Source organism: Tatumella sp. JGM94 (assembly GCF_018257595.1).
Lineage (GTDB): Bacteria > Pseudomonadota > Gammaproteobacteria > Enterobacterales > Enterobacteriaceae > Tatumella > Tatumella punctata.
This window is the reverse complement of the sequence record NZ_JAERJN010000010.1, coordinates 57,672-115,342: the sequence shown is the minus strand read 5'-3', so window position 1 is coordinate 115,342 and position 57,671 is coordinate 57,672. Positions and strand designations below refer to the sequence as shown.

Annotated in this window: 42 protein-coding genes (2 of these 42 cut by a window edge); 30 read left to right on the top strand and 12 right to left on the bottom strand. The window is 54.3% G+C overall.

The window, feature by feature from the left end:
- The 6 genes from manA to JK216_RS09200 all read left to right on the top strand — a co-directional run.
- A protein-coding gene (manA, locus tag JK216_RS09225; RefSeq protein WP_212711543.1) for a mannose-6-phosphate isomerase, class I crosses the window boundary here: on the top strand, nucleotides 1-346 show its 3' portion. 830 nt of this gene lie to the left of the window's left edge; the window shows 346 of its 1,176 coding nt (coding positions 831-1,176); its start codon lies off the left edge, out of view; its stop codon occupies nucleotides 344-346.
- A gap of 405 nt (nucleotides 347-751) precedes the next feature.
- Nucleotides 752-1,735, top strand: a complete 984-nt coding sequence (gene manX, locus JK216_RS09220) for a PTS mannose transporter subunit IIAB (RefSeq protein WP_212711544.1) — start codon at nucleotides 752-754, stop codon at nucleotides 1,733-1,735.
- A 50-nt stretch (nucleotides 1,736-1,785) separates the two neighbouring features.
- The gene (locus JK216_RS09215; RefSeq protein ID WP_212707709.1) at nucleotides 1,786-2,583 is read left to right on the top strand and encodes a PTS mannose/fructose/sorbose transporter subunit IIC; all 798 of its coding nucleotides are present in this window, start codon (nucleotides 1,786-1,788) and stop codon (nucleotides 2,581-2,583) included.
- A gap of 12 nt (nucleotides 2,584-2,595) precedes the next feature.
- Nucleotides 2,596-3,444: a PTS mannose transporter subunit IID gene (locus JK216_RS09210; protein ID WP_212707710.1), complete on the top strand. Its 849-nt coding sequence runs from the start codon at nucleotides 2,596-2,598 to the stop codon at nucleotides 3,442-3,444.
- 50 nt (nucleotides 3,445-3,494) lie between these two features.
- Entirely contained in the window at nucleotides 3,495-3,956 is a 462-nt protein-coding gene (locus JK216_RS09205; RefSeq protein WP_212707711.1) for a DUF986 family protein, read from the top strand.
- A 183-nt stretch (nucleotides 3,957-4,139) separates the two neighbouring features.
- Complete coding sequence (locus JK216_RS09200; protein ID WP_212707712.1) at nucleotides 4,140-5,306, top strand: nucleotide sugar dehydrogenase; 1,167 nt, start codon at nucleotides 4,140-4,142, stop codon at nucleotides 5,304-5,306.
- 344 nt (nucleotides 5,307-5,650) lie between these two features.
- Here JK216_RS09200 and JK216_RS09195 read toward each other — a convergent pair whose 3' ends face one another.
- The 4 genes from JK216_RS09195 to JK216_RS09180 are packed head-to-tail and all read right to left on the bottom strand — an operon-like array spanning nucleotide 5,651 to nucleotide 8,996.
- A complete protein-coding gene (locus tag JK216_RS09195; protein WP_212707713.1) occupies nucleotides 5,651-7,042 on the bottom strand; it encodes a 6-phospho-beta-glucosidase in 1,392 nt (463 codons plus the stop codon).
- A complete protein-coding gene (locus JK216_RS09190; protein WP_212711576.1) occupies nucleotides 7,042-7,377 on the bottom strand; it encodes a PTS lactose/cellobiose transporter subunit IIA in 336 nt (111 codons plus the stop codon). The genes JK216_RS09195 and JK216_RS09190 overlap by 1 nt, the downstream gene beginning before the upstream one ends.
- Nucleotides 7,378-7,393: 16 nt before the next feature.
- Nucleotides 7,394-8,680: a PTS sugar transporter subunit IIC gene (locus tag JK216_RS09185; protein WP_212707714.1), complete on the bottom strand. Its 1,287-nt coding sequence runs from the start codon at nucleotides 8,678-8,680 to the stop codon at nucleotides 7,394-7,396.
- Between the two features lie 16 nt (nucleotides 8,681-8,696).
- Nucleotides 8,697-8,996: a PTS sugar transporter subunit IIB gene (locus JK216_RS09180; RefSeq protein WP_212707715.1), complete on the bottom strand. Its 300-nt coding sequence runs from the start codon at nucleotides 8,994-8,996 to the stop codon at nucleotides 8,697-8,699.
- Between the two features lie 510 nt (nucleotides 8,997-9,506).
- Between JK216_RS09180 and JK216_RS09175 the strand changes: the two genes are divergently transcribed.
- On the top strand, nucleotides 9,507-10,673 hold the full coding sequence (locus JK216_RS09175; protein WP_212707716.1) for an MFS transporter: 1,167 nt from the start codon (nucleotides 9,507-9,509) through the stop codon (nucleotides 10,671-10,673).
- Here the strand turns inward: JK216_RS09175 and JK216_RS09170 are convergent.
- Nucleotides 10,667-11,605: a LysR family transcriptional regulator gene (locus tag JK216_RS09170; protein ID WP_212707717.1), complete on the bottom strand. Its 939-nt coding sequence runs from the start codon at nucleotides 11,603-11,605 to the stop codon at nucleotides 10,667-10,669. The genes JK216_RS09175 and JK216_RS09170 overlap by 7 nt on opposite strands.
- A 193-nt stretch (nucleotides 11,606-11,798) precedes the next feature.
- Between JK216_RS09170 and lysA the strand changes: the two genes are divergently transcribed.
- Entirely contained in the window at nucleotides 11,799-13,067 is a 1,269-nt protein-coding gene (lysA, locus tag JK216_RS09165) for a diaminopimelate decarboxylase (protein ID WP_212711545.1), read from the top strand.
- A gap of 15 nt (nucleotides 13,068-13,082) precedes the next feature.
- Here the strand turns inward: lysA and galR are convergent, their stop codons facing one another.
- Nucleotides 13,083-14,096 carry an HTH-type transcriptional regulator GalR gene (gene galR, locus JK216_RS09160; protein WP_212711546.1) on the bottom strand — a complete coding sequence of 338 codons (1,014 nt, stop codon included), beginning with the start codon at nucleotides 14,094-14,096 and terminating at the stop codon, nucleotides 13,083-13,085.
- A gap of 503 nt (nucleotides 14,097-14,599) precedes the next feature.
- On the opposite strand from galR, the gene JK216_RS09155 reads away from it, so the two are divergent.
- The 7 genes from JK216_RS09155 to lplT all read left to right on the top strand — a co-directional run bounded on the left by JK216_RS09155 (nucleotide 14,600) and on the right by lplT (nucleotide 29,128).
- Nucleotides 14,600-16,354 carry a penicillin-binding transpeptidase domain-containing protein gene (locus JK216_RS09155; protein ID WP_212710401.1) on the top strand — a complete coding sequence of 585 codons (1,755 nt, stop codon included), beginning with the start codon at nucleotides 14,600-14,602 and terminating at the stop codon, nucleotides 16,352-16,354.
- A 297-nt stretch (nucleotides 16,355-16,651) separates the two neighbouring features.
- On the top strand, nucleotides 16,652-17,860 hold the full coding sequence (locus JK216_RS09150) for an efflux RND transporter periplasmic adaptor subunit (protein ID WP_212711547.1): 1,209 nt from the start codon (nucleotides 16,652-16,654) through the stop codon (nucleotides 17,858-17,860).
- Nucleotides 17,860-21,051, top strand: a complete 3,192-nt coding sequence (locus JK216_RS09145; protein ID WP_212711548.1) for an efflux RND transporter permease subunit — start codon at nucleotides 17,860-17,862, stop codon at nucleotides 21,049-21,051. Before JK216_RS09150 ends, JK216_RS09145 begins: the two co-directional genes overlap by 1 nt.
- On the top strand, nucleotides 21,048-24,149 hold the full coding sequence (locus tag JK216_RS09140; RefSeq protein ID WP_212711549.1) for an efflux RND transporter permease subunit: 3,102 nt from the start codon (nucleotides 21,048-21,050) through the stop codon (nucleotides 24,147-24,149). The genes JK216_RS09145 and JK216_RS09140 overlap by 4 nt, the downstream gene beginning before the upstream one ends.
- 3 nt (nucleotides 24,150-24,152) lie before the next feature.
- Nucleotides 24,153-25,586 (top strand): efflux transporter outer membrane subunit, encoded by a 1,434-nt coding sequence (locus JK216_RS09135; RefSeq protein WP_212711550.1) that lies wholly within the window; start codon nucleotides 24,153-24,155, stop codon nucleotides 25,584-25,586.
- A gap of 172 nt (nucleotides 25,587-25,758) precedes the next feature.
- Entirely contained in the window at nucleotides 25,759-27,924 is a 2,166-nt protein-coding gene (gene aas, locus JK216_RS09130; protein ID WP_212711551.1) for a bifunctional acyl-ACP--phospholipid O-acyltransferase/long-chain-fatty-acid--ACP ligase, read from the top strand.
- Entirely contained in the window at nucleotides 27,917-29,128 is a 1,212-nt protein-coding gene (gene lplT, locus JK216_RS09125; protein ID WP_212710398.1) for a lysophospholipid transporter LplT, read from the top strand. Before aas ends, lplT begins: the two co-directional genes overlap by 8 nt.
- A gap of 42 nt (nucleotides 29,129-29,170) precedes the next feature.
- Here the strand turns inward: lplT and JK216_RS09120 are convergent, their stop codons facing one another.
- The 4 genes from JK216_RS09120 to mutH form a co-directional block, all read right to left on the bottom strand.
- Nucleotides 29,171-30,211, bottom strand: a complete 1,041-nt coding sequence (locus JK216_RS09120) for an NADP(H)-dependent aldo-keto reductase (RefSeq protein ID WP_212710397.1) — start codon at nucleotides 30,209-30,211, stop codon at nucleotides 29,171-29,173.
- Between the two features lie 210 nt (nucleotides 30,212-30,421).
- Nucleotides 30,422-30,640: a YgdI/YgdR family lipoprotein gene (locus tag JK216_RS09115; protein WP_249213036.1), complete on the bottom strand. Its 219-nt coding sequence runs from the start codon at nucleotides 30,638-30,640 to the stop codon at nucleotides 30,422-30,424.
- 187 nt (nucleotides 30,641-30,827) lie between these two features.
- Entirely contained in the window at nucleotides 30,828-31,538 is a 711-nt protein-coding gene (locus JK216_RS09110) for a TerC family protein (protein ID WP_212707775.1), read from the bottom strand.
- A 59-nt stretch (nucleotides 31,539-31,597) separates the two neighbouring features.
- Entirely contained in the window at nucleotides 31,598-32,284 is a 687-nt protein-coding gene (gene mutH, locus JK216_RS09105; protein ID WP_212707729.1) for a DNA mismatch repair endonuclease MutH, read from the bottom strand.
- Nucleotides 32,285-32,967: 683 nt separating this feature from the next.
- Between mutH and rppH the strand changes: the two genes are divergently transcribed.
- From rppH to recD, 11 genes are all read left to right on the top strand, one after another.
- Nucleotides 32,968-33,495, top strand: coding sequence for an RNA pyrophosphohydrolase (gene rppH, locus JK216_RS09100; protein ID WP_212707730.1), 528 nt, complete (start codon nucleotides 32,968-32,970; stop codon nucleotides 33,493-33,495).
- Between the two features lie 12 nt (nucleotides 33,496-33,507).
- Nucleotides 33,508-35,754 (top strand): phosphoenolpyruvate--protein phosphotransferase, encoded by a 2,247-nt coding sequence (gene ptsP / locus JK216_RS09095; protein WP_212707776.1) that lies wholly within the window; start codon nucleotides 33,508-33,510, stop codon nucleotides 35,752-35,754.
- Between the two features lie 130 nt (nucleotides 35,755-35,884).
- The gene (gene lgt / locus JK216_RS09090) at nucleotides 35,885-36,766 is read left to right on the top strand and encodes a prolipoprotein diacylglyceryl transferase (protein WP_212707731.1); all 882 of its coding nucleotides are present in this window, start codon (nucleotides 35,885-35,887) and stop codon (nucleotides 36,764-36,766) included.
- The gene (gene thyA / locus JK216_RS09085) at nucleotides 36,763-37,557 is read left to right on the top strand and encodes a thymidylate synthase (RefSeq protein WP_212711552.1); all 795 of its coding nucleotides are present in this window, start codon (nucleotides 36,763-36,765) and stop codon (nucleotides 37,555-37,557) included. Before lgt ends, thyA begins: the two co-directional genes overlap by 4 nt.
- 198 nt (nucleotides 37,558-37,755) lie before the next feature.
- Nucleotides 37,756-38,244: a prepilin-type N-terminal cleavage/methylation domain-containing protein gene (locus JK216_RS09080; protein ID WP_212707733.1), complete on the top strand. Its 489-nt coding sequence runs from the start codon at nucleotides 37,756-37,758 to the stop codon at nucleotides 38,242-38,244.
- Nucleotides 38,241-38,807: a prepilin peptidase-dependent protein gene (locus tag JK216_RS09075; protein WP_212715377.1), complete on the top strand. Its 567-nt coding sequence runs from the start codon at nucleotides 38,241-38,243 to the stop codon at nucleotides 38,805-38,807. The genes JK216_RS09080 and JK216_RS09075 overlap by 4 nt, the downstream gene beginning before the upstream one ends.
- On the top strand, nucleotides 38,804-39,382 hold the full coding sequence (locus JK216_RS09070) for a DUF2509 family protein (RefSeq protein ID WP_212710394.1): 579 nt from the start codon (nucleotides 38,804-38,806) through the stop codon (nucleotides 39,380-39,382). The genes JK216_RS09075 and JK216_RS09070 overlap by 4 nt, the downstream gene beginning before the upstream one ends.
- Nucleotides 39,285-39,533 carry a prepilin-type N-terminal cleavage/methylation domain-containing protein gene (locus JK216_RS17025; RefSeq protein ID WP_249213027.1) on the top strand — a complete coding sequence of 83 codons (249 nt, stop codon included), beginning with the start codon at nucleotides 39,285-39,287 and terminating at the stop codon, nucleotides 39,531-39,533. The genes JK216_RS09070 and JK216_RS17025 overlap by 98 nt, the downstream gene beginning before the upstream one ends.
- Before the next feature lie 76 nt (nucleotides 39,534-39,609).
- Nucleotides 39,610-42,984 (top strand): exodeoxyribonuclease V subunit gamma, encoded by a 3,375-nt coding sequence (recC, locus tag JK216_RS09060; RefSeq protein ID WP_212711553.1) that lies wholly within the window; start codon nucleotides 39,610-39,612, stop codon nucleotides 42,982-42,984.
- 45 nt (nucleotides 42,985-43,029) lie between these two features.
- The gene (recB, locus tag JK216_RS09055; RefSeq protein ID WP_212711577.1) at nucleotides 43,030-46,614 is read left to right on the top strand and encodes an exodeoxyribonuclease V subunit beta; all 3,585 of its coding nucleotides are present in this window, start codon (nucleotides 43,030-43,032) and stop codon (nucleotides 46,612-46,614) included.
- Nucleotides 46,607-48,463, top strand: a complete 1,857-nt coding sequence (gene recD, locus JK216_RS09050; RefSeq protein WP_212710392.1) for an exodeoxyribonuclease V subunit alpha — start codon at nucleotides 46,607-46,609, stop codon at nucleotides 48,461-48,463. The genes recB and recD overlap by 8 nt, the downstream gene beginning before the upstream one ends.
- Nucleotides 48,464-48,499: 36 nt before the next feature.
- On the opposite strand, the gene argA is transcribed toward recD, so the two are convergent.
- Nucleotides 48,500-49,828: an amino-acid N-acetyltransferase gene (gene argA, locus JK216_RS09045; protein ID WP_212707738.1), complete on the bottom strand. Its 1,329-nt coding sequence runs from the start codon at nucleotides 49,826-49,828 to the stop codon at nucleotides 48,500-48,502.
- Between the two features lie 229 nt (nucleotides 49,829-50,057).
- On the opposite strand from argA, the gene JK216_RS09040 reads away from it, so the two are divergent.
- A complete protein-coding gene (locus tag JK216_RS09040; protein ID WP_212710391.1) occupies nucleotides 50,058-51,275 on the top strand; it encodes an N-acetylmuramoyl-L-alanine amidase in 1,218 nt (405 codons plus the stop codon).
- Nucleotides 51,276-51,320: 45 nt separating this feature from the next.
- On the opposite strand, the gene potE is transcribed toward JK216_RS09040, so the two are convergent.
- Nucleotides 51,321-52,646 carry a putrescine-ornithine antiporter gene (gene potE, locus JK216_RS09035; RefSeq protein WP_212707740.1) on the bottom strand — a complete coding sequence of 442 codons (1,326 nt, stop codon included), beginning with the start codon at nucleotides 52,644-52,646 and terminating at the stop codon, nucleotides 51,321-51,323.
- Nucleotides 52,647-53,136: 490 nt separating this feature from the next.
- On the opposite strand from potE, the gene adiA reads away from it, so the two are divergent.
- The 3 genes from adiA to argS form a co-directional block, all read left to right on the top strand.
- The gene (gene adiA, locus JK216_RS09030) at nucleotides 53,137-55,422 is read left to right on the top strand and encodes an arginine decarboxylase (RefSeq protein ID WP_212707741.1); all 2,286 of its coding nucleotides are present in this window, start codon (nucleotides 53,137-53,139) and stop codon (nucleotides 55,420-55,422) included.
- 375 nt (nucleotides 55,423-55,797) lie between these two features.
- Nucleotides 55,798-56,265 carry a transcriptional regulator ArgR gene (gene argR / locus JK216_RS09025; RefSeq protein WP_343876692.1) on the top strand — a complete coding sequence of 156 codons (468 nt, stop codon included), beginning with the start codon at nucleotides 55,798-55,800 and terminating at the stop codon, nucleotides 56,263-56,265.
- Between the two features lie 75 nt (nucleotides 56,266-56,340).
- Nucleotides 56,341-57,671 carry the 5' portion of an arginine--tRNA ligase gene (gene argS, locus JK216_RS09020; RefSeq protein WP_212711554.1) on the top strand. It continues 415 nt past the right edge of the window, so only the first 1,331 of its 1,746 coding nucleotides appear in the window; the start codon lies at nucleotides 56,341-56,343; its stop codon lies beyond the right edge, outside the window.

Below are 57,671 nucleotides of genomic sequence, written 5' to 3'. Positions count from 1 at the left end.
ACATAAACATATGGATATTACTGAGTTACTGGCGAATGTTGATTTCACTGTCAGTCACCCGGAACAGCTGCGTGTCACTCCGGTTGTTTCGCAGGATGAATTTAGTTTTCCGGTACCGGTCAGTGACTTCAGTTTCGCGGTGCATCAGTTGCAGGCCTTGCCCTGCGCCTTGTCATGGGGCGGACCGCTGATTGTATTCTGCCTGCAGGGCGAGGCCCTGTGTCAGTGCGCCGGGCAGCAGCTGAGCCTTCACGCCGGACAGTCAGCCTTTATTGGCGCCAGCGAACGGCCCTTACTGGTCAGCGGCGACGGACGTCTGGCCGGGGCGTATTGTGAAATTTATTAATTATTTACTTTACCGGCAGCGCACAGTTTTTTCCCTGTGCTATATTTTTATCAATACCGGTTACCCGGAAAATGAAAAATTTTAATTTATTTAAATCAAAGTTATAAAAAAATGATCTGCCGCATTGTCAGTAGCTGAGTGCTCTGCCGGGCAGTATGATTTTAATTAACCTGTGTGAAATAATATATTCACCTGAGGCTAATATATTATTTTAAATAATAATTATTCATCTCCGTGATGCGCCGGTCGCCTCGTTTTACTGAGTCCCGTCACATATTTTATTTTTTTTAGGGAATAAAATAACTCTGTTTCCGAATACACTTTCCTGATATTTGCGTGTTTTTATCCTGACCATTGCAGATGCAGGACCTTTGAGAAAGATGTAGTTGATACGGGAGGTAGCAAGTGACTATTGCTATTGTCATTGGTACTCACGGTTGGGCGGCAGAACAATTGCTGAAAACCGCAGAAATGTTGTTAGGTGAGCAGGATAATGTCGGCTGGATTGACTTTGTCCCTGGTGAGAATGCTGACACCTTAATCGAAAAATATACCGCGAGGTTAGCAGCACTGGAGACCAGCCAGGGCGTGTTATTTTTGGTGGATACCTGGGGCGGCAGTCCGTTTAATGCGGCCAGCCGGATGGTAACAGAGAAAGAAAACTATGAGGTGATTGCCGGAGTCAATGTGCCGATGCTGGTGGAAACCTTTATGGCACGGGACGATAACCCGGCATTTAATGAACTGGTGGCGATCGCGCTGGAAACCGGACGTGAAGGGGTCAGGGCACTGAAATTTCAGCCAGAAACGGCCACCCCCGCCGTTGCCCCTGCCAGCCCTGAGCCGGTGAAAACCGCCACCGCACCGGCTCCGCAAAAGCCGATGAGTGACAGTGATTATATGGTGATTGGTCTGGCTCGTATCGATGACCGTCTGATCCACGGACAGGTGGCGACCCGCTGGACCAAAGAAACCAATGTGTCGCGCATTATTGTGGTCAGTGACGAGGTGGCCGCCGATCAGGTGCGCAAAACACTGCTGACCCAGGTGGCCCCGCCGGGAGTTACGGCCCATGTGGTGGACGTCGCCAAAATGCTGCGGGTTTATAACAATCCTAAATATGCCGGCCAGCGGGTTATGCTGCTGTTTACCAATCCCACGGATGTCGAACGTCTGGCCGCAGGCGGGGTGAAATTTACCAGTATTAATATCGGGGGGATGGCGTTCCGCCAGGGGAAAACCCAGGTCACCAATGCGGTGTCGGTCGATGCGCAGGATATCGGGGCCTTTAAAAAGCTCAATAGTCGCGGGATTGAGCTGGAAGTGCGTAAGGTCTCTTCCGATCAGAAAGTAAAAATGATGGATCTTATCGGCAAACTGGGCCAGTGATTGCCCGGCAGTCTGTCGTCTTATCAGTTTAACCTCACAGGAGAAGTACAATGGAGATAACCACACTTCAGATTGTACTGATATTCATCGTTGCCTGTATTGCCGGTATGGAATCAATACTGGATGAGTTTCAGTTTCACCGGCCACTGGTGGCCTGTACCTTAGTCGGTCTGGTGCTCGGCGATATGAAAACCGGCATTATTATCGGCGGTACTCTGGAAATGATTGCCCTTGGCTGGATGAATATCGGGGCGGCGGTTGCCCCCGATGCGGCACTGGCATCGATTATTTCGACCATTCTGGTGATTGCCGGTCACCAGGGGATCGGGGCCGGTATTGCGCTGGCGATCCCGCTGGCGGCGGCCGGTCAGGTATTAACCATTATCGTGCGTACTATTACCGTTGGTTTCCAGCATGCGGCCGATAAAGCGGCCAATAACGGCAATCTGAGCGCATTATCCTGGATCCATGTGTCGGCGTTACTGCTGCAGGCCATGCGTATCGCTATCCCGGCACTGATTGTCGCGGTATCCGTCGGCACCAGTGAAGTGCAGTCGATGCTGAATGCGATTCCGGAAGTGGTGACCAATGGCCTGAATATTGCCGGTGGCATGATTGTGGTTGTCGGTTACGCGATGGTGATCAATATGATGCGTGCCGGCTATCTGATGCCTTTCTTTTATCTCGGATTCGTGACGGCTGCCTTTACCAACTTCAACCTGGTGGCGCTGGGCGTTATCGGCGCAGTCATGGCGGTACTCTATATCCAGCTGAGCCCCAAATATAACCGTTCTGCGGCCCCGGTGGCGGCATCGGGTAATAACGATCTTGATAACGAATTAGATTAAGAGGTGAGAGAAATGGTTGATACAACCCGTCCGACAGAGAAAAAGCTCACCCCCGGTGATATCCGTGGCGTCTTTATTCGTTCGAACCTGTTTCAGGGGTCGTGGAACTTTGAACGTATGCAGGCGCTGGGGTTCTGCTTTTCGATGATACCGGCGATACGCCGCCTGTATCCGGAAAATAACGATGACCGCCGTCAGGCAATCCGGCGTCATCTGGAGTTTTTTAATACCCATCCGTATATGGCGGCCCCGGTACTGGGGGTAACCCTGGCGATGGAGGAGCAGCGTGCCAATGGTGCCGCGATTGATGATGCGGCAATTAACGGCATTAAAGTGGGCCTGATGGGGCCGCTGGCCGGGGTAGGTGACCCGATTTACTGGGGAACGGTCCGTCCGGTATTCGCGGCTCTGGGCGCAGGGATTGCCATGAGCGGCAGCCTGCTCGGTCCTTTGCTGTTCTTTGTGTTGTTTAATGCCGTCCGTCTGCTGACTCTGTACTATGGTATTTCTTACGGATACCGCAAAGGGGTCGATATCGTAAAAGATATGGGCGGTGGCTTTCTGCAAAAACTGACCGAAGGAGCATCGATTCTCGGGTTATTTGTGATGGGGGCGCTGGTGAATAAGTGGACCCATGTCAATATACCGCTGGTGGTGTCGACGGTGGTCGACCCGAACGGGGCTGAGCAGGTCACCACGGTACAGACCATTCTCGACCAGTTAATGCCGGGGCTGGTGCCTTTGCTGCTGACGTTTGGCTGTATGTGGCTGTTGCGCAAAAAAGTGAATGCGCTGTGGATCATTATCGGCTTCTTCGTTATCGGTATTGCCGGTTATGCGGCCGGCCTGCTGGGAATGTAATCGCAGACAGGGCGGGGGCGATGGCTGCCCCCGCCGTTGAGGAGTGAGAAATGTCACTGACCGACAGCGTACTGGTGTTATTGAGTGTCTGCCTGCTGGGCTGGCTGCTATTTGATCAGATCATCACCGGCTGGCTGAAAGGGCCGACCCTGCTGAAAGTGAGTCTGCTGCGCAGTAAGCGGATTGACGGGGCTATTTTTATCGGGCTGCTGGCGATTCTGCTGTACAACAATATCAATTCTGCGGGTGAGCCCCTGACCGGCTGGCTGTTATCCGTATTGCTGGTGGCCGGGGTGTATCTGGTGTGGCTGCGGCGTCCGGCACTGTTACTTAAGCCTCAGGGGTTCTGGTTGTGCTCGCTGTTTATCCCTTATCGCGCCATTCATAATATCCGTCTGTCAGAAGACGGGGTGCTGGTTATTCGTCTGGCATCACGTAATCTGCTGATCCGCGTACGTAATATTGATGATCTTGAACATATTTACCGCACCATGATTGCCACCAGCGACTAAGCGGTGCTACTTTAGCCATTCCTTTCCCCGCGGCGGATACCTCCCAATTCCTAAAAGCAGAAAAAATCTCATTATTTGTTTGGTGGTTGCCGCTGCGGACGGCACAATAGCTGTCATTATTCCACTCTGCCTGAGCTACGCAGAGTATGGCAGTTTTACGCTTACTCAATGGATGTATGGACTATGAAAATTGCTATTGCCGGTACCGGTTACGTCGGGCTTTCGAATGGTATTTTGCTGGCACAACATAATGAAGTGGTGGCGTTAGATATTGACCAGAGCAAGGTCGATAAATTAAACCAGAAAATCTCACCTATCGTTGATAAAGAGATCGAACTTTATCTGGCGACCAGACAGCTTAACTTCACAGCCACCACAGATAAGACCCTTGCTTACCAGGGCGCTGATTTTGTGATTGTCGCGACCCCGACCGATTACGATCCGGTAAACAACTACTTTAATACCAAAAGTGTTGAGTCGGTGATCAGTGATGTGCTGGCGATTAATCCGCAGGCGACGATTGTGATTAAATCGACCATTCCGGTCGGCTTTACCCGTGCCCTGAAACAGCGTCTGGGGGTGGATAATATCATTTTCTCTCCGGAGTTCCTGCGTGAAGGCCGTGCACTGTATGACAATCTGTACCCGTCACGGATTGTGGTCGGCAGCCAGACCGAAGCCGGTAAAACCTTTGCTGCCTTGCTGGTGGCCGGTGCCGAGAAGCAGGATATTGAAGTACTGTTTACGGACGATACAGAAGCAGAAGCGATTAAACTGTTTGCCAACACTTATCTGGCCCTGCGTATTGCGTATTTTAACGAGCTGGACAGCTATGCTGAGCATCACGGTTTAAACAGCCGTCAGATTATTGAAGGTATTGGCCTGGATCCGCGTATCGGCAGCCATTATAACAACCCGTCTTTTGGTTATGGGGGATACTGCCTGCCAAAAGATACCAAACAGTTACTGGCTAACTATCACAATGTGCCGAACAACATTATCAGCGCGATTGTTGATGCCAACCGTACCCGTAAAGATTTTATCGCCGACAGTATTTTAAAACGTCACCCGAAAAAGGTCGGTATTTACCGGCTGGTGATGAAAGCCGGTTCCGATAACTTCCGTGCCTCGGCGGTACAGGGCATTATGAAACGCCTGAAGTCTAAAGGGGTGGAAGTGATGGTTTATGAACCGGTACTCGACGAACCGCTGTTCTTTAACTCGCAGGTGACCCACGACGTTAACGAACTGAAACAGCAGTGTGATGTGATTGTCGCCAACCGGCTGGTTGATGAGCTGAAAGATGTCAGCGATAAGGTCTATACCCGCGATTTATTTGGCAGTGATTAATCAGTAGCCATATTCATCCGTAGCCATAAAGAAAGCCCCGCAGCCACTGGTTGCGGGGCTTTACTTTGACTCCCTCAATTACGCCGCAGTTGCCCGTCTGTCTGCCTGCCAGCATCCTTGCTGGTCTGGTGTCATCCGGTTGAAGGCGCTGACTGCTGGTTTAACGTCACAACTGAAAGTGTGTTCAGGTGTTATGACTGTTAACTTCTTACTGCTTACTGCTTACTGCTTACTGCTTACTGCTTACTGCTTACTGCTTACTGCTTACTGCTTACTGCTTATTCTGCTGCTTTACTTAGTCTTCAGCGGTGGCCGTATCTCCCACTGCCACCGTCACCGCAATCTCAGCCCTGATGTTGTCTGCGATCCGCCAGCAGCTGATCAACACACCGGGTATCGTCCGCCTGGGTGGCTTCGATACGGGCAATATCATCACTGAACAGGGGCAGATATTTTTTATGGGCATAGAGTAACTGGTCGAGCAGTTGTCTGGCGTTATCACCGGCCCGGATCAGCGGGTTGATGGTAAAGGCATGCAGTGCCGCGCCATAGTCGCCACTGACCGCGGCCTCAATCACGGTCTGTTCCATGGCTTTCATCACCTGCAACATACCGCGTGCCGCAGGCGGGAACGTACCCCAGTTGAGGGGTTCAGCCCCGTGGGAAGTAATAACAGAGGACACCTCAGCAATACTGTCATAGGGCAGGTCGCTGAGTGCACCATTGTTACGGGTACTGACCACCATCATTTTACGGCTGTCATTATAAATTGATTCAATCAGGTCACAGGCGGCATCGCTGTAGTGAGCGCCGCCACGATCTGCCAGCTCGGCCGGTTTCTGTTTCAGGTTCGGATCTTTATACAGTTCAAATAACCGCTGCTCGGTGGCTTTCACCACTTCGGCACGGGTGGCATAACCGGCAAAATCCTCTACCGCGTGTTCCAGCATCTGCTGTTCCAGATAATAGTAACGGTGGTAGCCGCAGGGCAGCAGACCGAGGTGACGGACCTGCTCAATATTAAACGGGATCTGATGAATATTACGCAGCCCTTCATTCAGCTGCTGACCACCGTAGATGGCCTCCAGCAGACCGGCAGTATGTTCGGTGCCTTGCTTGTCCCATACCCGGTGCCAGTGGAAGTGGTTTAACCCGGCAAATTTAAAAAACAGAGCGTCTTCCGGCTGATTAAGCAGGCTGGTGGCCTGTTCAATATGGCTGAACGGGACATTACACAGGCCGATGGTTTTTTCCCACTGGCCGTAACGGATAGCCGCCTCGGTGACCATTCCGGCCGGATTGGTAAAGTTAACCAGCCAGGCATTGGGGCACTGCTGACGCATATCTTTAATAATATCGAGGATCACCGGAATGGTACGCAGGGCTTTCATGATGCCCCCGGCACCGTTAGTTTCCTGGCCCAGGTAACCATGGGCTAAGGGGATACATTCATCCTTTAGCCTGGCATCCAGCAGCCCGACGCGGAACTGGGTGGTGACAAAGTCTGCATCTTTCAGGGCCGCTTTACGGTCCAGCGTCAGCCGGACCTGCCACGGCAGCCCGGCAGCCTCAATCATCCGGCGGGCCATATTACCGACAATCTCCAGCTTCTCTTGTCCTGCTTCAATATCGACCAGCCAGATCTCTTTCACCGGCAGTTTATCTTTACGCAGAATCAGTCCTTCAATCAGTTCCGGGGTATAACTGGAACCGCCGCCGATAGTCACTATTTTCATTAGGCATCCTTTCTCTGTGAGTTGAGTGAATAAAACTTCTGGTATAACGCGACGATCTCTTCGGCCATTTCACGGCATAACATGGCATTCATAATATGGTCCTGGGCGTGCACCATAATCAGGCTGACCGGCACCCTGCCGGCACCTTCGTCCTCGCCGATCAGCCGGGTCTGCATATTGTGACACTGACTGGCCGCCGCGCCGGACTGTTGCAGAAAATCGTCTGCTTGCTGCCACTGGCTGTTGCGGGCTGCGCGTATGGCTTCCATGGCACAGGATTTCGATTCTCCGGCGCACAGGATCAGGTTAATAATGGTCTCTTCATCTATTTCCATATCAGTTCTTTCCATATCATTCTCCGCTGACGGTTTCTGCCGCCAGTAAACTGCGCTCATAAAGCTTATAGAACGGGTAGTAGATCAGGGCTGAACTTAAGGTCAGCAGCACCACCAGTAAGGCGGCGTTAATATCCCAGCCGGTTGCCCAGGCTGCGCCTATCGGGCCGGGAGAGGTCCAGGGGGCGAGGGAAATGATATGGGCCACCAGTCCGTACTTAATGGCAAACCAGGCAATAATGGCGTTAACCATTGGCGTGAGGGTAAAAGGGATAAAAAACAGGGTGTTCATCACGATAGGTGAGCCAAAAATCACCGGCTCGTTAATATTAAACAGCGACGGGACCAGCGATATTTTACCGATAGCCCGCAGATGGGCTGATTTGCTGCGCAGATAGAGCAGCACCAGCCCGATAGTCGCCCCGGAACCACCGAGGGTGACAAAAAACGACCAGAAAGGTTCGACAAAAATATTCTCTGCTGCCTGACCGCCGGCAATATTCATCTGATTCAGGCCAAGGTTCGTCAGCCAGAATGCCTGTAAAAAGCCGCCGACAATATTGGCGCCATGGATCCCGGCAAACCACAGGATATGACAGATCAGTACCGCAATAATGACCGCCGGCAGTGAGTCAGAGGCGGATAACAGCGGGCTGAACAGGTCCATAATCGCCTGAGGGATCAGCATGCCGCTCAGGGATTGCACCGCGAGGCTGATCGGGAATAACAGCAGCAGTATCAGAGATAACGGAATCAGCTGGTTAAAGGATTTACGGATATTATCCGGCACCTGCTCCGGCAGCCGGATACCGATATTATGTTTATGCAGCCAGTAAGATATTTCTGTCACACTGACCGCGACAATAATCGCGGTAAAGATACCGGAACCGCCGAGATAGCTGGCAGACATCACACCGTCGGTCAGGGGGCTGCAGACCAGCAAAAAAGCCACCAGTGACAGTAATGCGGTGTTCAGGGCTTCCATCCGGTAATGGCGGGCCAGTGCATAACCAATCGCCGGGCATATATAGACGGACATTATCCCCATGGTCATATTATAGGGCGTCAGCAGCTGTTGCTTATATTCTGCGGCAATATATAGCCAGCCACGGGCAATAAAAAAGTTATTCTGTTCAGAGAATGGCGGGTAGGCAAATATAAGCACAAAGGATCCGATAATCATAAATGGCATCACGGAAATAAAACCATCACGGATAGCCATGATATGTCTCTGGGCAGATATTTTTGCCGCCAGCGGCAGCATTACTTTTTCCAGCGCAGAAAAAATGCGATTAATATCCATATGTCCCCCGGCTGAATTACATGGCTAATGCTGATTGCAGAACTTTATCACCGCGCATCATTCCATAGTCCATTGCATCAATCACCGAGACGGGAATATTAAGAGGTGCCAGTTTTTCCTGAACTTCCGACAGTTTATATTTTACCTGTGGCCCGAGCAGGCAACAGTCAGTCTGTTGAAGGTTATCATCTAATTCATTGATACTGATGGCTTTGATATAAACATCGATCTGATTTTCACGGGCATACTTTTGCATGCGGGTGACCAGCATACTGGTCGACATTCCGGCGGCACAACACAGCAGTATATTTTTCATAAACCATCCCTGAGTCAATGGACATTCATCCTGAATAAACAGTCACCGTTGCTGTTTATACACGCGCCGGTAATTCTATATTGTGCGTATAATCACACGCGGAGAAATATTTTATTTTCTTATGTCTGGTAATGATATTTATCCGGGGACTGTAATTGATTTATTTAACCTGTCTGAATTACATGCTGTGTTATTAATTTCGGTTGATTTCTGACATTTTATTTTTATTACTCTGTTCTTTTTAAGACAGTAATAGTGCGGATAACCGGCAGACGGATATGTGCCGGTCACCGCAGTTAACAGGCCTGTAAAGCCGCTGGCAGGGGCACACAACCGAGCAGGCAGGGCAGACTTTTGCACTCGCTGCAATAATGCTTTGCCGTAACCGCTATTTGATCTGTGGTACGGCTGTGCTTAACTGATCTGTATCACATTTTAGTGTTATCTGACGGTTCCCCGGGCTTGTCTGCTGCCACACGGGGAATTTCTATCATTATCACAGGAGTATGTATGCCCGTTGCGTTACTGGCTCTGGCGCTGAGTGCGTTTGCTATCGGAACCACCGAGTTTGTTATTATGGGATTACTGCCCGGGGTGGCAGAAAACCTGCATGTGTCGATCCCTTCGGCCGGGTGGCTGATCAGTGGTTATGCGCTGGGGGTGGCAATAGGTGCGCCGGTAATGGCATTACTGACCGCCCGGTTACCACGTAAGCGAACCCTGTTGCTACTGATGCTGATTTTTATTGCCGGTAATCTGCTGTGTGCCACCGCTTCTGACTATCACCTGCTGATGGTAGCGCGTATTGTGACCGCCCTGTGTCACGGCGCATTTTTCGGTATCGGGGCGGTGGTGGCTGCCAGCCTGGTCGCTCCGGGCCGGCAGGCATCGGCTGTGGCCTTAATGTTTACCGGGCTGACGCTGGCCAATGTGCTGGGGGTGCCGCTCGGGACCTGGTTTGGGCAGTTATATGGCTGGCGTTCTACTTTCTGGGCGGTCAGCGGCATCGGGGTGCTGGCGTTTATCGGGCTGATCCTCAGTCTGCCGGTCAACCGTGACGAAAAACCGGTCAATCTGGTGAGTGAGATTGCAGCCCTGAACAACGGCAGGCTGTGGTTATCATTACTGATGACGGTCTGTTTTGCCGCGGCGATGTTTGCTCTGTTCAGCTATATTGCCCCGTTACTGTTACAGGTGACCGGGCTCAGCGAAAGCGGGCTCAGCTGGACCCTGTTTCTGGTCGGTGCGGGGCTGACCCTGGGGAATATTTTCGGCGGCTGGCTGGCCGATCGTAAACTGTCTTTCAGTTTACTGCTGAGTTTTACCCTGATGGCGCTGTTTTCGCTGCTGTTCCGCTGGACCAGTGGCGGATTCTGGCTGGCAGAGATCACCCTGTTTATCTGGGCGTTAGCCACTTTTTCGACCGTACCGGCCCTGCAAATTAACGTGGTACGTCACGGGAAGGAAGCACCGCACCTGGTATCGACCCTGAATATTTCGGCCTTTAATCTCGGTAACGCTATCGGTGCCTGGCTGGGCGGGGTAGTGATCAGTCAGGGGGCTGGCCTGACCTCAGTGCCGGTTGTGGCCGCGGTGCTGGCCGTCGCCGGTCTGCTGACCGCCGTGATCACTTTCCGTGGAGCGGCCGATAACAGCCCGCGTGAACTGCGTCAGTAAGCTGGCGCGGGCGGTTGCAGTTGCTGTTCAATCTGCCGGGTAAATATCCCCGCCTGTTGTTGTAAATGACGGACAAAACTGCCGGTCAGGGCAGAGGCTGGCCGGTGCAGCGGCCGGATCAGACTGACGGTAAAAGGCACGCTGATACTGAACCGTCGCATCACCACGCCGTGACCGGTGTAATCCAGTGCCGTCAGAGGATTAATAATCGACACACCAATAGCGGCTTTTACCATGGCACAGACCGAAGCCGCACTGTGGGTTTCCATCCGCAGCATGCGGCTGACCCCTTGTTCACGAAACAGGCTGTCCAGTAACTGACGGTAACTGTCATCTTTTGACAGGCTGATAAACGGCAGCCCGGCAAAATCCTGCGGGGTCAGCTGGCTGCGTGCCGCCAGCGGGTGCTGTTCCGGCAGCACACAGACCTCGTCCACTGTCAGCAAGGGCAGCAGCTCGGTCCCGGCCGGACGCTGGCGGGTTTCCGTCAGCCCGAGGTCGTAACGCTGCGCCGACAGCCACTCTTCCAGTAACGGCGATTCACGGGGAATAATATTCATACTGACTGTCGGGTAACGTTCCAGAAACGGCTGACACAGGGCGGGCAGCAGTGACTGGGAAAAAGCCGGCAGGCAGGCGACTGAGAGTTCGGCCTGATGAAAGTCACCCAGGCCTTCGGCCGTTTCCCGTATTCTTTCCATGCCGTACCAGCTGCGCTCCACCTCTTCAAATAACCTGAGTGCCTGCACCGTCGGCTGCAGACGGCCGCCGATACGGCTGAACAGGCTGACCGCCAGCTGTTGTTCAAAGCGAGCCAGTTCGCGGCTCAGTGTGGGCTGAGAGGTATGCAGAAATTCAGCGGCCCGGGTCAGGTTATCGCGGGTCATGATGGCGTGGAAAATTTCAATCTGCCGCCAGGTTATTTTTTGCATCAGTGTATCTGTCCGTACCCGTGTACCTGCTGGCAGAGCGGGGAGAGTGAGTGGCGGTGGCTGAGAGCGTAGCGGGCGCGGCAGCCGGCGCAACTATCCATATCAGAAATGAATAGATAACAGATGAAATGATATTTTTCAATATGCATGGTCTGTGGCTTACTGTCTGTATCAGCACAGGAGAAGCGAACTTATGCCACGCCCGTTAACCACCACCGATACCGCCCTTAACCGGGATAATTTATTACCACTGGCACAACACTACCAGGGGCCGTTCTGGGCCTACGACGGCGATGTGATCCGCCGCCAGATTGCACGGCTTACGGATTTTGACGTGATCCGTTTTGCCCAGAAAGCCTGCTCGAATATTCATATTCTGCGGCTGATGCGTGCTGCCGGGGTAAAAGTTGACTCAGTTTCTCTCGGGGAAATCGAACGGGCGTTAGTGGCCGGTTATCCGGCCGGCGGTGACGATATTGTGTTTACAGCCGATGTGCTGGATAACGCCGTATTGCAGCGGGTGGCAGAACTGAAGATTCCGGTCAATGCCGGTTCTGTGGATATGCTGCATCAGCTGGCGGCGGTGTCTGCCGGTCATCCGGTCTGGCTGCGGATTAACCCCGGCTTTGGTCATGGCCACAGCCAGAAAACCAATACCGGTGGCGAGAACAGTAAACACGGTATCTGGTATCAGCAGCTGGATGCGGCATTACAGGTGGTACAGGATAAGGGGCTGACGCTGGCCGGTCTGCATATGCATATCGGTTCCGGTGTCGATTATCAGCACCTGCAGCAGGTGTGTGATGCCATGGTCAGTCAGGTGATCAGCAGCGGCGCCGATGTACCGGCCATTTCTGCCGGCGGTGGTCTGTCGGTGCCTTACCATTATGCAGAGGATGAGATAGACCCGGCCCACTATTTCAGCCTGTGGGACGGAGCCCGTCAGCGGATTGCCGCACATCTCGGCCATCCGGTGACTCTGGAAATTGAACCCGGCCGCTTTCTGGTCGCCCAGTCAGGCGTGATGGTCAGCCAGGTGCGGGCCGTGAAACAGATGGGCAGCCGCCATTTTGTGCTGGTGGACGCCGGATTCAGTGACCTGATGCGTCCGGCGATGTACGGCAGCTACCATGAAATTTCCCTGATGCCTGCCGACGGCAGCCCGCCGGATACCACCCGGTTGTGTGAGTCGGTTGTCGCCGGTCCCCTGTGTGAATCGGGTGATGTCTTTACCCAGCGGGAAGGGGGGATGGTTGAACCGCGTTGGTTACCCGCGGCGAAGGTCGGCGATTATCTGGTATTTCATGATACCGGTGCTTACGGGGCTTCGATGTCCTCGAACTACAATAGCCGCCCGCTGATCCCGGAAGTGTTATTTAGCGGCGGGAAAGTACGTGAAATCCGCCGGGCTCAGACAATCGGTGAATTACTGGCGCTGGAATCCGACGCCGCGGGCGAATAATCGTCGGCCGGGTCTTTAGCCCGGCGCGTCGTTACAGGTGGCCACCGAGTGACGGATCACCAGTGTCGGGTGGAACAGATGGGTGGTTTGCGGGGCTGGCTGCTGTTTTGATAATGCCAGTGCCAGCGAGGCAGCCTGCCGGGCCATGGTCACCACCGGATAACGGATGGTGGTCAGGCGCGGCCGCACATAGCGCGAAACCAGCACATCATCAAAGCCGATCAGCGACATCTGTCGCGGAACCTGAATACCGTTATCATTGAGGGCGGCCAGCGCCCCGGCCGCCATCGAGTCGTTATAACAGGCGACGGCGGTAAAGGCTTTCCCCTCCGCCAGCAAATGGATCATCGCCTGCTCACCGCCGGTTTCATCCGGGTCACCGTAAGCAATCAGCTGCGGGTTTAGCGGAATCTGATGTTCGCTGAGCGCCCGGTAGTAGCCCTCCAGCCGGTCACTGGCATCGGAAATCGCATGGTCGGAACAGATAAACGCGATATTCTCATGGCCCTGCTGAATTAAATGGCGGGTTGCCAGCCAGCCACCGTAGTTATCATCCAGCGCCACACAGCGCTGCTCAAAGCCCGGCAGAATCCGGTTAATCAGTACGATACCGGGGATATGGCGCATCAGTTCTGAAAGTTCATCATCGGGAATTTTTTTGACATGCAGCACCAGGGCTTCGCACTGATGACGGATCAGCTGTTCGATGGCCAGCCGCTCCTGGTGCTCGTCATGATAGCCATTACCGATCAACAGAAAGTTATTGGTCTGGCTGGCGACCTCATCGACGGCCTTTACCATCGCGCCAAAAAACGGGTCGGAGACATCGGCGACGATCAGGCCGAGGGTGGCGGCGGTTTGTTGTGCCAGTGCGCGGGCATTGGCATTGGGCTGGTAATGCAGTTGCTGCATCGCGTCCTGCACGGCCTGACGTGAAGCGTCACTGGCTTTTGGCGAGTGGTTGAGCACCCGGGAGACAGTGGCGACTGATACACCGGCCAGTCTGGCAACATCCTTTATGGTAGCCATTGGTTTTTTTTCCGGTAAAGCGTTTACACATCGGGCCAGTGTTACGGAAAAGCGCATCCACTGCAAGGGAATAAGACGCAGCAGGGCCGCTGGCGGAGGCTGTCTGCGGCCGGTATTACCGGGCAGACCCCGGGGCAGGATACGGACGGCCGGCAGCCGCAGGATTATGTATTTAAAGCGTTAATCTCTAAATAGCTGCTTACATTTTGCGGATAACTGTTGCGTTTATGTTGTGGAGCCGCGCAGCCATTAACGGGTAGATTAACAGTCCCAGAGGTATTGATGGGTGAACATCAAACATATTTGATTACACCAGCCTGCGCTGACGCGCAGGTTTTTTTTTGCCCGCGGTTTCTCATTTCTTCCCGTAGCCTGATATGCTGTCAATGTTTACCCTGCTTAACGATTACCAACTGATACACACTTTCGCTGTGATCCTGCGGGTAAATTGATTATAAGACAGGGTTAATACGCCTTAATTGTTTATAATTCAGCGGAATGTTATGCCCCGGACCAAGAAGACGCTGGGAAAAGACCAGACAAAAGCAACATTTAACCCTTTTCGATTTCGCCTGGTGTGCCTCGGTGTGGTCGCTTGCCTGGTCTTCCTGATTATGCGGGTCGGTGATCTGCAGTTGCTGGATCGCCCGATGCTGGAAAAAGAAGCCGACCAGCGCTCCCTGCGTGAAGTGGTTTTGCCGACTAACCGCGGCACCTTGCTGGATCGTAATGGCGATACTCTCGCCCTGAGTGTCCCCTCCCGCGACATTATCGCTGACCCCCTGAAAGTGCTGGAAGCTAATCCGGATTTTTATGACGCTAAGTGGACGTATCTGGCGTCGGCACTGAACTTACGTCCGGCAGAGCTGGCTGCGGCGATCACCGCCAGCCCGAAAAAACGTTTTCTCTACCTCGGCAGAAAAATTGAACTGGGGATTGCCAAAGATATCTCCGGACTGCATCTGGCCGGGATTTCCAGTGTCTATGATGACAGCCGTTTTTACCCGATGAGTGATGCGGCAGCGCCGCTGATCGGTATTGTCGGGGCAGATAACAGCGGCCTGAATGGAATAGAGCGCAGTTTTGATAAAATTCTGCAGGGCGAGCCCGGCAAAGAGAAGTACCGCCAGGATCGTCACGGCAATATTATCTCGATGATCAGTTACCAGCCACCGACCCAGCCGCCGACGGTACAACTGAGTATTGATAAATATATCCAGTACACCATGTACAGCAAACTGCGCGACGGGGTACTGCTTAACCAGGCCGATTCCGGGGCCGCAGTAATGGTACGGGTGGATACGGGAGAAATCCTCGGTATGGCATCTTACCCGTCCTATAACCCGAATAATTATGACGATGCAACGCCGGTTCAGATGCGTAACGTGGCGATTAACGATAGCTTTGAACCCGGCTCTACGGTTAAACCGCTGGTTGTGATGGAAGGTTTGCAGCGTCATCTGGTGCGGCCTGATTCGGTACTGGATACCACGCCATATACGGTTAACGGGCATCTGATCCGCGATGTCGGCCACTGGCCGCGTCTGACCATGACCGGTATTTTGCAGAAATCGAGTGATATCGGGGTCTCCCATATAGCTCTGGCAATGCCGGCGGATGTGTTAGTCAATACTTACCGCTCTTTCGGGCTGGGACGTCCCACCGACTTAGGCCTGACCGGAGAGAGTACCGGTTACTTCCCGCTGCACCGCCAGCGCTGGGCTGATATCGAACGGGCGACTTTTTCGTTCGGCTATGGGCTGCGTGTCACGCCGTTGCAGATTGCCCGCGAATACGCCACCCTCGGGTCATTTGGTGTCTACCGTCCGTTGTCGATAACCAAAGTAACGCCTCCGGTGCAGGGCACGCGGGTGGCTGACGATGATGTGGTGCGCAGTGTGGTGCATATGATGGAAAGTGATGCACTGCCCGGCGGCTCCGGGGTACGCGCAGCGGTGCCCGGCTATCGTCTGGCAATTAAGACCGGTACTGCAGAAAAAATGGGCAGTAACGGTAAATATGATGGCGGTTATATTAACTACACCGCAGGGGTCGCCCCGGCCAGCCATCCGGTGGTGGCACTGGTGATTATGATTAACCACCCGACGGCGGGGGCACACTTCGGTGGCTCAGTGGCCGCGCCGGTATTTGGTAATATTATCGGCCCGGTACTTAAGTATCTGAATGTACCGCCGGATGCCCTGTACAGCACCAATACGGATATTGCTTCCGCGCCCGCGCCTGTTACCGCACACTGAGCACAGGCTTTATCACCGGCCACCACATCTGCGGTGTGGCGGCCGGACGGTCGGCACTGACAGTCTGTTTTTTCTGATATTTATCGTCCGTATCCGCACCATTTTCTGCCCTCTGCCAGCCTGAGTAACAGGGTAGGTAACCTGTTGTCCTTACAAGGTTTAACCAAAACCTTACGTTTTGCCGGTGGAAAAACAGCACAGTAATTGTCAATAATACACCGGTTAATATGTTCACTTTACTGCACAAATATGGCTTCTGTCTGCTGTGTCCTCTTTCTCTGATAATCACGAAATCTGATGACAAATAACATAAGTAAACCGGTTCGACATCACTGGCTGAGATGGCTGTTATTACTGCTGTTGTGTGTGGTTATCGGCGGCGTGGTCTGGCGGGTCTGGTTTTCCGCGGGCGGCGGCGCAGGGCCGGGCGGGCACGGTTTTGGCGGACCCACCCTGGTCAATGCCGGCCAGGCCGGTGAAGCGGATGTCCCCGTCTACCTGAGTGCACCCGGTACGGTTATCCCTAATGCCAGCGTTACTGTGACCAGCCGCGTGGAAGGCCAGCTGGATAAGGTGTTTTTTACCGAAGGGCAGCGGGTTAGCGCCGGACAGCTGCTGGCACAAATTGATGACCGTGGTTACCGCGCCACTCTGGCCCAGTATCAGGGGGCACTGGCGCAGAATCAGGCTTTGCTGACCAATGCCCGTTTAACCCTTGCCCGTTACCGGAAGCTGTTCGCTGAGGATTCATTATCCCGCCAGGATCTGGAAAGCCAGCAGGCGACTGTCGGCCAGTACAGTGGTGCAGTGCAGGAAGATCAGGCACAGATTGACAGTGCGAAAGTGAATATCGGGTATGCCAGAATCACCGCCCCGGTCAGCGGCCGGGTCGGTCTGCGGCTGGTTGACCCGGGGAATATGATCCAGAGCGCCTCGACCACCGGCATAGTAACCATTACCCAGATGCAGCCCGCGGCGGTAACTTTCAGTGTGCCCCAGAGCAATATTCCGCGGCTGGTGGAAAAGCTGCATCATGACCAGCCGTTACCGGCGACAGCGTTTGACCAGAACGATACCACTCCGCTGGCACAGGGGGAGGTGCGGTTTATGAGTAACAGCATTGATACCAGTACCGGCAGTATTGAGCTGAAAGCGACATTCCCTAACCAGGATGAAACCCTGTATGCCAACCAGTTTGTTAACCTGCGGCTGCAAACGGATATTCTGAAACATGCCACCGTCGTCCCGGCGCAGGCCGTGCAACTGAGCAGTGACGGCAGTTTTGTGTTTGTGATCAATGCCGATAATACGGTGACCCGTACCGCCGTCACTCCCGGGCCTGCCTATGGCAGTGACCAGCAGGTAGTGCTGAACGGTGTGAAACCCGGCGATCGTCTGGTGACCGACGGCATTGATCGTCTGACGACAGGGGCCAGAGTCTCGATAGCCAATGATCCGGCCAATACGGCCGCGGACAGCCACGGACAGCCGCAGGCCGGTAATTAATGAATCCGTCCAGACTCTTTATTCAGCGACCGGTCGCCACCATTTTACTGATGGCCGGTATTCTGTTATCCGGCCTGTTCGCCTACCGTTTTCTGTCGGTGTCGGCATTACCGCAGGTCGATTACCCGACCATTCAGGTGACCACCCTTTATCCGGGGGCCAGCCCGACAGTGATGTCGACGTCGGTGACCGCGCCTCTGGAACGTAATCTGGGAGAAATGAGCGGCCTCAGCCAGATGACATCGGAGACGTCCGGCGGATCTTCACTGATCACCTTACGCTTCGGGCTGGATATTTCGCTGGATGTGGCTGAGCAGGAAGTGCAGGCCGCGATTAACAGCGCCAACAGCCTGCTGCCTGATGATTTACCGAACCCTCCGACCTATAAAAAAGTGAACCCGGCAGATACGGCGGTGATCACCCTGTCGGCCACCGCCGATAACCTGCCCCTGACGCAGGTGCAGGACCTGGTCAATACCCGTGTGGCGCTGAAACTGTCACAGATTAACGGGGTAGGGATGGTCAGCCTGGCCGGGGGGAATCAGCCGGCGATTCGGGTGCAGTTAAACCCGCAGGCGCTGGCAGCCCATAATCTGACCCTTGCCGATGTGAACACGCTGATTAATAACAGTAATGTTAATGGCTCTAAGGGCGGATTTGACGGTAAATATCATTCGGTGACTATCGACGCCAATGACCAGCTGAGAACCCCGCAACAATACGCCAATCTGATCCTCACCTGGCAAAACGGCGCCGCCCTGCGGCTGAAAGATATTGCCACCATTACGCAGGGGGCGGAAAACCGCTTTCAGGCCGCCCGTGTTAACAATAAACCGGCGATTATCATTAATGTCCGGCGTCAGCCGGGTGCCAATGTTATTCAGGTGGTTGACAGTATTAAAAATCAGCTGCCGTCACTGCAGGCGGCATTACCGGACGGGGTGACACTGTCGGTGGTCTCTGACCGCACCCGGACCATCCGGGCTTCGATAGCCGATGTACAGTTTGAACTCCTGTTATCGGTGGCTCTGGTGGTGATGGTGACCTTTCTGTTCCTGCGTAATCTGTCGGCGACCCTGATCCCCAGTGTGGCGGTGCCATTGTCACTGGTCGGCACTTTCGGTGTGATGTATCTGCTCGGTTTCAGCCTGAATAACCTGTCGCTGATGGCCCTGACGATTGCCACCGGGTTTGTTATTGATGATGCGATTGTGGTGGTGGAAAATATTTCACGACGGCTGGAAGAGGGCGAACCGCCGATGGAAGCGGCCCTGAAAGGCTCGCAGCAAATCGGCTTTACCCTGATTTCTCTGACCTTTTCTCTGATTGCGGTGCTGATCCCGCTGCTGTTTATGGGCGACGTGGTCGGCCGGTTATTCCGCGAGTTTGCCATTACCCTGGCGGTATCGATTCTGGTGTCGCTGGTAGTGTCACTGACCCTGACACCGATGCTCTGTGCTTATCTGCTGCGCCATATCCCGCCACAGAAACAGTCCCGCTTTGCCCGTAAGGGCGAGGCCGTGTTTGAGCGTATTATCCGCGGCTATGACCGGTTACTCGGGGGGGTTCTCCGCCATCAGAAAATAACCCTGCTGGTGGCGCTGGCGACATTTGCCCTGACGGCGGTACTGTATCTGCTGGTGCCGAAAGGTTTCTTTCCGCAGCAGGATACAGGACTGATCCAGGGGGTGACCGTGGCTTCCCAGGATATTTCATTCCGTGAAATGTCCCGTCAGCAACAGGCACTGGCTGAGCAGATACTGAAAAATCCTGCGGTGGCGTCCCTGACGTCGGTGATTGGGATTGACGGCACCAATACCAGCCTTAACCGCGGGCGGTTGCAGATTAACCTGAAACCTTTTTCACAACGCAGCCTCAGCGGGGCGCAGGTGACTGAGCAGTTACAGCAGGCGGCGAAGCAGGTCGCGGGGATTAAACTCTATATGCAGCAGGCTCAGGATCTGACCGTCAACGATCAGGTCACCCCGAGTCAGTATCAGTTCACCCTGGCCTCACTGGACAGTGAAACCCTGGTCAGCTGGACACCGAAGCTGGTGGCAGCACTGGAGAAACGCCCTGAATTTAACAGTGTGATCAGTAATCTGCAGGATCAGGGGCGGATTGCCTATCTGGATTTAGATCGTGATAAAGCGTCGCGACTGGGGATCACCGCCTCCGACGTGGATACGGCGCTGTATAATGCGTTCGGCCAGCGACTGGTATCGACGATTTTCACCCAGTCCAGCCAGTACCGGGTGGTACTGGAAGTGGCCCCGCAGTATCAGAATAGCCCGCAGTCACTGAACGATATTTATCTGCCAACCTCAGTGACCGACAGTACGTCACCGGCGACGGATTCATCGTCCTCCGGCAGCAGTTCCGCGGACAGCAGCAGCTCCGCGACCACCACCCGCAGCGGGATGGTGAAACTGACGTCAATCGCTACCCTCCACCAGCGGCCAGGCGCACTGATGAATATGCGTCTGAACCAGTATCCGGCGGTTATGGTGTCGTTTAATCTCAATCCGGGCTACTCCATCGAACAGGGGCAGCAGGCGATCAGCGAAGTCAGCCAGCAACTGAAATTACCGGCATCGGTTAACCTGCAATATCAGGGTGAGGCAGCGGCCTTTAAGCGCGCCACCGGTAATACATTGTGGCTGATCCTTGCCGCCTTACTGACCATGTATCTGGTACTGGGGATTCTCTATGAGAGCTTTATTCATCCGGTGACCATCCTGTCGACCCTGCCTTCGGCGGCGATCGGCGCGTTGCTGGCGTTACTGTTCAGCGGTACGGAATTCAGTCTGATTGCATTAATCGGGGTGATCCTGCTGATTGGGATAGTGAAAAAGAACGCCATTATGATGATTGATTTCGCCCTTGAGGCGGAAAAAACCCGCCATCTGTCGGCGCGTGAGGCGATCCATCAGGCCTGCCTGCTGCGCTTCCGGCCCATTCTGATGACCACCATGGCGGCCCTGCTCGGTGCTCTGCCACTGATGCTGGCCAGCGGTTCCGGCGCTGAATTACGTCAGCCGCTGGGGCTGGTGATTGTCGGCGGTTTAATTGTCAGTCAGGTGCTGACCCTGTTCTCCACCCCGGTCATTTATCTGTGGTTTGACGGGTGGTCGCGACGTGGTCAGCGCTTTATTAAACGCCGCCAGCAACACTCGCGGGAGGGGCAATGAGTATTACCCGGCTGTTTATTTTCCGGCCGGTTGCCACGCTGCTGCTGACGATGGCGATCCTGCTGCTCGGGGCGCTGGGTTACCGGCTGCTGCCGGTGGCCCCGTTACCGCAGGTGGATTTCCCGACCATTATGGTCAGTGCCAGCCTGCCAGGGGCCAGCCCCGAAACGATGGCGGCCACGGTGGCCACCCCGCTGGAGCGCGCGCTGGGCGAAATTTCCGGGGTCACGGAAATGACGTCCGACAGTTCTCAGGGCTCCACCACTATTATTTTGCAGTTTGATCTGAGCCGGAATATTAACGGTGCGGCACGGGATGTTCAGGCGGCGATTAACGCGGCCCGCAGCCTGCTGCCTGACAGTATGCCGTCGCTGCCGACCTACCGGAAAGCTAACCCGTCTGACGCACCGATTGTGATGCTGGCCCTGACCTCCTCCAGCCGGACGCCCGGTGAACTCTACGATATTGCGGAAAGTCAGGTCGAACAGGTGCTGTCGCAGGTTAACGGCGTAGGCTCGGTGTCTCTGATGGGCAGCTCTTTACCGGCGGTACGTATTGACCTGCAGCCGGAAAAACTGACCGATTACGGAATTTCGCTGGATGCGGTACGCCGTGCCGTCGCCGACAGTACCTCCGACTTACCGAAGGGCTATCTGCAGGGCGATAGCCTTTCCTGGTCTATTGACAGTAACAGCCAGCTGGACAGTGCCGCCCGCTACCGGAACCTGATTGTCCGTTATCAGAACGGCACTGCGGTACGTTTACATGATGTGGCGACGGTTTATGACGGGGTTCAGGATAAATACAGCGCCGGTTTTCTGAACGGTAAACCGGCTGTGATGGTCGGCATCACCCGCCAGGCCGGTGCCAATATGCTGCAAACGATTGATGCCATCAAAGCGCAGCTGCCGGGGTTACGGGCTTCGATACCGGCCGATACAGATCTGCAATTGGTCATTGACCGGGCCCCTCTGGTCCGCGCCTCGCTGTACGATACAGAAGAAACTCTGCTGACAGCGGTACTGCTGGTGATCGGGGTAGTGTTTGTTTTTTTACGTCACTGGCGGGCGGTGGTCATTCCGGCCCTGGCGTTACCCGTGTCACTGATTGGCACCTGTATGGTGATGTATCTGCTGGGGTACAGCCTCGATAACCTGTCACTGATGGCGTTGATTATTGCCACCGGATTTGTGGTGGATGATGCGATAGTGGTGCTGGAAAATATTATGCGCCATATCGAAGCCGGACTCGGGCCGGTACGGGCGGCGGTGCGGGGCGCGCAGGAAGTCAGTTTCACGGTCCTGTCCATGACCGTCTCGCTGATTGCGGTGTTTATCCCGATTCTGCTGATGGGCGGGATTGTCGGACGTCTGTTCCGCGAATTTGCCGTCACCCTGTCAGTCTCTCTGGTGATCTCCATGCTGGTTTCCCTGAGCCTGACACCGATGCTCTGTGCCAGGTTACTGAAACGCCAGCCCCCGGCCACACGGCCGGTGCATCCGGTATTTCGCTGGACAGAGCAGCAGCTTAACCGGCTGCTGAATGCCTATACCAGGGCACTGCGGCTGGTGATGGCGCATCAGAAACTGACCATTTTCAGTCTGCTGCTGACCATTCTGCTGAACCTGTTCCTTTATTCTGTCGTGCAGAAAGGCTTTTTCCCCGACCAGGATACGGGGCTGCTGATGGGGGCGGTGCGTGCGGATCAGAATATTTCTTTCCAGGCAATGAAGCCGAAGGTGGAGCAGTTTACGGAGATTATCCGTGCCGACCCGGCGGTGGACACTGTGATGTCCTCAATGGGCGGCGGGATGTTTGGTTCACGAAATACGGCGAACTTCTTTATCCGGCTGAAAGATTTTAACCAGCGCACGGCGACGGCCACCGAGGTGGCAAACCGGCTGACCCAGAAAGCCCGCCAGGTTGCCGGGGCTCAGATGTTCCTGATGGCGGCCCAGGACCTGCATATCGGCGGGCGCAGTGCCAATGCCACCTATCAGTACAGCCTGCAGGCCGATGACCTCGACCTGTTACGGCTCTGGACACCGAAAGTCACGGCCGCATTACGGGCCATTCCGCAACTGACCAGTGTGGATTCTGATTCACAGACCGGCGGGCAGGAAGTGATGATTGATATTGACCGCGACCGTGCCAGCCGGTTAGGGGTCAGCGTGAGTATGCTGGATACCCTGCTGAATAACTCGTTCAGCCAGCGGCAGATTGCCACTGTCTACAAAACCCTCAACCAGTACCATGTGGTGATGATGCTGCAAAGCAGCGCGACCAGCGACCCGTCTGAGCTGCAACACCTGTATGTGATTAATAACAGCGGTGATCGGATCCCGCTATCGGCCTTTGCCCGTTTCAGCGGCGGCAATGCTCCTTTGTCGGTGGCCCATCAGGGACAGTCGGCGACCACGACTATTGCTTTTAACCTGGCCAACGGCGTATCCCTCGAACAGGCTCAGGGGCTGATCAGACAGGCGATGGCGAAGATTGCCCTGCCGGGCACCATCCAGGCGGGTTTCCAGGGCACCGCCAAAGCGTTCAGCGACCTGACGGCCACTATGCCGTGGCTGATTGCGGCGGCACTGGCGGCGGTGTATATCGTGCTGGGAATGCTGTATGAAAGTTATATTCATCCGCTGACGATCCTCTCGACCCTGCCGTCGGCGGGGGTCGGTGCCTTACTGTTATTACTGCTAACCCATACTCAGCTGACAGTGATTGCGCTGATCGGCATTGTGCTGCTGATTGGCATTGTCAAAAAGAATGCCATTATGATGATCGATTTTGCGCTGGAGGCGGAGCGTAAGCAGGGGCTCAGCCCGCAGCAGGCAATAATGCAGGCCTGTATTCACCGTTTCCGGCCGATTATGATGACCACACTGGCCGCGTTTTTCGGGGCACTGCCTCTGGCTCTGGGCCACGGCGGGGATGCAGACTTACGCAGTCCCCTCGGGCTGGCAATTGCCGGTGGTCTGGCCCTGAGCCAGTTACTGACGCTTTTTACCACCCCGGTGGTGTACCTGTGGCTGGACCGGTTAAGCCGGGCCACCAAACGACAATGGCACCGTGTACGGGCCTCAGGATCCTGACCGATGAAATTTGCGAAAAAACTGACTCCGCTCTGTCTGGTATTACTGCTTAGCGGCTGTATGGCCGGGCCGGATTATCATCGTCCTGCGGCCGATATTCCGTTGCAGTTTAAAGAAGCCAAAGGCTGGCAGCAGGCCAGTCCACAGGATGACCGGCCGAAAGGGGAGTGGTGGCGGGTATACCATGATCCGCTGCTGGATCAGCTGATGCCACAGGTGGCGATTTCTAACCAGAATATTGCCATGTATATGGCACAGTACCGGCAGGCACAGGCACTGGCGGCGTCTTCCAAAGCCAGCCTGTTTCCTGCCCTGACCGCCAGTGCCGGGTCTTCCCGTGCCGCCAGTCACAGCAGTGGCAGTTCGCCGGTTCAGCGTCTGTCTGACAGTCATTCAGCCAGTCTCAGCGCCAGCTGGGAACCGGACCTGTGGGGAAAACTGCGACGTCAGCTGGAAGAGAACCGCGCTTCAGCGGCAGCCAGCGCCGCCGAACTGGCTAATGCCACTCTCAGTGCACAGTCGGAACTGGCACAGGACTATTTTCAGTTACGGATTATTGACCAGCGTATTGCCCTGTATCAGCAAAGTATCGCTGCTTATGAAGGTTATTTACGGGTAATTACCCATAAATATCAGGCCGGCAGTGAGGATCGCGGCACTCTGGCCCAGGCACAGATGCAGCTGTCCTCGGCGCAGGCATCGGCACTCGACTATCACTGGCAGCGTGCCCAGCTGGAACATGCCATGGCCCTGCTGATCGGAAAAACCCCGTCACAGTTCTCGGTTGCAGCCGCGCCGTTACAGGCGACACTGCCGCCGGTTCCGTCTGTGCTGCCCGCCAGCCTGCTGCAACGTCGTCCGGATATCGCCTATGCCGAACGTAATGTGGCGGCTGCCAATGCGGCGGTCGGGGTGGCGATTGCCGGATACTTCCCCGACCTGACCCTCAGTGCCAGCGGCGGGTTTACCTCATCCGTATTACACAACCTGTTTTCATTACCGCAGCGGGTATGGTCTCTGGGGCCGGAGCTGAGCGGGACGGTGCTGGATTTCGGTGCCACCACGGCGGCGGTTGACCAGGCGCGGGCAGCCTATGATGCCCGCGTAGCGACCTATCGCCAGACGGTGCTGACGGCGGTACAGGGGGTGGAGAATAACCTGGTGGAACTGACCACCCTGCAACAGGAAATTGCCGCGCAGCAACAGGCCACTGATGCTGCCGTGGAGTCTGCGCGGGTGACCCGTAACCAGTACAATGCCGGCATGATCGACTACCTCGATGTGGCGACCACGGAAAACAGCAGTCTCAGTGCCCGCCAGAGCCTGCTGGCATTACAGAGCAGCCAGTGGGTCACCAGCGTGGCGCTGATTACCTCGCTGGGCGGCGGCTGGGACAGGGCGACCCTGCCCGACACGGCGGAATCCCGTCATCAGTAATTGCTGATCCCTTTCTGAAATAACCTGTGTGCCTCAGGTGCCCGCGGCGCGGGAATCTGAGGTGCAGCACATTTTGCCACCGAAAAAGCGACATTTTCTGTCGGGGAATTGTTTACGGCGACACAAACGTGTTTAATCCGTCATATTGCGGTTTGAATCTTAAGGAGAGAGAATGTTTAGCTTATTGCGTGGCCTGTGCCGCTTGCTATGGCGGGTACGGCTGCACGGTGATTTATCGGTACTGAATAATCCCCGCGTACTGATCACCCCTAATCATGTTTCTTTCCTCGACGGTATCCTGTTAGGGCTGTTTTTACCGGTAAAACCGGTGTTCGCAGTCTGGTCCGGCCTGTCCGATAGCTGGTATATGAAAGCGCTGGGCGCGCTGGTGGATGTGGTCAGCCTCGATCCGCTGAAACCTATGTCAGTCAAACAGTTGATCCGTCTTACAGAGCAGGGCAGACCGGTGGTTATCTTTCCGGAAGGCCGGATCACCGTGACCGGCTCATTAATGAAGGTATACAGCGGTGCCGGTTTTGTGGCGGCGAAAACCGGTGCCAGTGTGGTTCCCGTCAGGATAGAAGGGGCAGAGTTCAGCTGGTTTGCCCGTAAAAGTGGTGACATCCGCCGCCGTGCTTTTCCGGACATTGCTCTGCATGTGTTACCCGCTACCCGTATTCCTATGCCGTCTGCGGGCAGTGCCAGACAGCGCAGAGCACTGGCCGGGGAGCATCTGCACCATATTATGATGGAAGCGAGAATGGCGGTCCGTCCCAGACATACCCTGTTTGACGCTTACCTGAGTGCGGCCAAACGTTATGGCTGGCGGCGGGCCTGTGTGGAAGATATCCGCTTTACACCCGACAGCTACCGCGGGTTACTGAAAAAAATGCTCGGGGTGGCCCGGCTGCTGGATAAACACTGTCCGCCCTGTGCGACCCCGGGTCTGTTACTGCCGAATACTGCTGTGACCCCGGCGGTGGTATTCGGGGCAATTCTCTCAGGCCGTGTGCCGGCGATGCTGAACTATACCGCAGGGGTTAACGGATTACAGGTGGCGGTAACGGCTGCACAGATCACCACCATCTTTACCTCTCGTCAGTTTCTGGAGAAAGGCAAACTGTGGCATCTGACGGAGGCGATCCGCGGGGTCAGCTGGGTGTATCTGGAAGATTTGAAACCGGCGCTGCAGTTACGCGATAAGTTGTGGGTTCTCTGGCATCTGCTGGTGCCCGGCCGGGCACAGGCCGCACAGCAGCCGGAAGACGCCGCGATGATCCTGTTTACCTCCGGCTCGGAGGGCAACCCGAAAGGTGTCGTTCACAGCCATAAAAGTCTGCTGGCCAATGTTGAACAGATCCGTACGGTGGCAGATTTCCGGCCAGGGGACCGTTTTATGTCATCCCTGCCGTTATTCCATGCCTTCGGCATGACTGTCGGCATGCTGACCCCCCTGTTTACCGGGGCTGAGACTTTCCTCTACCCCAGCCCGCTGCATTACCGGGTGATCCCTGAGCTGGTCTACGACCGTAACTGTACCGTGTTGTTTGGCACCCCGGCCTTTCTGACCCGTTATGCGCAGTTTGCCCACCCTTATGATTTAGCCAGAGTGCGTTATGTGGTGGCCGGGGCCGAAAAACTGCGTGATTCGACCCGTGATCTGTACCTGGAAAAGTTTGGCCTGCGGATCCTCGAAGGCTATGGCGCGACAGAATGTGCGCCGGTGCTGTCGATTAATGTGCCGATGGCAGCCCGCTTCTCCACGGTTGGCCGTATTTTACCGGCCATGGACTTCCGGCTGATTTCGGTGCCGGGCATAGAGAACGGTGGCCGTCTGCAGGTCAGCGGGCCGAACCTGATGAAAGGCTACCTGCGGCTGGAAGCGCCCGGGGTGATTGAACCGCCGGTGGCGGATAACGGCGAAGGGGTCAAAGAGCCGGGCTGGTACGATACCGGCGATATTGTCAGTTTTGATGAGGACGGTTTTTGCCAGATTCAGGGCAGGGTGAAACGGTTTGCCAAACTGGCCGGTGAAATGGTGTCGCTGGAGGTGGCCGAAAGCCTGGCTCTGCGGGTGTCGGCCGGGTATCAACATGCATCTTCGCTGAAAAATGATCCCCTGCGGGGTGAGGCTCTGGTGCTGTTTACCAGCGATCCGCAATTAACCCGCGAGCGGTTATTAGAGGCCAGCCGTGAACTCGGCTACAGCGAGTTAAATGTGCCGCGTGATATCTGCTTTCTGTCACCGCTGCCGATGCTGGGCAGCGGTAAACCCGACTACCTGCAACTGAAAGCGCTGGCGGCGACGCCAGCCGAAAACGGAAATAACAATGAATGAATTAAGCTCAGGCACTGCTGCTGGCAGGGCTTCTGGCTTACGTCCGGTATTACTGGCACAGTTTTTTTCGGCATTCGGCGACAATGCCCTGTTGTTTGCCACCCTGGCACTGATGAAAAAAGACAGCTATGCGGACTGGACTCAGCCGGTACTGCAGATAGTGTTTGTGGTGGCTTATATCCTGCTGGCACCGTTTGTCGGACAGCTGGCCGACAGTTTTCCCAAAGGCCGGGTGATGATGGTGGCGAACGGGCTGAAATTTACCGGTGCGGTACTGATTGGTCTCGGTGTTAATCCCTTTGCCGGTTACGGGCTGGTGGGGATTGGTGCGGCGGCGTACTCGCCCGCCAAATACGGTATTCTCGGCGAACTGATCGATAAACAGCAACTGATCCGGGCGAACGGACTGATGGAAAGCTCGACCATCGTCGCTATTCTGCTCGGTTCGGTAACCGGCGGCCTGCTGGCCGACTGGCATATTTCCACCGCGTTACTGTTATGCGCGGTGATTTACGCTCTGGCGGTGGTTGCTAATATGCTGATACCCGGCTTACGGGCAGCCACACCGGACAAAAACTGGCGCTGGCGGCAGCTGCTGTCACGCTTCCGCCATGATGCCGTCAGCCTGTGGCAGGATAGCGATACCCGTTTTTCGTTAACCGGCACCAGTTTATTCTGGGGAGCCGGGGTCACCTTACGTTTTTTGCTGGTACTGTGGGTTCCGGTGGTGCTGGGGATCACTGATAATAAAACCGCGACGCTGCTGAACGGGATGGTCGCGGTGGGGATTGTCGGCGGAGCGTTGCTGGCAGAACAGCTAATTTCACTGCAGCATACTCAGCGCTGTATACCGGCGGGGATACTGGTTGGCGGACTGGTGATTATGTTTACCCTCAGCACACATGAGTATAGCGGTGGTTTCTGGCTGTTACTGCTCGGCGTCTGTGGCGGACTGTTTGTGGTGCCCCTGAATGCATTATTACAGGTGCGTGGCAGAGAGTCGGTCGGCGCGGGTCCGGCGATTGCGGTACAGAATTTTGGTGAGAATATTGCCATGCTGCTGCTACTGGCCCTGTATACCCTGACCATCCGGCTCGGGGCCTCAGTCATTGTTACCGGGATGGCTTTTGGCGGGCTGTTTTCGCTGGCGATTGCCGGTTTATGGCTCTGGCAGTGGCGCGGTAAATCTGCGGTGCGGCAGTAAGTCAGAGGCTGCACCGCGGCCGGGGCCGCAGTGCAAAATCGGTCAGGGAGCCGGATACGTATAACGGCGATGGATGGCTTCCAGCTGCTCCATCAGTTCACTGCTCAGGCTGAGGTTAACGCTGTCGATATTTGCTTTCAGCTGTTGCAGTGTGGTGGCCCCCAGCAGAGTACTGGCGACAAACGGTTGCTGACGAACAAAGGCCAGTGCCATCTGTGAAGGGTCGAGCCGGTGTTGTTTTGCCAGCGCGACATAGGCAGCGACTGCTTCAGCAGACTGCTGCCCCGAATAACGGGTAAAACGGCTGAACAGAGTATTTCTGGCATTGGCCGGTTGTTGCCCGTTGAGGTACTTACCGCTCAGGGTGCCGAAGCCCAGAGCAGAATAGGCCAGCAGCTCCACCCCTTCGTACTGGCTGATTTCGGCCAGTCCCACTTCGAAACTGCGGTTCAGCAGGCTGTACGGGTTCTGGATGGTGACAATCCGCGGTAACTGATGCTTTTCTGCCAGTTGCAGATAGCGCATCACTCCCCAGGGGGTTTCATTCGAAACACCGATATAACGGATCTTTCCGGCGCGGACCTGTTCTGATAACGCGTCCAGGGTTTCCAGCAGGGTAACGGGGATATTTTCTTCCGTGTACTGGTAGCCGAGACGCCCAAAGAAGTTGGCCGGGCGTTGTGGCCAGTGCACCTGATAGAGGTCGAGATAGTCAGTATTCAGCCGTTTCAGGCTGGCATCCAGTGCGGCACGAATATTTTTGCGGTCCACCACCTGGCCTGCGCGGATTTGGGCATCGCTGCCGCGTGCCGGTCCGGCGACCTTACTGGCGAGGATGATTTTGTCGCGGTGACCGGTTTTTTTCAGCCAGCTGCCGATATAGGTCTCGGTCAGCCCCTGAGTTTCAGGGCGGGGAGGGACCGGATACATTTCTGCCGTATCGACCAGGTTAATGCCCTGACTGAGCGCGTAATCTAACTGGGCATGGGCATCGGCTTCACTGTTTTGCTCGCCGAAGGTCATGGTGCCCAGACCCAGTTGACTCACTTCCAGCGAACTATGGGGAATACGATGGTAGAGCATGGCTGGCTTCCTTTTGTCATGATGGGTTAAGGGAAATCTACACCGGCACCGGGGGCAAGTCTACAGCAGGGCGTGTTACGGGAAGTGTCGCCGGGCCGCGCTGAGTGGTGACGGCAGTGTTACCGGCTCGTCAGGTTATTCCGCGGATTAAGTCAGGGAGACGGTATGGATAATGTGCAGCGGCCGGGCGGGTGTTCCGGCCGGACAGCGTCAGCGTTCGATAATGCCGGAGATATCGTCGCCGTTAATCTGAATTTTGTTGCCGGCTTCGTCCGTATACTGTACCAGCCCGGTATCTTTATCGATTTGTGGTTTACCGTCGGTCATTATCATCCGGCCATCTTTGGTGGCCATAACATAATGACTGCTGCAACCGGCTGACAGAACGGTCCCCAGTAATACACCGCACAGTGCGGTGATTTTTATCATTTTCATCTTGTCTCCCGACGTAAATTTATACGTTACCGCTATCAGTAATAAATGATTTCTGTGCAGTAAACAAACCAGACGGGTCTGAAACAGGCAATAAACATCAGGCAGGCAACAAAATTCACGGGCTGAGTAACAAAAGCAGCGTGCCGCGACGGGCGGCACGCTGTTTCGCGGGCGGCTACGATCAGTGGTTTTTTTTGTTGCCGCGTAGCAGGTTGAGTAATTCGACACCCATTGAAAAGAACATCGCAAAGTAGATATAGCCTTTGGGAACATGCACCGAAAAACTTTCCAGCATCAGGGTAAAACCGACCAGGATAAGAAAAGCCAGCGCCAGCATTTTTATGGTCGGATGACGCTCGACAAATTCGCCGATCGCTTTTGCGGCAAACATCATCATAATCACCGCCACGATCACTGCCGCCATCATAATAAACAGATGATCGGACAGCCCGACGGCAGTGATCACCGAGTCGAGGCTGAAAATGATATCCAGCAACATGATTTGCACAATCGCGCCGAAGAATGAATGTACGCGACTGGCTCTGACCTCTTCACCGCCTTCAATCGTTTCATGAATTTCTTTGCCGGACTTCCAGATCAGGAACAGTCCTCCGGCCAGCAGGATCAAGTCACGGGCGGAAAACTCATGACTGAACAGGGTGAACAGGGGGGTAGTCAGGCGTACAACCCAGGCAATTGAGGCCAGCAATGCCAGCCGCATCAGCATGGCGGCCATCAGACCCAGACGGCGGGCTCGGTTTTGCTGGTGTGCAGGCAGTTTTGCCACCACCAGTGAAAGAAAAATAATATTGTCGATACCGAGAACGACTTCCAGAACAATCAGTGTCCCGAGCGCCAGCCAGGCATTAGGGTCCGCAATCCACTCGAACATACTCACATCAATCCTAAACAAAAGCTAAACGAAGAGTATAACCGGGCAGTATTCCCTGACTAAAGTAAAAAATGACGGGCCAGCAGCGGGCCGGTAAAGGTTTTCTTTAAGTAAAAACCCCGTGGCAGGGTCAGTACCGGCTGCCCCTGCGGGCCAATAGCTTCAGTCAGGGCCTTACTGTTGGCGGCTTTGGGACGGATTTGCAGGTACTGACCGTGGCGGGCGGTAATATTCTCTACCCTGCCCAATACGATCATCTCCATCAGTTCTTCCCAGTCTGCGCGCAGTTGCTGTTCTTCTTCCGCCGAAGGACGCCATAACAGCGGGCTGCCGATACGGCGATCTTTCAGCGGAATTGCGCGGTCGCCTTCCACCGGCATCCACAGTACACATGAAAGTTTATGCCGCAAATGGCAGTGTTGCCAGTCAACACCGCTATTACCGGTCAGGGGGGCTACGCAGACAAAGGTGGTTTCCAGCGGCCGGCCAAGACGGTCAACGGGGATTGTTTTCAGTTCAATCCCCAGATGGGAGAAATCCTGCTCTGCTTTACTGCCGGCACTGGCACCGAGGTGGCGTTCGAGTAATGTGCCAATCCAGCCTTTATCGCGGCGCAAGTCGGCAGGCACGGTTATCCCCAGCCTGCCGGCCAGCTCTTCCATCGATTGTCCGGCCAATGCACAGGCCCGTTGCATTAAGATCTGTTCGCTTTCCGGCGCAGACAAAGGTTCAGGAGAATAAGACATTCGGCCTCATGAGTTGGTTAAAAAACACTCGCCGTGGTACAGGCGCGGATCTGCAGAATAAATTATCGGGGATAAAGCTAATAATAGCATGATTAATCATGGTTTTTTAATCCGTTTTCGGTTGTACCCTCTGACCTGTGACCGGTTTATACCCTGTTGTCATCGATAATAAACAGGATTATCCGCCCAGTTATCCACAGAAAAACTGGATAACTGTGTATTAACCTGACTACTGGTTCGATTTACAGCCTTGACTTTGCCACCCTGTGCCATTTTTCAGGCAGTAATGGATAAGTTATCACCATAAACTGTGGATAAAAATGCCGGTGGTTATTTTTTGTTCAGTGAGTTAAGTTATCTTTATCGCTGGCAGCTAATCCGGCTTTTTTTATCGCGCTTATATTAATTATCTATTTGTAATTTAAGTGTTTTATTTCTGTCTTTTTTTATGGGGAATCGGGTTTTACTGGTCTATTATTCATTAAATTCCCGCGTTCTGCACAAAGCTATCCACAGAAAAGGTGCATAAAATTGTCTCCGGCTACCGGCTGCTGTTTATAACTTGGCTAAGAATTGTGAGTTATTCCGGAATTATTCTGATGAAACCCTGACAGCCAATGGTTTACCGTCTGTAAGGAGTATGAAACAATCAGGCTATCTGAAGATAGATTTGAGGTAGTCTGGTGATCGATGATGATGGCTACCGCCCGAATGTTGGGATTGTGATCTGTAACAGGCAGGGACAGGTATTGTGGGCCAGGCGCTTTGGACAGCATTCCTGGCAGTTCCCCCAGGGAGGTATCAACCCCGGGGAAACGCCGGAACAGGCGATGTATCGCGAATTGTTCGAAGAAGTCGGATTGCATCGTAAAGATGTCAGAATTATTGCATCGACCCGCAACTGGCTGCGTTACAGGTTGCCAAAACGTTTGGTGCGTTGGGATACCCGGCCGGTGTGCATCGGCCAGAAACAAAAATGGTTTCTGTTACAGCTGCAATCTCATGATGGTGCCATTAACGTACAGGGAAGCAGTACCCCCGAGTTTGATGGCTGGCGATGGGTGAGTTTTTGGTATCCGGTTCGCCAGGTGGTCTCTTTTAAACGTGATGTTTATCGTCGGGTGATGAAAGAGTTCGCTACCGTAGTGATGTCTGTCACGGAAAATTCACTGCAACGCAGTCAACCCTCCGGCCGAAGAAAAAGAGGATAGGGCATGCCGCTGATGCTCACCCAGTTGCGCGATATTGTGGAAAAGGTTGCCGGTGCTTCCCGACTCAATGAAGCACTGGAAATACTGGTTAATGAGATCTGCCGGATGATGGATACCGAAGTCTGTTCGGTGTATCTGGCTGACCATGAGCGTCAGTGCTACTACCTGATGGCGACACGCGGTTTAAAAAAACCGCGTGGCAGAACCATTACCCTGGCTTTTGACGAAGGCATTGTCGGGCTGGTCGGGCGTCTTGCCGAACCGATTAACCTCGCCGATGTTCAGAGCCACCCCAGTTTTAAATTTATCCCGTCAGTGAAAGAAGAAAATTATCGTTCTTTTCTCGGTGTGCCGGTAATTAACCGCCGTCAGGTGACGGGGGTACTGGTGGTACAGCAGCGGGAACTGCGTTCCTTCGACGAATCGGAAGAGTCTTTCCTGATGACCCTCGCGACTCAGGTCGGCGCATTACTCTCCCAGTCGCAGACCGGACAGTTGTTTGGTTTGTTCCGCCAGAGCCGTATTAAAGCTATCGCCGCCTCGCCCGGGGTAGCCGTCGCCCCCGGCTGGGTTGACCATGTACAGCCGACCCTTGATCAGGTATCGCGCGCATCGACACTCGACAGCGAGCAGGAGCGGGAGCGTCTGTTACTGGCGATCAGTGAAGCCGGTGACGAGTTCCGTCGCTACAGCAAACGTTTTACCAGCAGTGTGCAGAAAGAAAGTGCGGCTATTTTTGACCTCTACTCGCACCTGCTGAGTGATCCGCGCCTGAAGAAAGATCTGCTGGCAGAAATAGATCGTGGTTCAGTCGCCGAATGGGCCGTGAAAACGGTGATTGAACAATACGCGGGTCAGTTTGCCGATTTAAAAGATGCCTATCTGCGGGAACGCAGTGGCGATATCCGTGAACTTGGGCAGCGGCTGCTGTTTCATCTTGACGACAGCCTGCAGGGCACGAATGCCTGGCCGGAACGTTTTGTTCTGGTAGCCGATGAACTGACCGCGACGGCCCTGGCCGAAGTTCCGCCGGAACGTCTGGCCGGTGTGGTGGTACGTGACGGTGCCGCCAACTCCCATGCGGCTATTTTAACCCGTGCCATGGGGATACCGGCGGTGATGGGCGCGGATATCCGCCCCGAACAGCTGCACAAGCAGTTACTGATTGTTGACGGCTACCGTGGTGAGTTGCTGATCGATCCTGAACCTATTCTGATTAAAGAATATCAGCGGCTGATCCGTGAAGAAAATGCCCTGAGTAAAACCGCCGAAGCCGAAGCGGAACACCCGGCAATGCTGAAAAGCGGCGAAGCGGTGGAAATTCTGCTGAATGCCGGGCTGAGTGCCGAGCTGGAACAGGAAATGAACAGTTGGGTGGATGGTGTCGGCCTGTATCGTACCGAAGTGCCGTTTATGCTGCAAAGCGGGTTTCCGTCCGAAGAAGAGCAGGTGGCCCAGTATCAGGGGATGTTACAGCTGTTCAATAATAAGTCTGTCACACTGCGCACCCTGGATATCGGTGCCGATAAGCAACTGCCTTATATGCCGATCAGTGAAGAAAACCCCAGCCTGGGGTGGCGGGGGATCCGCCTGACTCTCGATCAGCCGGAGATTTTTCTGGTACAGGTCCGTGCCATGCTGCGGGCCAATGCCGCCTCAGGCAACCTGAATATTCTGTTACCGATGGTGACCAGCATCGACGAAATCGATGAGGCGCGTAAACTGATCGAACGTGCCGGTCATGAAGTGGAAGAGATGCTGGGGTATGTGATCCCGCGTCCGAAAATCGGCATTATGATTGAAGTGCCCTCGATGATATTCCTTATCCCGCAGGTGGCCCGCAGTGTCGATTTTATCTCGGTCGGCAGTAATGATCTGACCCAGTACCTGCTGGCTGTCGACAGGAATAATACCCGGGTGGCAAACCTTTACGATTCATTACACCCTTCAGTATTACAGGCCTTGTATCATATCAGCGCCGAAGCCCGTCGCCATAACCTGCCGCTCAGCCTGTGTGGTGAGATGGCCGGTGACCCGATGTGTGTGGCACTACTGACAGGTATGGGATTCCGCCATTTAAGTATGAACGGCAAAAATGTCCCGCGGGTGAAATATCTGCTGCGTCATCTGGATTGTGACGAAACAGAACAGCTGACCGCGCAGGTATTACAGGCCAGTACCGCCAGCGAGGTGCGTTATCAGGTGGTGGTGTTTATGGAGCGGCGGGGGCTGGGAGGCTTAATCCGCGGCGGGCGATGAGACTCATTGCTGTTTACATTTGCCGGTCACACGCCGACAGCGGCTGTGCTATGATGCGCAACTCTTTACGGCCAGCGCGGGAGATCTCTCAGTACCGGCTGGCTTTCAGATAGAAAAATAATGGTGAAAGATGACAAACGGCTACCTCGCTTTTCCAAAATTTGACCCGGTGATTTTTTCTGTCGGCCCGGTTGCTCTTCACTGGTACGGTCTGATGTACCTGATCGGATTTATCTTTGCCATGTGGCTGGCAGGACGCAGGGCCAGTAAGCCCGGCAGTGGCTGGACCAAAAACGAAGTCGAAAATTTACTGTATGCCGGTTTTCTCGGGGTATTCCTCGGCGGCCGTATCGGCTATGTGTTGTTTTATAACCTGCCGCTGTTTCTCGCCAACCCCCTGTATTTATTTAAGGTCTGGGATGGCGGTATGTCATTCCACGGCGGACTGATTGGTGTGATCGTGGTTATGCTGGTATTTGCCCGCCGCACCCACCGGACTTTCTTCCAGGTGTCAGACTTTATTGCCCCGCTGATCCCGTTTGGGCTGGGTGCCGGTCGTCTGGGGAACTTTATTAACGGTGAATTATGGGGCCGCGTGGACCCGAATTGTCCGTGGGCGATGCTGTTTCCCGGCTCCCGTAGCGAAGACCTGGCGCTGGTGGCGACCCACCCTCAGTGGCAGTCACTGCTGGATACCTACGGTGTGCTGCCGCGTCATCCGTCACAGATTTATGAGCTGTTACTTGAAGGGGTGCTGTTATTTATCATCCTGAATGTATTTATTCGTAAACCGCGTCCGCGGGGAAGTGTGTCTGGTTTGTTCCTGATTGGTTACGGCGCTTTCCGGATCATTGTTGAGTTCTTCCGCCAGCCGGATGCCCAGCTTGGGTTATTTGGCGGCGTAATCAGTATGGGGCAGATCCTGTCCATACCAATGATTCTGGCCGGTGTTATTATGATGATTTGGGCTTACCGTAGCAGCCCCCTGAAACAACCGGGTGAAGTAAAATGAAACAGTATCTGGATCTGATGCAGAAAGTATTAAACGAAGGTGCATCAAAAGATGACCGTACCGGCACCGGTACCCTGTCGATCTTTGGCCACCAGATGCGCTTTGATCTGCAACAGGGATTTCCGCTGGTGACCACCAAAAAGTGTCATCTGCGTTCAATTGTGCATGAGCTGCTGTGGTTCCTGAAGGGTGATACTAATATTGCCTATCTGAAAGAAAATAAGGTCAGTATCTGGGATGAGTGGGCCGACGAAAACGGTGATTTAGGGCCGGTCTATGGCCAGCAATGGCGCAGCTGGCCGGCGGCCGATGGCCGTCATATTGACCAGATCAGCGAAGTGATCCGTCAGCTGAAACAGGACCCGGATTCACGGCGGATTATTGTTTCTGCGTGGAATGTCGGCGAACTGGATAAAATGGCGCTGGCTCCCTGCCATGCTTTCTTCCAGTTTTATGTTGCCGGGGGGCGCTTAAGCTGTCAGCTGTACCAGCGCTCATGCGATGTTTTCCTCGGTCTGCCCTTTAATATTGCCAGCTATGCTTTACTGGTACATATGGTCGCTCAGCAGTGCGATTTAGAGGTCGGTGATTTTGTCTGGACCGGCGGGGATACCCACCTGTACAACAACCATCTGCAACAGGCGCGCCTGCAACTGACTCGTGAACCGCGTCCGCTGCCGACCCTGAAAATTAAGCGTAAACCGGACTCTGTTTTCGACTATCGTTTCGAAGACTTTGAGATTGAAGGCTACGATCCGCATCCGGCGATTAAAGCCCCGGTCGCTGTCTGAACCGATACGCCTGAGGCTGGCTGAAAAGGCGGCAGAGCATTATTGCTCTGCCGCCTTTTTTATCGCAGCCGATAAACCCTGCAGTGGATCCGGCGTTTCGGCAGAATGTTGTTATCTGCGGTAATTTAATTACGGCGGGTTACGCACTCAGCGGCCTGACTGCTGTTGTTCTGACGGAAGAACCTTCAGTATAGGGGAATGAAAACCTACCGCCCGGCAGGGGACGCTGCCGGATTTACCTTACCGGAACTGGCGCTGGTGCTGCTGATTATTGCAGTGCTGACGGCCGGTGGCGGATATTACCGGCAATGGTCAGGCTATCGTCAGCAATTATCAGACACTGCCAGCCAGTTGCATCTGTTTCTGGCCGGGGTACGGGAGAATGCGAACCGTACTCACCGTGATCTGCCACTGAGGGTACGTCAGACCGCTGATGGCTGGTGTATTGATGCCAGTCCGTCGCCTTCGCCCGGAGACTGCCAGACCCGCGGGCGTTTTGTCTGGCAGGCACCTTACCCGCAGGTCGCGCTGCTGGCCGTGAATGGTCAGCCGGGGTTTTACGGGCGGCGCAGTGTGGCGCGGGCCGGCAGTATTGAGTTTGGTCAGCCGCGACAGGCGTGGCGGATTATTATTTCTGCGCGGGCACGGATCCGCGTCTGTCAGCCAGCACAGGAGGGATGCCAGTGACCGCACCGCAACCTGTACCGCCCTGTTGCCAGCGGGGATTTACCCTCAGTGAAATGCTGCTGGCGATGCTGATCTGCGGGGTGGTTTTACTGGGGGCGGCACAGTTTTTTCCGCGACTGTTTCAGCAAAGCCGTCAGTTACAGCAACAGAATCTGCTGACTCAGGAGCTTCGCCAGCTGATGCTGGTACTGGAGAAAAACCTGCGCCGTGCCGGGTTCTGCCAGCAGAGTCCCTGTGCCGGCCGCGGGGTGACAGTCAGTGACCAGGGACGCTGTCTTATCCTGCGGCTGCAGGAACGGCGCTATCCGGCGGACGGCAGACCCGGCGGACTGGCCAACGAAAGTTACGGATACCGCTGGCGGGACGGCAGTATCGAAACTCAGCGCGGTGTGCAGCACTGCCGGGAAACGGGCTGGGAACGGCTGACGGACCCGGCCACATTACGGGTGGATGCCCTGCGCTTTGAGTCTCAGCTGCCACGGGTCGGTATTTATCTGCGGATATCGTCGGGCTCGGGAGTGACGGTCAGCCGTCAGCACTGGCTACTGGCAGAAAACCTGTGAACCGGCAGGGTAGCAGTCCGCTGGTGATGGTATTGATTCTGTTACTGAGCGGGACGTTATTACTGCATAGCAGTGCCCGTTTGCTGACCAGGGGGATGGCAGGAGCCGCGGATGAATCACAATATTTGCAGGACTTTTATCAGGCGCAGTCTTCTCTGGCGTGGGGGGAGCGTCAGTCATGGCCGGATAACAATGGCTGGCAGTGCCGCCGGGTACCGGTCGCGGGTGGCTACAGCTGTTTATTATGGCAAACGGCGGATAGCGGGTTGTTACTGGGCCAGTCGCGTAATGCGGAAAAACAGATCTGGCGTATTATCCGCCGTGCGTTCCCTGACCAGCCGCAGATTATGGCGGTTGCCGGTGGCTGGACCGATCTCTGTCCGCTGGCCGATGAGAAGCGCTGTACGGTTTCAGTCGCAGGGGTTCAGCCTGACCGAAAGCCTGATAGCGCTACTGATCCTGTCCCTCGGGGTAGTGATGTTATCCGGTTACCATCAGCAACTGGTGACGGCCTATCGGCTACAGTGGGCGCAGCGCGACGCGGCCTGGGCGGCGACCCGGTTGCTGGCCGGTAAGCCGGTGGCTGGCTGGGAAAATGAACTGAAACAGGAGGTCACCGCCGAAGGCTGCCGCCTGGTAACGGCGCAGGTCAGGGGCCGGTTTAACCGCCATTTCAGGCTGCAGCAGTTGTTTTGCCCGCCTTTCGGTCAGCGTTTACCGGAATAACTGCTGCTAATGCTTGCAACCGCTAAATCAGAAGGTACAGTGACGGTCACCGCCGGCAGCCGTTTCAGGAGACAGTATGTTCAGTGTTTACCATTCCAATCAGCTGGATATTTTAAAGGATCTCACTGCCCATCTCATCAGGATGCAGCCCCTGAGCGATCCTTTTGCCAAAGAAGTTGTGCTGGTGCAAAGCCCCGGCATGGCTCAGTGGCTACAGATGGCGCTGGCTGACGAGTTCAGTATTGCCGCCAATATCGAGTTTCCCCTGCCGGCAACCTTTATCTGGCAGATGTTTATGCAGGTGCTGCCCGGGATTCCCCGGCAAAGTGCCTTTAATAAAAGTGCCATGAGCTGGAAGCTGATGACCTTACTGCCGGAGATGCTGGCGCGGGACGACTTTTTACCCCTGCGCCATTACCTGAATGATGATGACGATAAACGAAAACTGTTCCAGCTCAGCAGCCGGATAGCCGATTTATTTGACCAGTATCTGGTGTACCGTCCTGACTGGCTGAACCAGTGGCAGCAACAGCAGCTGGTAGAGGGATTAGGCGACGCCCAGCAATGGCAGGCTCCCTTATGGCGGGCGCTGGTGGAATATACCGCCGAACTGGGGCAGCCTGAATGGCACCGTGCCAATCTGTATTCACGGTTTATTCAGGCCCTGGAGAGCTGTGATACGCCGCCGCCGGGGCTGCCGCCACGGGTATTTATTTGCGGTATTTCGGCCCTGCCCCCGGTATATTTGCAGGCTTTACAGGCCCTGGGACGGCATATTGATATTCATCTGTTGTTTACTAATCCGTGCCGTGACTACTGGGGCGACATCCGTGACCGGACGTTTCTTGCCCGACTACAACACCGCCAGCGTCAGCAGATTAACTCTTCGCAACAACGGCCGGTGTTCCGTGAACCAGAGCAGGCCGCCTCGCTGTTTAATGAGGACGGAGAGCAACAGCTGACCCAGCCGCTGCTTGCTTCCTGGGGAAAGCTGGGACGCGATAACTTATATCTGCTGGCTCAGATGGATGCACTGGATAATGAAATCGATGCCTTTGCCGGGCCGGGGGAAGACAGCCTGCTGCATTGTCTGCAACAGGATATTCTGACCCTTGAGGACCACTCGGTCAGCGGGCTGACCAGCGAACAATATAACCACAGCGGCAGTAAACGCCGGTTATCGCCCGAGGATGATTCGTTTTCGCTGCGTGCCTGTCACAGCCCGCAGCGTGAAGTTGAAGTTTTACAGGATTACCTGCTGGGACTGATGGAGGCCGATCCGCAACTGAAACCGCGGGATATTATCGTGATGGTCGCCGATATTGACAGCTATTCACCTTTTATCCAGTCGGTATTTAACGGGGTTAATCGTCAGCGGCATATTCCGTTTGCCATCTCCGATCGCCGTGCCAGTCAGGCCCATCCGGTGATCCAGGCCTTTTTACAGTTACTGTCGCTGCCCGACAGCCGTTTTACGTCGGAAGATGTTCTGGCCCTGCTGGAAGTGCCGGCGCTGGCTGCCCGTTTTTCGATTAATGAACAGGGGCTGCGAACCCTGCGCCACTGGGTGGATGAATCCGGGGTGCGCTGGGGGCTGGATGACAGCAGCGTCAGTGACCTGTCGTTACCGGTGACGGGCCAGCATACCTGGCAGTTTGGCCTGCAACGTATGTTGCTGGGGTATGCCCTGGAAAGTGAGCAGGGTGACTGGCAGGGGATTCTGCCTTATGACGAGTCGGCCGGACTGATGGCCGAACTGGCCGGGCAGCTGGCCGAACTGCTGAGTTGCCTGGCTGACTGGCGTCAGCGTTTACGCCAGTCTCTGTCTCTGCGGGACTGGCAGCCCTGTTGCCGCGAGATGATTGATACCTTTTTTAGCGGCGACACAGACAGTGAAACCGCACTGGCACTGATTGATGAACAGTGGCGGCAGCTGACAGAGCAGGGGATTGAAGCACAGTATCCGGCTCAGATTCCGGTGACCATATTGCGGGATGAATTACGCAGTCTGCTGGACCAGCAGCGTATCAGCCAGCGTTTTCTGGCGGGGCAGGTGAATTTCTGTACCCTGATGCCGATGCGTTCCATTCCGTTTAAGGTAGTCTGCCTGCTGGGAATGAATGACGGTGTTTATCCCCGGACGCTGACCCCTTCCGGATTTGACCTGATGCAGCAATCGACGCGCCGTGGCGATCGCAGTCGCCGGGATGATGACCGTTACCTGTTTCTTGAAGCGCTGGTATCAGCCCGCGACCGTCTGTATATCAGCTATATCGGCCGCAGTATTCAGGATAACCGTGTGCGTCTGCCATCAGTACTGGTGAGTGAACTTTGTGAATATATCTCTCAGAGCTTTTGCCTGCCCGGCGATGAAGCCCTGAACGTGGATGACAGTGCACAGCAGGTACTTGAGCACCTGCTGCATCAGCACAGCCGTACCCCGTTTGCGGCCGAAAACTTTATGCCACAGGCTGCGCGGCAAAGCTTTGCCAGTGAATGGCTGCCTTCTGCCCGCGGTCAGGGAGAAGCCCTGCCATCCTTTGTTCAGCCGCTGGCGGAGTTTTGTTGCGACGAAATATCCCTGGAGGAGTTACTGCGTTTCTGGCGGCATCCGGTGCGGGCCTGGTTTACCCGGCGGCTGGGGGTGAGTTTTCTGGCGGAGGAAGATGACCTGCCGGATACGGAGCCTTTTGTACTGGATAATTTGCAGCGCTATCAGATCAACAGTCAGCTGCTGAATGCCCTGATTTATCAGCAGGACAGTGAGCAGTTTTTCCAGCGGCAGCGGATGGCGGGTCATCTGCCTTACGGGCCTTTTGGCGCCCTGTTCCGCGAAAAACAGTTAGCCGATATGCAGGAGATTGCCAGTCAGGTGAGCGGACAACTGGCCGATACCCGCAGTATTGAGGTGGATCTGGAATTACAGGTACGGCTGACGGGCTGGCTGACCGGGGTACAGGACGACGGTATTCTGCGCTGGCGGCCGGGAGAGCTTAATCTCAGTGATGGCCTGCTATTATGGATTGAGCACGTGGTTTACTGTGCCCTCGGTTACCAGGGGATCAGCCGCATGTACGGACGTAAAAACAGTGGCTGGCGTTTTCTGCCTCTGCCGCCGGAGCAGGCCCTGCAGCAGCTGGAACAGCTGATCGATGGCTTTCTGCAGGGGATGAACCAGCCGTTGTTACTGCTGAACCGTTGCGGTGGCAGCTGGCTGACCAGCAGCCTGAGTGCTGATAAGCAGCAACTGCTGACCGATGAAGAAACCCGGCGCAAGGCATTACAAAAACTGACGGATGCCTGGCAGGGCAGTTTCCAGGTGCCGGGCGAAGGCAGTGATCCTTATTTGCAGCGTCTGTGCCGTGAACCCGGCCCGCAGGTGATTAGCGAAATCTGTGCGGCGGCCGGACAGTGGTATCTGCCGGTGATCCGTGCCCATGTGGCCGAATAACTGCAGCCTGACAGGCCGGACTAAATTAATCATAAGTAAGGGATGATGAATATGCAGCAGGCAGAAGCACTGGACCCGTTAGTTTTACCGTTGCAGGGCCAGAGGCTGATTGAAGCATCTGCCGGGACCGGCAAAACCTACACTATAGGTATTCTCTACCTGCGTTTGTTGCTGGGGCTGGGAGGTGATCATGCATTTCACCGTCCGTTATCGGTGGAAGAAATTCTGGTTGTGACCTTTACCGAGGCGGCGACTGCCGAATTACGTGGCCGTATCCGTAATAATATTCATGGTCTGCGTATTGCCTGTATCCGGGCTGCCGAACCGTCTCCGGCGGAAAGCGGCGGGGCGCTGGCGGAGCAGGATGCCGCCTGGCAGCCATTGCTGGCACAAATTACTGATTTTTCTGGCGCGGCGGCACGGCTGCTGGCGGCAGAGCGGCAGATGGATGAAGCCGCTATATTTACCATCCACGGTTTCTGCCAGCGGATGCTGAATATGAATGCATTTGAATCAGGGATGCTGTTTGAACAGCAACTGGTCGAAAATGAACAGCCTTTGCTCGGGCAGGCGGCCGCAGATTTCTGGCGGCGCTATTGTTACCCGCTGGATGAAGATGTTGCGCGGATCGTACTGGAAACCTTTAGCGGCCCGGAACATTTATTAGCCTCTCTGCTGCCCTGGCTGCAGGGGGAAATGCCGGTGATTAAGTCAGCTCCGGCCGAAGAACAGAGCCTGACCGGGCGGCATGAGCAGAATATTCAGCGGATTAATGCACTGAAACAGGCGTGGAGCCAGGCCGCTGACGATCTGCGGGATATTATCGAACAGTCCGGTGTTGATAAGCGCAGTTACAGTAGTAAGCACTTACCTGTATGGCTGGATAAACTGAAACAGTGGGCGGCTACCCCGACCCGCGATTATCAGATCCCTAAAGAGCTGGCGCGTTTCAGTCAGCAGGTACTGGCCGAAAAAACCAAAAAAGGTGAGGTTCCGCAGCATCCGCTGTTTAGCCAGGTCGGGGACTTTCTGCAGCAGCCTGTCACCCTGTATGACTGCCTGGTCAGCCATGCCCTGCGGGAAATCCGTGCCTCCGTGGGATTGCAAAAACGTCAGCATGCCCTGCTGAGTTTCGATGACTTACTGAGTCGTCTGGATTATGCCCTGCAACATGACAGCGGACCGGCACTGGCAGAATCGGTGCGTCAGCGTTATCCGGTGGCGATGATTGATGAATTCCAGGACACAGACCCGCTGCAATACCGGATTTTCAGCACCCTGTATGGCGGTCAGCCACAGCATGCCATGTTACTGATCGGTGACCCGAAACAGGCGATTTATGCATTCCGCGGGGCGGATATTTTTACTTATATCTCTGCCAGAAAAGAAGTCAGTGCTCACTATACCCTGGGGACTAACTGGCGCTCGTCGCCGGGGATGATTACCAGTGTTAATCGCCTGTTTTCGGCAACCGCACAGCCGTTTATTTTCGACGAAATTCCGTTTCAGCCGGTGGCTGCCAGCCCGAAGAATCATGCCCTGAGCCTGCGGCTGGACGGGGTCAGCCAGCCGGCAATGCGCCTGTGGCTGGCTCCCGGTGAAGGTATGGGGGTAAGTGAGTACCAGCAATTTATGGCCAGCCAGGCGGCAAATGATATTGCCCGCTGGCTGATCGCCGGGCAGCAGGGAACCGCCTGTTTTGTTGACAGCCAGCAACGTGAGATGCCCGTGACCGCTGCCGATATTACCGTACTGGTCCGCAGCCGCCAGGAGGCCGGCCTGATACGCGAGGCCTTACAGGCTAACGGGATTGCGTCGGTGTACCTTTCCAGCCGCGACAGTGTCTATCAGACTGCTGAAGCGCGGGAACTGTTGTGGATTTTACAGGCGGTGCTGGCCCCGGAACAGGAACGTACCCTGCGTACCGCCCTGGCAACCTCGGTGATGGGGCTGGATGCCGCGGCACTGGAACAGATAAGCCAGCACAGTGAAGGCTGGGATGCGATGACCGATCTGTTTGCCGGCTGGCAGCAGCTGTGGCGTCAGTCGGGGGTGCTGCCGATGCTGCGGGATGTGATGATAAAACAGCAACTGGCAGAAAATCTGCTGGCCAGTGAGGGCGGCGAGCGGCGGCTGACGGATATTATGCATCTGGGCGAACTATTGCAGGAAGCGGCAGTACAGCTCGACAGTCCGCACGCGCTGGTGCGTTTTCTCAGCCGTCAGATACTGCACCCGGACATTAATGGCAGCAGTCAGCAGTTACGCCTCGAAAGTGACCGTCATCTGGTACAGATAGTCACGATCCATAAATCGAAAGGGCTGGAGTATCCGTTAGTCTGGCTGCCGTTTGCCGCCAGCTGGCGGCCTGCAGATGCGGCCCTGTATCATGACCGGGACAGTTTAGCCGCGGTTCTGGATTTACAGCAGGAACCACAGAGTATGCAACTGGCCGAACAGGAACGACTGGCCGAAGATTTACGTCTGTTGTACGTGGCACTGACCCGGTCAGTCTGGCATTGCAGCATCGGGGTGGCCCCGTTATTCCGTGGTAACCGCAAACCACAGGGTGAAACCGACCTGCACCACAGTGCGATTGGTTATTTATTGCAACAGGGGCAGCCTGCCAGTGCCACTGAATTATCGGCGCGGTTAACACAACTGGCCGATGACAATATTGCCATTAGCGTGGCGGATAACCCGCCGGCCGCCCGCTGGCAGGACAATGTTGCGGCAGATCCGCAACTGGCCAGCCGTCGCCTGACCCGTTCACTGAATGATTTCTGGCGGGTGACCAGTTATTCCGGCCTGCAGCGTCACGGCAGTGCACGTTTACTGGATGTTATGCCGGGATTTGATATTGATGCGGCCGGAGAGCAACAGACAGAGCAACCGCCGCAGCTGACGGCCCACCATTTTCCCCGTGGCGCGGGGCCGGGAACCTTTTTACATAGCCTGTTTGAACAGCTGGATTTCAGCCAGCCGGTCCCTGAGCCCTGGCTGGCTGAACAGGTCGCTGCCCATGGCTATCCGCCCCACTGGGTGCCGGTATTGCAGCAGTGGCTGGAGACTTTGCTGACCACCCCGTTACTGGATGAAGGCCTGTCCCTGTCGGCGCTGCCGGCGGGTGACCGGCTGGCGGAGATGGAGTTTTATCTGCCGATTAAGGGGCTGTTACAGCCGCAGGCGCTGGATGCCCTGATGCGGCGCTATGATCCTCTGTCACAACAGGCGGCTCCGGTGGATTTTTATCAGGTACAGGGGATGCTGAAAGGTTTTATTGACCTGGTGTTCCGCTGGCAGGGTAAATATTATTTGCTGGACTATAAATCTAACTGGCTGGGGGCTGACAGCAGTGCCTATACACCTCAGGCGATGCAACAGGCGATGACTGACCACCGTTATGATCTGCAGTATCAGCTCTATAGCCTGGCGCTGCACCGTTATCTGGCCCACCGTATCCCTGACTATGACTACCGGCAGCATTTCGGCGGGGTGTTCTATCTTTTCCTGCGCGGGATGGGCGGTGAACAGCCGGAGAACGGCGTGTTTTTTACCCGCCCGGCGGAAGCGTTTATACAACAGCTGGACAGTCTGTTTGCCGGACAGGAAGGAGTCAGCGATGACTGAATTTGAACAGTTACTGAAACAGGCGCAGGAAGCGCAGATGTTCCGTCCGCTGGATGTGCGTTTTGCACAGCTGACGGAGAACAGCGGTTCTGCGCCGCGCCTGCTGGCCGCCGCCTGCCTCAGTGCCAGTACCGGCGAAGGGCATGTCTGTCTGCCGTTAGCCTTGCTGCATCCGGAGGCGTTATACAGCGGGCGTCAGCTGACGCTGGCGCAGGCCCTGTGGCAGGCAGCCGGTGCGCCGCAGACGGTCAGCCAATGGCAGCAGCTGCTCAGCGAGTGGCAGGCGGTCAGTGAGGGCTCACTGGCGACGCCGCTGGTGTTATCCGGTCAGCGGCTGTATCTGCACCGCATGTGGCACTATGAGCGACAGGTGGCCGGATTTTTCTCGGCTGATTTTCGTGCCGATCCTCCGGACAGCCGGCAAATACGGCAGGTGCTGGATCAGCTGTTTGGTGAAGCCGGCGATAACTGGCAAAAAGTGGCGGCTGCGGTAGCCCTGACCAGGCAGCATGCCGTGATTTCCGGCGGGCCGGGAACCGGCAAAACGACCACCGTGGCACGACTGCTGGCGGCCTTATTACTGCTTGAACCGCGGCGCTTACGTATCCGTATGGCGGCCCCGACCGGTAAAGCCGCGGCCAGGCTGACTGAGTCACTGGGCAAGGCCCTGCAGGCTTTGCCGGTGGATGATACCCTGAAAGCACGTTTTCCTGATGAGGCGACCACCCTGCACCGGCTGCTGGGGGCACGGCCGGGGACCCGCCGGTTACGTTACCATGCGGGTAACCCGCTGCACCTGGATGTCCTGGTGGTGGATGAAGCGTCGATGGTTGATTTATCGATGATGGCATCGCTGATCAGCGCCTTACCGGCCACTGCGCGGGTGATTTTTCTCGGTGACCGCGATCAGCTGGCCTCGGTGGAAGCCGGGGCGGTACTGGGAGATATCTGTCGTTGTGCAGAGTATGGTTACAGCCCGCAACGGGCCAGAGAACTGGCACAACTGACGGGGGCGCAGCTCACCGGGCAGGAGATACCGGATGCGCCACGGGTCCGTGATAGTCTGTGTCTGTTACAACAGAGCTACCGGTTTGCTGCCGGATCAGGGATTGGGCAACTGGCTGCAGCGGTGAATCAGGGCGATACCGCCCGGTTTAACCGGGTGCGGCAGGAGGGCTACCAGGATATCGCATTACAGCCTCTGGAGTGTGCTGAACACTGGGTAACTATGCTCAACGATATCAGTGATGGCTACGGGCCGGTACTGGAAATGATCCGGCGTCAGGCACCGGCCGCAGAGGTATTGCAGGCGTTCAGCCGTTATCAGCTGTTATGTGCATTACGTGAAGGGCCTTTTGGGGTCAGCGGCCTCAACCAGCGCATTGAACAACGGCTCCGTCAGCAGCAGCGGCTGGCAACCAGTGCAGGAAACAGCCACTGGTACAGGGGACGGCCGGTAATGATCACCCGTAATGACAGTGCGCTGGGGTTATTTAACGGTGATATTGGTATTACGATGGCCGATAACAGCGGTCAGCTGAAAGTCCACTTTATGCTGCCTGATGGTAACGTCAAAGCGGTGCAACCCAGTCGTTTACCTCCCCATGATACGGCATGGGCGATGACCGTCCATAAATCTCAGGGGTCCGAGTTTGACCATACGGCACTGGTACTGCCGCCACAGTTCAGCCCGGTACTGACCCGTGAGCTGGTATATACGGCCATTACCCGCGCCCGCAGGCAACTGACCATTTACAGTGATGAACGGCTGTTTCTCCGGGCGATACAATCACGGACGCAGCGGCGCAGCGGGCTGACCGATCAGCTTTCCCGCGACCCGGCAGCATAATATCTCCCCCTGCCCGCAGGCGGGGGAGTTAAGGTATCAGGTCAGGCTCAGCATCAGTACTTTGGAGCGCCGCTGATAGTTGTACATTTTCTTTTTGGTTTCCGGTAAAGAGTCGATATCGACCGGCACAAAACCCCGCTCCTGGAACCAGTGGATGCTGCGGGTGGTCAGGACAAAAATTTTCCGGAGCCCCGCCATTCTTGCCTGCAGGCAGATGTGCTGTAACAGCAGGTCGCCGCGCGAAGAACTGCGGTATTCCGGATGCACCGCCACACAGGCCATTTCACCAATCATTTCATCGGCGAAAGGATAGAGTGCCGCACAGGCGATGGTCAGATTATCGCGTACCACGACGGTGAATTTATTAATCTCCATTTCCAGTTGTTCCCGTGAGCGGCGCACGAGGATCCCTTGCTGCTCAAGCGGCTGGATCAGATCCAGGATGCCACCGATATCATCGATCGTCGCTTTACGGATCTGTTCAGCAGATTCCATAACAACCTGAGTCCCGATCCCATCGCGTGAGAACAGCTCCTGTAACAGGGCACCGTCTTCCTGATAGCTGATCAGATGACTGCGGCGAATACCACTGCGGCAGGCCTGTACTGCCCCCCGTAAAAAACGTACGGTACCGGACAGATAGTTGCCCTGCTGTTCAAAAGCATCAATCCGTTGCTGTGCCTGATTCGGGAACATTTCAGAGACAATGTTACCTGCCTCGTCGGCGACCCCCTGTCCGGAGCAGAAACCGATCATTTTTTCGGCTTTCAGCTTTATCGCCACCTGAGTGGCAATTTCTTCTGATGGCAGGTTAAAACTTTCTCCGGTGACCGACACGGCGACCGGGCCGATTAACACAATGGCATCGTTATCCAGCTGACGGTGAATCGCCTGATGATCAATGCGGCGGATACGTCCTGAATGGCAGTAGTCGACCCCGTCATCGACGCCCAGCGGCTGAGCAATCACAAAATTGCCGCTGACAACATTAATATGGGCGCCCTGCAAAGGCGTATTACCGAGACTCATGGAAAGGCGGGCAGTGATTTCCAGTTGCAGCCGGCCTGCGGCCTGTTTTACCAGTTCCAGGGAGGCAGCATCGGTGACACGGGTGTGTTTGTGATACCGGGGGGCTATCTGATGGTCGGCCAGGTTGGCATCAATTTGCGGACGTGCGCCGTAGACCAGCACCAGGCGAATACCCAGGCTATGCAGTAAGCCGATATCGTTCACAATACCGGAAAAGTTGTCATGCTCGATGGCTTCACCACCCAGCATAATGACAAAGGTCTTGCCACGATGGGCATTAATATACGGGACCGTATGACGAAACCCCTGCACTAATTCGGTACTACGTTCCTTCACGGCACACTCCGGAGTGAATTGTTATTCGGTTTTTATGTATTTTTATTCTTTTCCGGAGGGATTTGCAAGGGCTGAAACTGACGTTTTTTTACCAATTTAATCGTGCCAAACCAGGTAATAAACTTCATTATCATGGAGTTCCGTAAATATTGTACCGGCCGTTAAGCAAAATTGTTTTCTTTCACCAGCCACTGTTTGTTCTCTTTTTAACCCTATGGACAGGATGTCTATGTCAGCAGAATATCCGTTTTTCAGCCGTCGCCGGTTATTACAGGCCACTGCCGTATCAGCCTTACTGGCAGTTACCCGTACCCGCGGTGCGGCAGGGCCGGTGATGATTGCGGTGCGTATCTGGCCGTCATCAGCCTATACACGGGTTACCCTTGAATCGAGCGGGCCATTACGTTATCGCCAGTTCAGGCTGAATGATCCTGAACGTCTGGTGGTGGATATTGAAGATGTGCAACTGAACCAGGTGGTGAAACAGGCGGCCGGCAGCGTCAGCAGTACCGACCCGTATCTGCGTGAAGTGAGGGCCGGACAGTTTACGGCCACGACGCTACGCATTGTGCTGGTGCTGAAGCAGCAGGTCACGCCGAAAATATTTGCCCTTACCCCGGTTGCTGATTTTAAGCACCGGCTGGTGGTCGATCTTTATTCCGGCCTCAATACCGACGGTGACCCGCTGACCGCCTTTCTTGCCCGTTATTCCGCCGGCGAAGCCGTGACGCCGCCAGCGCCGGGTAAAGCTGGCCGCGATCGTCCGCTGATCGTGATGATCGATCCCGGCCATGGCGGGGAGGATCCGGGCGCGCGTGGCAAAGCGGGCACCCGTGAGAAAGATATTGTACTGAGTATCAGCCGCCGTCTGAAAAAACTGATAGATAAACAGCCACTGATGACCGCCTTTATGACCCGCAGTGATGATGTTTTTATTCCGCTGCAGGTCCGTGTGGCCAAAGCTCAGCGCCTGAAAGCCGATATGTTGATATCCATTCATGCTGATTCTTTTACCCGTCCTGCCGCCAACGGCGCTTCCGTATTTGCCTTATCAACCCGCGGGGCCACTTCGGCCGCTGCCCGCTTTCTGGCGGACAGTCAGAATGCCTCGGACAGTATTGGCGGGGTTAATCTCAGTGGTGACCTTTACCTGGATCGTACCCTGTTCGATATGCTGCAACGCCGGACCATCAGCGACAGCCTTAAACTGGGGCAGCATATGCTGCGGCATATGGGGAAAATAACCCGTCTGCATAAACAACAGGTCGATCAGGCCGGGTTTGCCGTATTAAAAGCACCGGATATTCCGTCTGTACTGGTAGAAACGGCATTTATCAGCCATCCGCAGGAAGAGAAAAAACTGCGCACAGCAGGTTATCAGCAGCAGGTGGCAGAGGCGATTGTCGGGGGAATTAAAGATTATCTGGCAGAGAGGCGGAACGTTTAAGGCATTTTCCTCTGCCAGTGGCAGAGGAAAATATGAAGGGCACAATCAGACGGCGGATTTCACCTTATCTCCGGCATCCCGTCCGGCGAGGAATCCGTAAAAGATATAGCCCAGCAGGGTGATAATAGTGCCGCCGAAAACGGCTTCCACACCGCAGGAATACACACCGTAGATACTGTACAGCACGGCGAAAGTACTGACGATGGAGGCAACCCGGTACTGAGATTTCGTCACATGGTTTTTCTGCATCATTACCTGCAAACCGGTCATGGATAATACGTAAGGCACCATATTAATAAATACCGCCAGGTTTAACAGCATGTTGAACTGTTTCAGCAGGTTAGGCGAAATAGTCATGGAAGCCAGTAACAACTCCAGTACCAGCATAATCAGCATACCGGCAACAGGCGCATCGCTTTTGCTGACTTTAGCGAATACCTGCGGGAATAATTTATCATCGGCCGCAGATTTCGATACCTGCGCATTGGTGAACTGCCAGCCCAGCAGGGAACCGATACAGGCAATAACCGCCAGTGCGGTAATAATCTGACCTACCAGCGGGGTAAACATCATTGAGAATACCAGCCCGAAAGGAGCATCGGAGGTTACCAGTTGTGCATTCGGGACAATCCCCTGAATAACTGTGGTGGAGGCGATATAAACAATAGCGGCAAACCCGGTACCAAACAGACATGCCAGCGGGACATTACGTTCCGGATTTTCTACCGCATCAGAGTTAGCCCCTGCCGATTCAACACCGAGGAAAGCCCACAGAGTCAGTGAGATACCTGAAGAGATAGCACCACCGGTAGACATGGAATGAGGGTTCCAGGCCGCACTGAAGATAGCCGGATCGAACCAGAACCAGCCGAGTACAGACAGCCCGGCAACCGGAATAATGATACCCCAGATAGTAATGTTCGAGATTTTACCGGTGATTTTAGGCCCTTTAAAGTTAGCAACCATAGTGACGACCAGGATGGCGACAACTGTCAGGAAGGTATGCACCGGTGAACTTTTGATCCAGGGGGCAAACGGAGCCATATAACCCGCAGCGGAGACAGCAATAGCCACACAACTGATAACCAGACAAATATAGTAGGTATAAGAGGCAATAAAGAAGGCCGATTTTCCGTGGGCTTCTGCGGCATAAGCGGACATCCCGCCTGAGCGGCGGCACAGTGCACCACATTTGGCGAAGGTATAGGCGATACACATCGCACCGACGACAGTAACTGCCCACGATAAAATGGAAATTGCACCCGTTTCCGCAAGGCTGGCGGGCAGCATGATAATACCTGAGCCCATCATATTTACGGCCACGAGAACGGTCAGGTCAACGACCCCCATTTTCCTGGAATTTGAAGCCATAACATTCTCCTGGTTTAATGTAATCCGGCAGATTTATTATCAATATTTAAATTCATTTATTGTGAATTTAAATATTGATGGTTGTTTTATTAATTAGCTTTTTGCTGGCTATAAAGTAAAGGCAATTACCGGAAATTAAAATTGATCAATATCAAGAAATAACCCTAAAAAATTATTTTTATATAAATATTCAGATATCATCTTTTGATAAATCTATATTCTAATGGTTTGTTTTTATTGTGTTTTTTGTTTTATCTTCTGCGAATCATTGATATTAAAAAACAGACCATTTGAATGACTATTTAAATATTTTTTTTCGGCAAAAAATAGGCTGGAAAAAATAAAGTCTATAGTTTAATTTCCTCTTCATCAGGTCAGTGAGTTTATTGATAATCTCTCTTTCACCAGGTATCTGAACATTTATTGCTTACTTTTATAATAAGTAATATCCGCCCTGATCATTTATACAAAGTATAATAATGAGGATCTTATGTGTGATAAAAACTATTTAGTGGTTGTGAATAAGGCTATAAGCACCACAACACCACTGACGCCGATAGAGCAAACTGTCGAAAAAATCACCACGTCGTTGTTTAGCAAAGGGGAGCAGGTCAGATTCTCTGCCAACTATGCTGAAGCCACTAACTATGTCAGCTCCACCGCCCCGGTCGACTGCGTGATGCTGGAGTGGGCTCCGGAGAAAAGTGCAGAAATTACTGCATTTTTAAAACAGTTACGTATCCGTCACGAAAAAGCCCCCGCATTTCTGCTGATTAATTCTCACCAGGATAATGCATCAGTCACAGCGGAAGTGATGGGTGATGTCAGCGAAACGTTCCTGGTTCTGGACGATACCACTGACTTTATTGTCGGCCGTTTACAGTCCGCCGTCGCCCGCTATGAAAAAGTCATTATGCCGCCACTGATGGCGGCAATGATGAAATATGCCAAAGAGAAAGAATATTCATGGTCAGCGCCGGGACATCAGGGCGGTATTGGCTTCTGTAAAACGCCGGTGGGCCGTAAATTCTTTGATTTCTACGGTGAGAATATCTTCCGTACCGATATGGGTATTGAAAGGGCGTGTCTTGGCTCGATGCTGGATCATACGGGGGCTTTTGGTGACAGTGAAAAATATATTGCCGGTGTATTTGGTGCCGACCGCTCTTATTCACTGGTCGTCGGGACGTCCGGGGCTAACCGTACCATAATGCAGGCTTGCTGTACCGATCAGGATATTGCTATCTGTGACCGTAACAGCCATAAGTCCATTGAACAGGGATTAATGTTAACCGGTGTTCATCCGGTATATATGACACCGACCCGGAATGCTTACGGCATTATCGGACCTATCCCGAAAGCACAGATGCAGCCGCAAGCATTACAGGCACAAATTAAACAGAACCGGTTTGCCAGTCACGCGGCTAACCCGCGTCCGGTGTACAGTGTGGTGACTAACTGTACCTACGACGGTCTTATCTATAACGGTGATACTATTCAGCACCTGCTGGGGCAGAGCTGTGACCGTATTCACTATGATGAAGCCTGGTTCGGTTATTCCCGCTTTAACCCGATTTATAAAAGCTTCCATGCAATGCGTGGTGATAAAGCGGCACATACGGCCGATCAGCCAACAATTTTTGCCACTCACTCGACCCATAAATTACTGAATGCACTTTCTCAGGCGTCTTATATTCATATCCGTGAAGGGCGCGGTAATGTGAAACCGGCTCAGTTCAGCCAGGCGTATATGATGCATGCCACCACCTCACCGCTGTATTCTATTGCGGCGTCTAACGATGTGGCAGCAGCGATGATGGAAGGTAATCAGGGGGTTAATTTAACCACCGAAGTTATTGAAGAAGCCGTTGAGTTCCGTCAGGCAGTGGCCCGTGCTTACCGTGACGCAGAGCAGAATAATGACTGGTTCTTTAAACCGTGGAACGCTGAGACGGTAACCTGTCCGCGGACCGGCAACCGCTATGCGTTTGCGGATGCACCGGAAGAGTTACTGGTGAAAGAGCAGTCGTGCTGGACCCTGGATCCGCAGGACAGCTGGCACGGGTTTAATGATCTGGATGAAAACTGGGTGATGCTGGATCCGGTGAAAGTCAGTCTGCTGACACCGGGCCTGAACGGCGATGGCAGCCTGCAGGATAATGGTGTCCCGGCCGCGCTGGTTACTGCTTATCTGTCCAGTCTCGGGATTGTGCCTACCCGGACCACCGATTTCCAGGTCATGTTCCTGTTCTCTATGGGGGTGACCAAAGGTAAATGGGCAACTCTGATGAACAGCCTGATTTCGTTCAAAAAACATTATGATGCTGATGCATTGTTATCTGAAGTTTTACCGGGACTGGTCGAAACAGATCCTGAATTGTATGGCACGATGACCATGCAGCAACTGGGTCAGCGGATGATTAGTTTCCTGAAAACCCATAATCCGAGCGAACAGCTGAATAAAGCCTATTCAACTCTGCCGCAGATGGATATGCTGCCACGTGATGCTTATACCCAGCTGGTCAGAGACAATACTGAACTGGTATCCATCTATGATCTGGCGGGCCGTACTGCCGCGAACTCGGTAATCCCTTATCCGCCAGGAATTCCGATGCTGATGTCCGGTGAAAACTTCGGTGATAAAAACAGTCCGCAGATCGCTTACCTGCAGGCGTTACAGGCATGGGATGATGCCTTCCCGGGCTTTGAACATGAAACGGAAGGTGCCGAAAAAGAGCAGGGTGTTTATCACGTCATGTGCGTCAAGGCAGTATAACGCTACGGTTCTGAGCATTCAGTATTTATAAGTACAGCGATATTATCTGTACTTAGCATCGGGCAGCAGGGGAAACTTTGCTGCCTTTTTATTCTCAGGACGTAAAAATAATTATTCATTTATAAATGTTCAGGGTTATTTATATAAGAACTTCTTAGATCAGTATGTTTGTCATTAAAAGTTATCGGATGTATTTATTTGTGCGGCTTCTGTACATATAATGCTATAGCCGCTGAGATACATGATTAAAGTCAATGAATGATTAGTATATGAATATTTATCGGGAATATTCTGGCCGGAAATGGTATTTCTGTGCGCACAACAATAATGTTCCCTATGTATTAATTAATTCAGAGAAACACCATGGCCGATATCATAAAAAACATTAAACATTTAGACCTCGATAAAGCATTTCAGCAGCTATTAAGAGAGGAACGATTTGGCTCTCAGGCCGAATTTGTCGATTATCTGACTGCCAATGGCTTTGAACATATTAACCAGTCCAAAGTTTCCCGTATGCTGACCAGCTATGGCGCGGTACGCACCCGTAATGCGCGGATGGAAATGGTTTATTGTCTGCCCGCCGAACGGGGTATTCCCACGGCAAAAACTACCCTGAAAAGCTCAGTTCTGAGTGTTGAAACCAATGACTGGATGGTCGTTGCCCATACGGTGCCCGGAGCGGCTCCCCTGATTGCCCGGTTACTTGATTCCTGTGGTAAATCTGATGGAATATTAGGTACAGTTGCCGGTGATGATACTATTTTTGTCGTTCCTGTAATTGGTATTAATTCTCAGCAGTTACATCAGTCAGTGGTCAGTATTCTTAATTCCGACGGATAATGGAAATAACTATCCGTATTCAGTGAATAAATAATGGATTATATTTTCTGTGGTCAACTTATATGAAGGTGATTTATGGATATAAAATATATTCTGGCTGAAAAAGTCAGACAGGCAATGACACAATGTCATATAACCACAGATAAGCCGGTTTCAGCCCGTCCTTCAGCCAGGCCAGAATATGGTGATTATCAGATAGACAGTATGATGGCAATTGCCAAATCACAGGCAACGGACCCGCTGAAATTAGCGCAACGGGTTGCCGGCGAGCTGATGAATAATTCACAGTACCGGCATATTATTGCCCGGGCAGAGGCCGTTCACCCCGGGTTTATTAATCTGTTTCTTAATGATCGCTGGTTACTGGAGCAGGCAGAGCTGGCATTTAATGATCCGCGTTCAGGGGTGGCCAGACAACCGGCACAACATGTGGTGGTGGATTATTCTTCACCGAATGTCGCTAAAGAGATGCACGTCGGGCATTTACGTTCGACCATTATCGGTGATGCCAGTGTCAGAACTCTGGAATTTCTCGGTCATAAGGTGACCCGGGTTAATCATATTGGTGACTGGGGAACCCAGTTCGGGATGCTGATCACTTATCTGGAACTGGCCGAAAACGACGGAAATATTTCGCTGTCTGATCTGGAGGGTTTTTATCGTGCGGCGAAAAAACGCTACGATGAGGATCCGGCCTTTGCCCTGAAAGCCCGCAGTTATGTGGTGAAATTACAGCAGGGCGATGAATATTGCCGCCGGATGTGGCATAAGCTGGTGGATATCTCCATGGCCCAGAACCAGAAGAACTATGACCGGTTAGGGGTATCGTTACAGCGCAAAGATATCCGCGGCGAAAGTGCTTATAACGATATGCTGCCGGAGATTGTGGATGATCTGCTGGAGCGGGGGATTGCCACCGCCGAACAAGAGACGGTTATGGTTTTTCTGGACAGTTACCGTAATAAGCAGGGAGAACCGATGGGGGTTATTGTCCGTAAGCAGGATGGCGGATACCTGTACACCACCACGGATATTGCCTGTGCCAAATACCGTTATCAGGCCCTGCACGCTGACCGGATCCTTTACTATATTGATGCCCGGCAACACCAGCATTTAATGATGGCCTGGGAAATTGTGCGCCGTGCCGGTTATGTTCCCCCGCAGGTCAGCCTGGAGCACCATAAGTTCGGTATGATGCTGGACAAAGAGGGTAAACCCTTTAAAACCCGTGAAGGGGGAACCATACGGCTGGCAGAGTTACTGGAAGAAGCGGTGGTGCGTGCTCATAAACTGGTCAGCGAAAAATCCCCCGACTTATCGGCAGCAGAGCTGACGGAGCTTTCAGAAGTGATAGGGATTGGGGCGGTAAAATACGCCGATCTGTCGAAAAACCGTATCACCGACTA

What these genes read in the sequence shown, in the direction of transcription:
- recB (WP_212711577.1), top strand. Translation starts at nt 43,030, where the DNA reads ATGAATATGCAGCAGGCAGAAGCACTGGACCCGTTAGTTTTACCGTTG.
- JK216_RS09120 (WP_212710397.1), bottom strand. Translation starts at nt 30,211, where the DNA reads ATGCTCTACCATCGTATTCCCCATAGTTCGCTGGAAGTGAGTCAACTG.
- lgt (WP_212707731.1), top strand. Translation starts at nt 35,885, where the DNA reads ATGACAAACGGCTACCTCGCTTTTCCAAAATTTGACCCGGTGATTTTT.
- JK216_RS09205 (WP_212707711.1), top strand. Translation starts at nt 3,495, where the DNA reads ATGTCACTGACCGACAGCGTACTGGTGTTATTGAGTGTCTGCCTGCTG.
- JK216_RS09175 (WP_212707716.1), top strand. Translation starts at nt 9,507, where the DNA reads ATGCCCGTTGCGTTACTGGCTCTGGCGCTGAGTGCGTTTGCTATCGGA.
- thyA (WP_212711552.1), top strand. Translation starts at nt 36,763, where the DNA reads ATGAAACAGTATCTGGATCTGATGCAGAAAGTATTAAACGAAGGTGCA.
- mutH (WP_212707729.1), bottom strand. Translation starts at nt 32,284, where the DNA reads ATGTCTTATTCTCCTGAACCTTTGTCTGCGCCGGAAAGCGAACAGATC.
- lysA (WP_212711545.1), top strand. Translation starts at nt 11,799, where the DNA reads ATGCCACGCCCGTTAACCACCACCGATACCGCCCTTAACCGGGATAAT.
- JK216_RS09135 (WP_212711550.1), top strand. Translation starts at nt 24,153, where the DNA reads ATGAAATTTGCGAAAAAACTGACTCCGCTCTGTCTGGTATTACTGCTT.
- galR (WP_212711546.1), bottom strand. Translation starts at nt 14,096, where the DNA reads ATGGCTACCATAAAGGATGTTGCCAGACTGGCCGGTGTATCAGTCGCC.
- JK216_RS09110 (WP_212707775.1), bottom strand. Translation starts at nt 31,538, where the DNA reads ATGTTCGAGTGGATTGCGGACCCTAATGCCTGGCTGGCGCTCGGGACA.
- JK216_RS09140 (WP_212711549.1), top strand. Translation starts at nt 21,048, where the DNA reads ATGAGTATTACCCGGCTGTTTATTTTCCGGCCGGTTGCCACGCTGCTG.
- JK216_RS09180 (WP_212707715.1), bottom strand. Translation starts at nt 8,996, where the DNA reads ATGAAAAATATACTGCTGTGTTGTGCCGCCGGAATGTCGACCAGTATG.
- JK216_RS09195 (WP_212707713.1), bottom strand. Translation starts at nt 7,042, where the DNA reads ATGAAAATAGTGACTATCGGCGGCGGTTCCAGTTATACCCCGGAACTG.
- JK216_RS17025 (WP_249213027.1), top strand. Translation starts at nt 39,285, where the DNA reads ATGTTATCCGGTTACCATCAGCAACTGGTGACGGCCTATCGGCTACAG.
- adiA (WP_212707741.1), top strand. Translation starts at nt 53,137, where the DNA reads ATGTGTGATAAAAACTATTTAGTGGTTGTGAATAAGGCTATAAGCACC.
- JK216_RS09040 (WP_212710391.1), top strand. Translation starts at nt 50,058, where the DNA reads ATGTCAGCAGAATATCCGTTTTTCAGCCGTCGCCGGTTATTACAGGCC.
- potE (WP_212707740.1), bottom strand. Translation starts at nt 52,646, where the DNA reads ATGGCTTCAAATTCCAGGAAAATGGGGGTCGTTGACCTGACCGTTCTC.
- JK216_RS09150 (WP_212711547.1), top strand. Translation starts at nt 16,652, where the DNA reads ATGACAAATAACATAAGTAAACCGGTTCGACATCACTGGCTGAGATGG.
- JK216_RS09185 (WP_212707714.1), bottom strand. Translation starts at nt 8,680, where the DNA reads ATGGATATTAATCGCATTTTTTCTGCGCTGGAAAAAGTAATGCTGCCG.
- JK216_RS09145 (WP_212711548.1), top strand. Translation starts at nt 17,860, where the DNA reads ATGAATCCGTCCAGACTCTTTATTCAGCGACCGGTCGCCACCATTTTA.
- JK216_RS09080 (WP_212707733.1), top strand. Translation starts at nt 37,756, where the DNA reads ATGAAAACCTACCGCCCGGCAGGGGACGCTGCCGGATTTACCTTACCG.
- JK216_RS09170 (WP_212707717.1), bottom strand. Translation starts at nt 11,605, where the DNA reads ATGCAAAAAATAACCTGGCGGCAGATTGAAATTTTCCACGCCATCATG.
- JK216_RS09200 (WP_212707712.1), top strand. Translation starts at nt 4,140, where the DNA reads ATGAAAATTGCTATTGCCGGTACCGGTTACGTCGGGCTTTCGAATGGT.
- JK216_RS09115 (WP_249213036.1), bottom strand. Translation starts at nt 30,640, where the DNA reads ATGATAAAAATCACCGCACTGTGCGGTGTATTACTGGGGACCGTTCTG.
- recD (WP_212710392.1), top strand. Translation starts at nt 46,607, where the DNA reads ATGACTGAATTTGAACAGTTACTGAAACAGGCGCAGGAAGCGCAGATG.
- aas (WP_212711551.1), top strand. Translation starts at nt 25,759, where the DNA reads ATGTTTAGCTTATTGCGTGGCCTGTGCCGCTTGCTATGGCGGGTACGG.
- ptsP (WP_212707776.1), top strand. Translation starts at nt 33,508, where the DNA reads ATGCTCACCCAGTTGCGCGATATTGTGGAAAAGGTTGCCGGTGCTTCC.
- lplT (WP_212710398.1), top strand. Translation starts at nt 27,917, where the DNA reads ATGAATGAATTAAGCTCAGGCACTGCTGCTGGCAGGGCTTCTGGCTTA.
- JK216_RS09215 (WP_212707709.1), top strand. Translation starts at nt 1,786, where the DNA reads ATGGAGATAACCACACTTCAGATTGTACTGATATTCATCGTTGCCTGT.
- JK216_RS09210 (WP_212707710.1), top strand. Translation starts at nt 2,596, where the DNA reads ATGGTTGATACAACCCGTCCGACAGAGAAAAAGCTCACCCCCGGTGAT.
- JK216_RS09155 (WP_212710401.1), top strand. Translation starts at nt 14,600, where the DNA reads ATGCCCCGGACCAAGAAGACGCTGGGAAAAGACCAGACAAAAGCAACA.
- recC (WP_212711553.1), top strand. Translation starts at nt 39,610, where the DNA reads ATGTTCAGTGTTTACCATTCCAATCAGCTGGATATTTTAAAGGATCTC.
- JK216_RS09190 (WP_212711576.1), bottom strand. Translation starts at nt 7,377, where the DNA reads ATGGAAATAGATGAAGAGACCATTATTAACCTGATCCTGTGCGCCGGA.